At 75.0% G+C, this 57671-nt stretch carries 35 protein-coding genes (1 of these 35 running past the window's edge); 18 read left to right on the top strand and 17 right to left on the bottom strand.

The genetic code is table 11. From position 1 onward, the window contains the following. On the bottom strand, window positions 1–664 hold the 5' end (the start) of the coding sequence (locus ACFRAR_RS04820) for a D-alanyl-D-alanine carboxypeptidase family protein (protein WP_380694802.1). It extends 668 nt beyond the left edge of the window; the window shows 664 of its 1332 coding nt (coding positions 1–664); it begins with the start codon at window positions 662–664; its stop codon lies beyond the left edge, outside the window. Between the two features lie 143 nt (window positions 665–807). On the opposite strand from ACFRAR_RS04820, the gene ACFRAR_RS04815 reads away from it, so the two are divergent. Next, window positions 808–1005 (top strand): hypothetical protein, encoded by a 198-nt coding sequence (locus ACFRAR_RS04815; RefSeq protein WP_380694800.1) that lies wholly within the window; start codon window positions 808–810, stop codon window positions 1003–1005. Here the strand turns inward: ACFRAR_RS04815 and ACFRAR_RS04810 are convergent. Further along, window positions 1002–1811, bottom strand: a complete 810-nt coding sequence (locus ACFRAR_RS04810; protein ID WP_380694798.1) for a TetR/AcrR family transcriptional regulator — start codon at window positions 1809–1811, stop codon at window positions 1002–1004. The genes ACFRAR_RS04815 and ACFRAR_RS04810 overlap by 4 nt on opposite strands. Window positions 1812–1892: 81 nt before the next feature. Here ACFRAR_RS04810 and ACFRAR_RS04805 point away from each other — a divergent pair, with 81 nt between their 5' ends. The 3 genes from ACFRAR_RS04805 (at window position 1893) to ACFRAR_RS04795 (ending at window position 7629) form a co-directional block, all read left to right on the top strand. Beyond that, on the top strand, window positions 1893–2744 hold the full coding sequence (locus ACFRAR_RS04805) for a siderophore-interacting protein (RefSeq protein ID WP_380694796.1): 852 nt from the start codon (window positions 1893–1895) through the stop codon (window positions 2742–2744). A gap of 324 nt (window positions 2745–3068) precedes the next feature. After that, window positions 3069–6485 carry a S8 family serine peptidase gene (locus tag ACFRAR_RS04800; protein WP_380694794.1) on the top strand — a complete coding sequence of 1139 codons (3417 nt, stop codon included), beginning with the start codon at window positions 3069–3071 and terminating at the stop codon, window positions 6483–6485. Between the two features lie 160 nt (window positions 6486–6645). Beyond that, a complete protein-coding gene (locus ACFRAR_RS04795; protein WP_380694924.1) occupies window positions 6646–7629 on the top strand; it encodes an alpha/beta fold hydrolase in 984 nt (327 codons plus the stop codon). Between the two features lie 49 nt (window positions 7630–7678). Here the strand turns inward: ACFRAR_RS04795 and ACFRAR_RS04790 are convergent, their stop codons facing one another. The 3 genes from ACFRAR_RS04790 to ACFRAR_RS04780 all read right to left on the bottom strand — a co-directional run bounded on the left by ACFRAR_RS04790 (window position 7679) and on the right by ACFRAR_RS04780 (window position 10878). Further along, complete coding sequence (locus ACFRAR_RS04790) at window positions 7679–9136, bottom strand: VWA domain-containing protein (protein ID WP_380694792.1); 1458 nt, start codon at window positions 9134–9136, stop codon at window positions 7679–7681. Further along, a complete protein-coding gene (locus tag ACFRAR_RS04785) occupies window positions 9133–10011 on the bottom strand; it encodes an AAA family ATPase (RefSeq protein ID WP_380694790.1) in 879 nt (292 codons plus the stop codon). The genes ACFRAR_RS04790 and ACFRAR_RS04785 overlap by 4 nt, the downstream gene beginning before the upstream one ends. A 195-nt stretch (window positions 10012–10206) precedes the next feature. Beyond that, entirely contained in the window at window positions 10207–10878 is a 672-nt protein-coding gene (locus ACFRAR_RS04780) for a Tat pathway signal sequence domain protein (protein ID WP_380694788.1), read from the bottom strand. Window positions 10879–11364: 486 nt separating this feature from the next. On the opposite strand from ACFRAR_RS04780, the gene ACFRAR_RS04775 reads away from it, so the two are divergent. The 6 genes from ACFRAR_RS04775 (at window position 11365) to ACFRAR_RS04750 (ending at window position 16826) form a co-directional block, all read left to right on the top strand. Further along, entirely contained in the window at window positions 11365–12093 is a 729-nt protein-coding gene (locus ACFRAR_RS04775; RefSeq protein ID WP_380694786.1) for a TetR/AcrR family transcriptional regulator, read from the top strand. 188 nt (window positions 12094–12281) lie between these two features. Then, the gene (locus ACFRAR_RS04770) at window positions 12282–12938 is read left to right on the top strand and encodes a DUF6230 family protein (protein WP_380694784.1); all 657 of its coding nucleotides are present in this window, start codon (window positions 12282–12284) and stop codon (window positions 12936–12938) included. Window position 12939: 1 nt separating this feature from the next. Continuing rightward, on the top strand, window positions 12940–13473 hold the full coding sequence (locus tag ACFRAR_RS04765; RefSeq protein WP_380694782.1) for a DUF6114 domain-containing protein: 534 nt from the start codon (window positions 12940–12942) through the stop codon (window positions 13471–13473). 290 nt (window positions 13474–13763) lie between these two features. Further along, complete coding sequence (locus ACFRAR_RS04760) at window positions 13764–15017, top strand: globin domain-containing protein (protein WP_380694780.1); 1254 nt, start codon at window positions 13764–13766, stop codon at window positions 15015–15017. Between the two features lie 208 nt (window positions 15018–15225). Beyond that, window positions 15226–16197 (top strand): GlxA family transcriptional regulator, encoded by a 972-nt coding sequence (locus ACFRAR_RS04755; protein ID WP_380694778.1) that lies wholly within the window; start codon window positions 15226–15228, stop codon window positions 16195–16197. Further along, complete coding sequence (locus ACFRAR_RS04750; protein WP_380694776.1) at window positions 16197–16826, top strand: DJ-1/PfpI family protein; 630 nt, start codon at window positions 16197–16199, stop codon at window positions 16824–16826. Before ACFRAR_RS04755 ends, ACFRAR_RS04750 begins: the two co-directional genes overlap by 1 nt. Before the next feature lie 57 nt (window positions 16827–16883). Here ACFRAR_RS04750 and ACFRAR_RS04745 read toward each other — a convergent pair whose 3' ends face one another. Further along, window positions 16884–18287 (bottom strand): selenium-binding protein SBP56-related protein, encoded by a 1404-nt coding sequence (locus ACFRAR_RS04745; RefSeq protein WP_380694774.1) that lies wholly within the window; start codon window positions 18285–18287, stop codon window positions 16884–16886. Window positions 18288–18509: 222 nt separating this feature from the next. On the opposite strand from ACFRAR_RS04745, the gene ACFRAR_RS04740 reads away from it, so the two are divergent. The 6 genes from ACFRAR_RS04740 (at window position 18510) to ACFRAR_RS04715 (ending at window position 30064) form a co-directional block, all read left to right on the top strand. Next, on the top strand, window positions 18510–19541 hold the full coding sequence (locus ACFRAR_RS04740) for an alpha/beta hydrolase (protein ID WP_380694772.1): 1032 nt from the start codon (window positions 18510–18512) through the stop codon (window positions 19539–19541). A 53-nt stretch (window positions 19542–19594) separates the two neighbouring features. Continuing rightward, the gene (locus ACFRAR_RS04735) at window positions 19595–20389 is read left to right on the top strand and encodes a spermidine synthase (protein ID WP_380694922.1); all 795 of its coding nucleotides are present in this window, start codon (window positions 19595–19597) and stop codon (window positions 20387–20389) included. 111 nt (window positions 20390–20500) lie between these two features. Continuing rightward, window positions 20501–21328 (top strand): class I SAM-dependent methyltransferase, encoded by an 828-nt coding sequence (locus tag ACFRAR_RS04730; protein WP_380694770.1) that lies wholly within the window; start codon window positions 20501–20503, stop codon window positions 21326–21328. A 431-nt stretch (window positions 21329–21759) separates the two neighbouring features. Next, window positions 21760–24576, top strand: a complete 2817-nt coding sequence (locus ACFRAR_RS04725; RefSeq protein ID WP_380694768.1) for an AAA family ATPase — start codon at window positions 21760–21762, stop codon at window positions 24574–24576. Further along, the gene (locus ACFRAR_RS04720; RefSeq protein ID WP_380694767.1) at window positions 24573–27239 is read left to right on the top strand and encodes an AAA family ATPase; all 2667 of its coding nucleotides are present in this window, start codon (window positions 24573–24575) and stop codon (window positions 27237–27239) included. The genes ACFRAR_RS04725 and ACFRAR_RS04720 overlap by 4 nt, the downstream gene beginning before the upstream one ends. A gap of 5 nt (window positions 27240–27244) precedes the next feature. Further along, window positions 27245–30064: an ATP-binding protein gene (locus tag ACFRAR_RS04715; protein ID WP_380694765.1), complete on the top strand. Its 2820-nt coding sequence runs from the start codon at window positions 27245–27247 to the stop codon at window positions 30062–30064. Window positions 30065–30089: 25 nt separating this feature from the next. On the opposite strand, the gene ACFRAR_RS04710 is transcribed toward ACFRAR_RS04715, so the two are convergent. The 10 genes from ACFRAR_RS04710 to ACFRAR_RS04665 all read right to left on the bottom strand — a co-directional run bounded on the left by ACFRAR_RS04710 (window position 30090) and on the right by ACFRAR_RS04665 (window position 54552). Further along, the gene (locus tag ACFRAR_RS04710; RefSeq protein WP_380694763.1) at window positions 30090–30860 is read right to left on the bottom strand and encodes a BTAD domain-containing putative transcriptional regulator; all 771 of its coding nucleotides are present in this window, start codon (window positions 30858–30860) and stop codon (window positions 30090–30092) included. Between the two features lie 238 nt (window positions 30861–31098). After that, window positions 31099–31611 (bottom strand): hypothetical protein, encoded by a 513-nt coding sequence (locus ACFRAR_RS04705; RefSeq protein ID WP_380694761.1) that lies wholly within the window; start codon window positions 31609–31611, stop codon window positions 31099–31101. Window positions 31612–31735: 124 nt separating this feature from the next. Next, entirely contained in the window at window positions 31736–33280 is a 1545-nt protein-coding gene (locus ACFRAR_RS04700; RefSeq protein ID WP_380694759.1) for an FAD-dependent monooxygenase, read from the bottom strand. Then, complete coding sequence (locus ACFRAR_RS04695; RefSeq protein ID WP_380694757.1) at window positions 33277–36594, bottom strand: type I polyketide synthase; 3318 nt, start codon at window positions 36592–36594, stop codon at window positions 33277–33279. Before ACFRAR_RS04695 ends, ACFRAR_RS04700 begins: the two co-directional genes overlap by 4 nt. Window positions 36595–36635: 41 nt before the next feature. Continuing rightward, the gene (locus tag ACFRAR_RS04690; RefSeq protein ID WP_380694755.1) at window positions 36636–49406 is read right to left on the bottom strand and encodes an SDR family NAD(P)-dependent oxidoreductase; all 12771 of its coding nucleotides are present in this window, start codon (window positions 49404–49406) and stop codon (window positions 36636–36638) included. Between the two features lie 59 nt (window positions 49407–49465). Then, window positions 49466–50560 (bottom strand): alpha/beta hydrolase, encoded by a 1095-nt coding sequence (locus tag ACFRAR_RS04685; protein ID WP_380694753.1) that lies wholly within the window; start codon window positions 50558–50560, stop codon window positions 49466–49468. After that, the gene (locus ACFRAR_RS04680) at window positions 50557–51372 is read right to left on the bottom strand and encodes a 2-oxo acid dehydrogenase subunit E2 (protein WP_380694751.1); all 816 of its coding nucleotides are present in this window, start codon (window positions 51370–51372) and stop codon (window positions 50557–50559) included. The genes ACFRAR_RS04685 and ACFRAR_RS04680 overlap by 4 nt, the downstream gene beginning before the upstream one ends. Next, a complete protein-coding gene (locus ACFRAR_RS04675) occupies window positions 51369–51596 on the bottom strand; it encodes an acyl carrier protein (protein WP_380694749.1) in 228 nt (75 codons plus the stop codon). Before ACFRAR_RS04675 ends, ACFRAR_RS04680 begins: the two co-directional genes overlap by 4 nt. Continuing rightward, on the bottom strand, window positions 51593–53512 hold the full coding sequence (locus ACFRAR_RS04670; protein ID WP_380694747.1) for an HAD-IIIC family phosphatase: 1920 nt from the start codon (window positions 53510–53512) through the stop codon (window positions 51593–51595). The genes ACFRAR_RS04675 and ACFRAR_RS04670 overlap by 4 nt, the downstream gene beginning before the upstream one ends. Before the next feature lie 8 nt (window positions 53513–53520). Continuing rightward, window positions 53521–54552 (bottom strand): 3-oxoacyl-ACP synthase III family protein, encoded by a 1032-nt coding sequence (locus ACFRAR_RS04665; protein ID WP_380694745.1) that lies wholly within the window; start codon window positions 54550–54552, stop codon window positions 53521–53523. 195 nt (window positions 54553–54747) lie between these two features. Between ACFRAR_RS04665 and ACFRAR_RS04660 the strand changes: the two genes are divergently transcribed. Together ACFRAR_RS04660 and ACFRAR_RS04655 are read left to right on the top strand one after the other, a co-directional pair. Next, on the top strand, window positions 54748–55968 hold the full coding sequence (locus ACFRAR_RS04660; protein WP_380694743.1) for a cytochrome P450: 1221 nt from the start codon (window positions 54748–54750) through the stop codon (window positions 55966–55968). Then, window positions 55965–56195, top strand: coding sequence for a ferredoxin (locus tag ACFRAR_RS04655; RefSeq protein ID WP_380694741.1), 231 nt, complete (start codon window positions 55965–55967; stop codon window positions 56193–56195). Before ACFRAR_RS04660 ends, ACFRAR_RS04655 begins: the two co-directional genes overlap by 4 nt. 97 nt (window positions 56196–56292) lie before the next feature. Here ACFRAR_RS04655 and ACFRAR_RS04650 read toward each other — a convergent pair whose 3' ends face one another. Further along, a complete protein-coding gene (locus ACFRAR_RS04650) occupies window positions 56293–57510 on the bottom strand; it encodes a cytochrome P450 (RefSeq protein WP_380694739.1) in 1218 nt (405 codons plus the stop codon). Between the last annotated feature and the right edge of the window lie 161 nt (window positions 57511–57671).

The raw sequence follows: 57671 nt of genomic DNA, 5'->3' as shown, positions 1-57671 counted from the left end.
AGTCGGCGTTGCGCAGCCCGGCCCGGGCGAACAGGGTGAGGTCGTAGGCGGAGGAGACCTGGCCGTCCATGTCGTAGCCGTCGGGGGAGACGACCTTGGTGTCGCGGGCCTGGAGCGTCCGGGCGCGGTCCTGCATCTCGCTGACGGTCCGCTGGAGGCCGCCGTTCATGTGGGCGAGGACGTGGACGGCGTCGTTGCCGGAGCTGAGGAAGACGCCCCGCCAGAGGTCCTCGACCCGGTAGGGCAGGTCCTCCTTGACGCCGACCAGGCTGCTGCCGGCGCCGAGGCTGGCCAGCTCGGCCGGGGTGACCTTGTGCTCCAGCGAGCGGTCGAACTTGGGCAGCACGGTGTCCGCGAACAGCATCTTGAGGGTGCTGGCCGGGGGCAGCGGCAGGTGGGCGTCGCGGGCGGCCAGCACCTCGCCGGTGGCGGCGTCGGCGATCAGCCAGGAGCGGCCGGTCAGCTCGGCCGGCAGCGCGGGCGCCCCGGACAGCGGCGCGACCTGGACGGCCGGGCGGCCGAGCCGCTCCCCGCCGACGGGGGTGACGGAGTCCTGGGCGAGGGCCGCCGGGGCGGCCACGGCGAGTACCAGGGCGGAGGCGGCGGCGCCGGCCGCGGCTCTGGTGACGGAAGGTTTCTTCTGCGCCGCGTAGGTGGGGAGCACACGGCGAACGTACCCGGGCCGCCGCCGGGGCGCCGGGCCTGCTGCTCCGTCCGGAGCCGCCCGGGGAGCGGACGACTTTGGTGACGCCGGTCCGCACCGAAAGTCGGATGTCCGGCCCGGGGCGGCTTCCTACGCTCGGAAGCATGAAGACCCTGCTCGGCTACCTCGGTTTCGTGTTGATCGTCGGCGGCGCCTCCGGACTGGTGTCCGGCTGGATCGGCGGCTTCCGGCTGTTCGGGTTCGTCCGGTTCCTGGTGCCGGAGGGGCACGAGACCGCCGGGTACGCCGTCATGACGGCGCTCGGCGTCCTGCTGGCGATCCCGGCGGCCCGCCGGGGCTAGGGAGTGCCCGCCGCCGCCGAAGACTCCCTCTCCGAAGGCTCCCCCTCCGAAGGGTCCGCCGCCGCGATGCCGTCCAGCAGGACGGCGAGCCCGCTGCGGAAGGCCTCCCGGTGGCCGTCCTCCGGGCTGCCTCCGCCGGTGCTCTGGAGGGCGGTGAGCAGCGGGAAGCGCTCCGCGAAGTCCGGTGCCAGCTCGGCCAGTCGGGTGCCGCGGGCGGACCACCAGTCCTCGTCGGTGACGCCGGTCGCGGCCGCCGCGCCGCGCGCGTCGGCGGTGGCGGCGGCCAGCCCGCGGATGAACTGCCAGAGCGCCGAGACGGCCCCGCGCAGCCGCGGCGGCGGCAGGGCGGCCGGTCGCAGAGCCCCCAACAGCGCCTCCATCGCGGCGAGTTCGGCCGGGCCGAGGACCGGGCGGGCCTGCGAGACCTGGAGCACCCAGGGGTGGCGCAGGTAGCAGGCGTACAGCTCCTCGGCCCAGGCGGTGACGGCCTCCCGCCAGCCGCCCACCGCCGGCTGCCCGGTGGGGAGTTCGGCGAGCGCCCGGTCGTGCATCAGGTCGAGCAGTTCGGCCTTGCCGGGCACGTATGTGTAGAGCGCCATCGCGGTGCGGCCGAGCCGCTCGCCGACGGCGCGCATCGACAGCGCGGCCATGCCCTGGGCGTCGGCCACCGCGATCGCGGCCGACACGATGGCGTCCACCGTCAGGCCCGGCCTGGGGCCGCTGCGCCCGGCGCGGGGCTCCTCGGGCGCGCCCCAGAGCAGGGCCAGTGAGCGCTGGGCGTCGCCCTGCCCGGCATAGACGGTCATCCGACATCTCCTTATGGCGTAAAGTATCGCCGCCACGGCAACTCTTTATGCCGTAAGGTTACCAATCGAAGGGGTTTCGCGATGACACTGCCCGTCACCTTCGCCGAGGTCGTCGAGGTCCGCCGGATCACGCCGCGCACCGCCCGGATCACCTTCGCCGCCGAGGAACTGCCCGACACCGTCGGCGGAGCGCCCGACCAGCAGGTCAAGCTCTGCTTCCCGCGCCCCGGGCAGCGCGAGCCGGTGCTGCCCGCCCGGCAGGACGACCCGATGGGCTGGTACCAGGCCTACCTGGCGATCCCCGAGGCCGAGCGCCCGCTGCTGCGCGGCTTCACGCTGCGCCGCCGGCGGCCCGGCACCCGGCTGGTCGAGATCGACTTCGTGCTGCACGGCGACACCGGCCCGGCCGCCGCCTGGGCGCTGCGGGCCGAGCCCGGGGACCGGCTCGGCATGGTCGGCCCCTCCGCGCTGTACGGTCCGTCGGTGCCGTTCGCCGAGGCCGCGGCCGCCGCCGACTGGGTGCTGCTGGCCGGCGACGAGACCGCGCTGCCGGCGATCGCGACGCTGGTCGGGGCGCTGCCCGAGGGGGTGCGGGCGTACCTGTGGATCGAGGTCACCGACCGGGCGGAGCGTCAGGAGCTGGAGAGCCGCGCCGAGTTGGCGGTGGAGTGGCTACACCGCGACGGCGCCGCCCCGGGCGCGCTGCTGGCCGAGGTGTTTCGGGACGCCGCCTTGCCGGGCGGGGAGCCCTTCGTCTGGCTGGCCGGGGAGGCGGGGGCGGTCCGGGCGATCCGGCGGTACCTGGTCGAGGAGCAGGGGGTGTCGAAGGCGAGCATCGACTTCACCGGGTACTGGCGCCACCGGCTGACCCAGGACGACGCGCCGACCGCCGAGGACCTGGCGGACGCCCGGGAGCGGTCGGCCGGGTACTGACCCGGGCTCCTCGACGTTCCAGCCGTCCGTCCGACCGGCCGTCCAGCGGTCCAGCCGTCCGGCCGGTTGACCGGCCGGATCCGATCAGGGCCGATCGGCTGAAAGATGCCGATTCGGCCCGATATCCTCCGCGAATTTTACTGATTGATGGTCAACTTTACTTTCTGATGGGGATTTACCCTCTTGTCGTGATCCTCTCAGGTGCGTTGGAATGCGTCAGCTCTTTCATTTGACGAGAGGATTTACATGATCGGCTGGCGGAAAACCCAGCTAGCAGCCGCCGTCACGGTCACCGCCGCGTCCATGGTCCTGAGCCTGGGAACCATGGCCACCGCGGCTCCGGCCCCCGAACCGCGGAACGCCCAGGCGGCGCCCGCGGACGGGACCCCGGTACCGGTGATCGTGATCCTCAGGGACCAGATCGCGGACGCCCCGGCCGACCACGGCCACCTGGGCGCCCGGCAGCAGAAGGCCGCCGCCGCGCAGGCGCCGCTGCTGGACAAGGTCAAGGCGGCCGGCGGTACGGATGTCAAGACGTTCGTGGTCGGCAACGCCTTCTCGGCCAAGGTCAGCCCCGCGCTGCGCGCCCAGCTCCAGGCGGACCCGGCCGTCTCCGCCGTGGTGGCGGACACCCAGGTCCAGGTCGCCCCGCCGGCTGCCGGCAAGACGAAGGCGGCCAAGGACGCCGCCGCCGGGGCCAAGGCGCCCCGGAACGCCACCGCTCCGCAGGCCGTTTCGGGCAGCAACGGTCAGGGTGCCGAGGAGAACGCGACCAACACGGTCTGCCCCTCCGACCCGGGCAAGCCGCTGCTGGAGCCGGAGGGCCTCTACTCGACCCGGGCCGTCACCGGCAACGGCAAGCCCGGCGTGGAGGACCTGGCCACCGGCAAGGGCGTCAAGGTCGCCTACATCGCCGACGCGCTCGACCCGAACAACCCGGACTTCATCCGGGCCGACGGCTCCCACGCCGTGGTCGACTACCAGGACTTCGCGGGCGACGGCTGGGACGCGCCGAGCGGCGCGGCGGAGGCCTTCGGCGACGCCTCGGCGGTCATCTCCCAGGGCCGCCAGGTGTACGACGTCTCGAAGTTCGTCAACGCCTCGCACCCGCTCCCGGCCGGCTGCAACATCCGCATCCGCGGCCTCGCCCCGGACGCCGACCTGGTCGCGCTGAAGGCCGGCGGCGAGATGATGTCCAACTCCTCGATCCTCCAGTCGATCGACTACGCGGTGCGGGTCGCCCACGTGGACGTCCTGAACGAGTCCTTCGGCGGCAACGTCACCCCGGACAGCGGCGCGCACGACACCATCTCGCTCTTCAACGAGCAGGCCGTCAAGGCCGGTGTCACCGTGGCCGTCTCCAGCGGCGACGCCGGCATCAGCGGCACCGTCGGCACCCCGGCCACCGACCCGTACGTGATCGCGGTCGGCGCCTCCACCGACAACCAGAACTACCAGCAGACCGGTTACGCGGCCTCCCAGTTCTCCAACCGGACCTGGAGCGACAACCGGATCTCCGCGCTCTCCTCGGGCGGCTTCACCCAGGCCGGCCGGACCGTCGACCTGGTCGCCCCGGGCGAGTCGGACTGGTCGGTCTGCACGCCGGACCCGGTCAAGTACACCGAGTGCACCGGCTACAACGGCCAGCCCTCGCCGATCCAGCCGTTCGGCGGCACCAGCCAGTCGGCCCCGTTCGTCACCGGTGCCGCGGCCCTGGTCATCCAGGCCTACCGCGACACCCACGGCGGCGACTCGCCCGCCCCGGCGCTGGTGAAGAAGTTCCTCACCGGCACCGCCACCGACCTCGGCGTCCCGGCCGAGGAGCAGGGCGCGGGCCTGCTGAACGTCCGCGCCGCCGTCGAGGCCGCCCGCGGCTACGACGACGGGGACGGCACCCCCGGCGCGAAGACCGTCGTGGTCAACACCGGCCAGGTCGACATCGCCGGCGCGCCCGGTTCGACCCACACCGCCGACGTGTCCGTCACCAACACCAGTGACAGCACCCGGACGGTGAGCGCCTCGACCCGCAGCTTCGCCCCGCAGTCGGCGAACCAGCAGACCGTCCAGCTGGACTCGGCCTCGACGGACACCTTCAAGTACGCGACCAACGGCGCGGACTGGGTGCAGAAGCAGGTCAAGTTCACCGTCCCGGCCGGCGCCGACCGCCTCGCGGCCTCGATCGCCTGGCAGGGCGCGCCCAACCCGGTCTCCAACGGGCCGGTGGTCCGCCTGACGCTGCTCAACCCGTCGGGCCGCTTCGAGACCAACACCCGTCCGCAGGGCGGCGCCACCCCGGCGAACTTCGGCCTGGTGGACGTCCCGCGCCCGGTGGCCGGCGAGTGGACCGCGGTCCTCTACACCCCGGCGGGCAAGGCCGGTTACACCGGTGCCGTCCAGTTCGGCACCGCCACCCAGCGCGCGGTGCCGGCCGGCGCCGTGAGCCCGAGCACCACCGACCTGAAGCCGGGCCAGACCAAGACCCTCAAGGTCCAGCTCACCACCCCGGCCACCAGCGGCGACTCCAGCGAGGCCGTCGTGGTCTCCGGCTCCGACGGCAACACCACCAGCGTCCCGGTGACGCTGCGCAGCCTCGTCCCGGTGAGCAACGGCAAGGGCACCTTCACGGGCACCGTCACCGGTGGCAACGCCCGCAACGTCTCGCCGACGCAGAGCTTCTCGTACGCCTTCGACGTCCCGAAGGGCCAGAAGGACCTGCGGGTCGGCCTGACCGTCGCCAAGGACGCGAAGCTGCTCCTGCAGGGCGCGCTGATCAGCCCCAACGGCACTCCGGTCGACATCGAGGGCAACGGGCTGTTCGACGCCCAGGGCAACCTGACCGGCACCGGTGACGGCGTCTCCGCCACCGCCGTCGACCCGGCGGCGGGCCGCTGGCGGTTCGTCCTGAACGTGCTCGGCCCGGTCAGCGGCCAGGAGCTCTCCCAGGACTTCACCGGCACCGTGGCGTTCAACCAGAACCAGGCCACCGCGGCCGGGCTGCCGAACGACGCGCGCACCAGGCTGGCGGCCGGCAAGCCGGTCACCGTCCAGGTGAACTACACCAACAACACCGTCGCCACCCAGCGGATCGCGGCCGACGGCCGGCTGGACCGCCGGGTCGACCTGCCGCTGGTGCCGCAGGGTGCCTCGGCGACCGTCACCCTGCCGCTGAGCCTCAGCTCCACGGTGCCGTCCTTCCTGGTGCCGCCGGGCACCGACCGCCTCAAGGCCGTGGCGGCGTCCTCGACGCCGGCCCAGATCGAGATGAGCGGCACCGCCGGCTCGCCGGACCTGTTCGGCGACCTGACGAAGGCCCAGAGCGGTTCGACCGTCTCGGTCGCCACCGACAGCGGCACCGCCGAGCAGCCGATCGTGCCCGGCATCTGGAGCACCTTCGTCCAGCAGATCGGCCCGTTCACCAACGCGGGCGCGCCGGCCGGCACCTCCACCATCACGGCCACCGCGCACACCCAGGCCTTCGACCCGGCGCTGACCTCCAGCACCGGTGACCCGTACGCCGCCTCGGTGAACGCCTCGGCCGCGGCCGCCACCCCGGTGACCGTCGCCCCCGGCGCCACCGGCTCGTTCCGGGTGACGCTGACCCCGACCGGCCCGAAGGGCAGCACCGTCAAGGGCGTGCTGTACCTGGTGTCCGGCCCGACCGGCGTGGCCACCGCCAACAACGCCCTGAACACCACCGGTTCGGTGCTCGCGGCGATCCCGTACAGCTACACGGTGAACTGACGATCAGTCAATTCGCTTGTCACCGAGGCCGTCCCGGAACTCCGGGGCGGCCTCGGCCGTTCCGCCGGAGACGGCGAGCGATGGGGCTCCGGGCGTGGTGGGCGGTGGGGTTCCGGGGGCGGCCGGGTGGGCAGGGTCGGAAGTGGACGTATCCGAACGGATGGGGAGTGGCGAGTTGAACGACGCGATCAAGCACCACGAGGTCGAGGTCAACGGCGTACGGCTGCACTACGCGGAGCAGGGCGAGGGGCCGCTGGTCCTGCTGCTGCACGGCTTCCCGGAGAGCTGGTACTCCTGGCGCCACCAGTTCGCGCCGCTCGCCGAGGCCGGCTACCGGGTGGTCGCGCCGGACCAGCGCGGGTACGCCCGCAGCGAGCAGCCCGAGCGGACCGACGCGTACACCCTGCTGCACCTGATGGGCGACATCACCGCGCTGATCGGCGCGCTGGGCGGGGGCCCGGCGGTCGTGGTCGGGCACGACTGGGGCGCGCCGCCGGCCTGGGGCCTGGCGGCGCTGCGGCCGGACCTGGTGCGCGGGGTGGCCGGGCTGAGCGTGCCGCCGCTGCCGGCCGGCCCCAGCGCCCTGTCGGGAGCCCGGGAGACCTTCGGCGAGGGCTTCTACCAGATCTACTTCCAGGAGCCGGGCCGCGCCGACGCCGAGCTGGCGGCCGACGTCAAGTCCAGCCTGCGCCGGATCCTCTGCGGCCTCCGGCCCGAGGGGGAGCCGCGGCCGTGGGTCGTCCCCGAGGGGAGGACGCTGCTGGACACCGTCCCGGAGCCGGAGCGCCTGCCGGACTGGCTCACCGACGCGGACCTCGACGTCTTCGCCGCCGACTACGCCCGGCACGGGGAGCACGCCTTCACCGGGGGCCTCAACTGGTACCGCAACATCGACCGGAACGCCGAGCTGATGGCGCCGTTCACGGGCGTGCGGATCGACGTGCCCGCGCTGTACGTGGTCGGCGAGCGCGACCTGGTGAACGCGATGATCGCGCCGGAGACGGTGGAGTGGCTGCTGACGAACCTGACACCCAGGCTGCACCGGCAGGTCCGGCTCCCGGAGACGGGGCACTGGACGCAGCAGGAGCGCCCGGCCGAGGTGACCGAGGCGCTGCTGGACTTCCTGGCGCACCTGGACAAGTAGGCCCGTCGGCCCGCCCGTTCCGGCCGGCTCCCGCCCGGGGGCCGGCCGGCTACACGGGCAGCAGCCGGGCGATCAGTTCGCCCAGGCGGCGGGCGTTGCGGCAGGAGTGCATCTCCACGACGCCCGCGTAGGCGAGCGCGGCGGAGTCGCCGGTCGGCCAGAGCGAGGGCTGTTCGGGGTTGAGCCAGAACACCCGGCGGGCCCGGGCGTCGATCCGGCGCAGCGCGTCCAGGTTGGGGTCGCGGTGGTTGTTCCGGGCGTCGCCGAGGACCAGGACGCAGGTGCGCGGGCCGACGGCGTCCAGGTGGCGTTCGGCGAACTCGCCGAGCGCGGAGCCGTAGTCGCTGTTGCCGTGGTAGCCCGTCACCCTGGCCTCGGTGAGGATCCGGGCGGCCAGCGCGGCCGGATCGTCGCCGCCGCGGAGCAGGCCGGTCACCTCGGCGGTGCGGTTGACGAAGGCGAACACCCGGACCTTGCCGAACTGTTCGCTCATCGCCTGGACCAGCAGCATGGTGAAGTCGGCGAAGCCCGCCACCGAGCCGGAGACGTCGCACAGCAGCACCAGCTCCGGGCGGGCCGGGCGGCGCAGCCGGTACGCGGGGCGCAGCGGCACCCCGCCGGTGGCCAGCGAGCGGCGCAGGGTGCGGCGCAGGTCGATCTCGCCGCGGGCGGCGCGGCGGCGCCGGGCGGCCAGCCGGGTGGCGAGCTTGCGGGCCAACGGGTGGACGGTGCGGCGCAGTTCGGCGAGCTGGGTGCGGCCGGCGTAGAGGAAGTCGACCAGGTCGGCGGTGGGGGCGACGGCGCGTTCGACGATCCGTTCGGGGCCGCGCAGTTCGGCGACCCGGCGGCGGGCCTCGCCGGCGGTCATGGCGCGGAAGTCCCGGATGCGGCGGCGGATCTCGTCGGCGAGCACCCGGTCGGAGACGTCGACCGCGCCCGGGTCGACCGCGCCCGGGTCGGCCGCGCCTGGGTCGGCCGCGCGCAGGGCGGCGAGGACGCGGGCGAGCAGCGTCTCGGGGGAGAGCCGGCCGAGCGCCTGCTGGGCGGACCAGCCGTCGGAGCCGGGCGAGGAGCCGGCGCCGTAGCGGCCGAAGGCCTCCACCACCTCGCCGGCCAGCCGGGCCTGGGCGGCGCGGTCGTCGGCGGCCAGCGCGGCGGCGAGGCGCTCGCGCAGCCGGTCGCGCAGCGGATCGGGGCGGCCGAAGCGGGGCGGTTCGGGGCCGTCGGGGGCGGGCGGCGGGTCGGCCCGGAGGGCCTCGGGGGTGCCGACGCCGAGCGGGAAGAACAGGTCGAAGGCGGCGTCGAACACCGTCCGCCGGCTTTCGGAGCGCAGCAGGGCGGCGGCCAGGCCGGCCCGCACCTGCTCGCGGTCGGCGAAGCCGAGGACGTCCAGCACGGCGGCGGCGTCCACGGTCTCGGCCGGGCCGATCGGCAGGCCGTGCCCGCGCAGGGCGCGGACCAGGCCGGTGAGGCGGGCGGCGGTGTCCGCCGGGGCCGGGGTGGTCACGCGAGGGTGAGTTTCTGCGCGGCCTTGCGGACGTCGTCCTGGTGCTTGAGGATCACCCCGAGGGTGTCCCGGACGACGGTCTCGTCCAGGGTGTCGGCGCCGAGCGCCAGCAGGGTGCGGGCCCAGTCGATGGTCTCGGCGACGGACGGCGCCTTGCGCAGCTCCATCGCGCGCAGCGCGCCGACGATCCGGACCAGCGACTCGGCCAGCGTCGCGTCCAGGCCGGGCACCTTGAGCCGGACGATCCGGCGCTCCAACTCGGCCTCGGGGTAGTCGAGGTGGAGGAAGAGGCAGCGGCGGCGCAGTGCCTCGGAGAGCTCGCGGGTGGCGTTCGAGGTGAGCAGCACGAAGGGGCGCCGGCTCGCGGTGATGGTGCCCAGCTCGGGCACGGTGACCTGGAAGTCGCTGAGCACCTCCAGCAGCAGCGCCTCCACCTCGACGTCGGCCTTGTCCATCTCGTCGATCAGCAGCACCGTCGGCTCCTCGCCGCGGATCGCGGTGAGCAGCGGGCGGGTGAGCAGGAACTCCTCGCCGAAGATGTCGGTGCGGGCCTCCTGCCAGCCCTCCTCGCGGCCGGCGGTGATCCGCAGCAGCTGCTTGGCGTGGTTCCACTCGTAGAGCGCGCGGGCCTCGTCGATGCCCTCGTAGCACTGGAGCCGGACCAGCCGGGCGTGGCCGATCTCGGCGACGGCCTTGGCGAGTTCGGTCTTGCCGACCCCGGCGGGGCCCTCGACCAGCAGGGGCTTGCCGAGCCGGTCGGCGAGGAAGACGGTGGTGGCCACGGCGGGGGAGGCCAGGTAGCCGGTGGCGGCCAGTCGTTCGGCGGCGTCCGCCACCGAGGTGAAGAAGCCCGTGCCGTGTCCGTCGCCGCTCATCAACCCGCCCCGTTCCGGTTCGCCGTCTCCGTGCGGCGCCACCCTACCGGCCGGTCACTTCGCTGTCTCGGGAGTGCGGTCGCGCGGGGTGCGGCGGTGTCGGGCGCGGTGGCGTCGGGTGCGGTGCGGCGGCGTACGGTCCGGTGAGGGCGCCGTACGCCGCCGTCGTCATGACGGGCCGGTCGGGCCCTGGTGTCAGTTGACGAAGAGGACCGGCTGGCCGGGCGCGGTGACGTCGATGACCTGGCCGTAGGTGGCGCTGAAGTACCCGGTCGAGAAGCACAGGCCGGAGCCGGAGATCAGGCTGAACGGCTGGGCGGAGAAGCCGATGGTGTTGCCGGTGTTCGAGGTGGTGCCGTTGATCCCGGTGGTGTTCTGGTAGACGCAGTTGACGCTGCCCAGGATGGTGTTGAGCACCACCGTGGTGCCCAGCGCGCCGGAGGTGCCGGGGGTGAGCGCGACCGGGTTGCCGGGGGCGTCGCTGACCGTGTTGACCCACGGCAGGTTGTTGACGGTGATGCTCTTGACGCCCGTGACGCCCACGACGTTGGAGGTGCAGGAGCCGAAGGTCTGGGTGTTGAGCTGCTCGGTGGCGCTGCCCGGGGCGGCCGGGTTGGAGGTGACGGTGGCCGAGAAGGAGGAGGTGGCACACTTGACGCCACTCGTCCCGGTGGCGCTGTTGTAGAAGGTCGCGTAGGTGCCGGGGACCAGGTTGGCGGAGAGCACGTCGCCGACGGCGACGGCCGGGCCGGTCGGGCTGCCGGTGGTCAGGACCGCCGAGCCGGCGGCCTGGGCGGGGGCCACGGCGGCGCCGGTGAGGGCGAGCGAGGCGAGGGCGGCGGTGGCGAGGGTGCGGCTGATGCGCATGAGGGTGCCTCTCTCCGTCCAGCGGACGGGTGGGGGAGCCCCCGCGTGCGGGTGTGGTGGTGTGCACGTCGGGGGAGGTGCGGGTCGTACCGGGGGCTTCGTACCGGAGGAGGGCGTACCGGTCGCCCCGGCTCACGCCGAGGGGCGGGCGGGCCCGGCGCCACGGGCCCGTCCGTGCGGTACGGCGGTGCGGCCTTGCGGTGGTGCGGTGGTGCGGTGGTTCGGCCTCGCGGACGGACGGCGGCGTGGAACTCCGCGGCACCGCGCCGTTCGGTCGGGGACGTGCGGTGCCGTGGCGGCACGTCGACGGCTGCCTCCGTCGCGGTCCCGCCTCCGCTGCGGTCCGGTGGCCTGGGCGAACGCCCAGGACCGTCGGAGCCCCCGGAGGTCCGACCGGTGGACGTGTGCTGGCCCACCGGTTGGAAACCTGTCAGTGTTGTAAACCCGGTGTTCCGTCAATGTCAATACAGGACACAGGAGTTGGTGATGGATCGGAAACACCTCCGTGGAGCCGACGTGGCGCTGCTGCCGGGTGCCCGGACCGGCCGCGATCCGGCCCGCTCGATCAAACCCGGGCCGCGCCGGCTGCCCGCCGGGGTGGTCGCCGCGACCCAGCGCGAGCGGCTGCTGGACGGGCTGGTGCGGACCGTCGCCGAACGCGGCTACCAGCACGCCACGGTGAGCGACATCTGCCGTGCGGCGGGCGTGACCAGGCCGGTCTTCTACGAGCTGTTCAGCGGCAAGGAGGACGCCTTCCTGGCCGCGCACCGGTACGGCACCGGTGTGGTGATCCGGCGGATGGCGGAGGCCTTCACGGCCGAATCCGACTGGTGCCGGGGGATCCGCAAGGCGCTCGGCGTGATGCTTCAACTGCTGGCGGGAACGCCGGCGTTCGCCACCATGGCGGTGATCGAGATCGAGGCCGTGGGCCCGGCCGGTCGGCGGGAGCGGGCCCAACTGCTCACCAGGTTCCGCGCGTTCTTCGCCGAGGTTCCCCAACTTCCGGGCGGGGTCGAGTCGAAGGATCTGGTGGATGCCGTGGTGGGTGGCGTCTACAGCGCGGTCTACCGGTGGATCGACTCCGGAAGGACTGATCAACTTCTCGATCTGTTGCCGGTGTTGAGCATGTTCTGCCTGTCGCCGTTCCTCGGACCGGCGGAGGCGGCCGAGCGGCTGGGGGTGCGGGACTGGCCTCGACGTGTCGCGGATTGGTGAAGAAACCTTCGCGCACCTGTATTGACCCGGCCAATACCGGGCAGTAGCTTCCCAGTTACTTACCGCGCGCCGACCGGGCCCGCCCCGCTGCCGAGGGGCCGGCGGTCCGGTCGCGCCGGGGAACGCTGTCCGCGCCAGGACAACGTGCCAAGTGCCTGCACACCCATTTCCATCCCTAGGGAGCACACATGGCCATGTCCGAGGACGCCGCCACGGCGGCCGAGACCCCGCAGACGCCGAGCGGGCCGAGAAGGGGCCGGGTCCGGCTGAAGCGAACCGCCCTGATGGCCGTTCCGGCCGTCGCGGCCGGGGGCGTCCTGATGGCGCTCACCGCCCAGGGCGTGCTCGCCGCCCAGTTCTCCATCTCCGGAATGCCGTTCACCATCACCGCCGACAAGCTGGACGGCGAGGGCTTCGCGCAGTTCGGCGCGCTGGACTCGATGATCCCCGACAGCCCCAACGCCGGCTCCACCGGCGGGCAGGTGCTGGTCGCGGTGTCGGCGATCAAGAAGGCGGAGATCACCAACCTCTGCCAGAGCGTCGACCTCGGCGGCGTCAACCTGCTGATCCGCGCGGGCGACAAGGGCACCCCCGTCTCCGCCACCGACCTCACCACCGACTCCGACCTGCTGTCCGGCAACGCGGAGTTCAAGAACATCGAGATCGGCGGCGACGCCAGCACGTACACCAAGGCCGGACCGGTCGGCAAGGGCAACCCCGGCGTGTTCGGCCAGCAGGCCGACCACGTCACGCTGACCAACCTGAACCAGCACAACTACGCGAGCACCGCCGTCGGGTTCAAACTGCCGAACCTGCGGCTGAGCTTCAGCTCCACGGGCTGCTGACATGGCGGAGTCCGTACCGGAGCCGGCCGACGCCGGCGAGGGCACCGCGGCCCGGGCCGAGGGGGTGGCAGCCGAGGGGACGGCGGCCGCGCCCGCCGCTCAGGCCGTCGCCGCCCCCGACGCCGGTCCTGCCGCACGCCCGGTCAAACGCGACTGGCGGGGCAGACGACCGTTCTGGGGCGGACTGCTGGTGACGCTCGGCGGTGCCGAGGTCCTGTTCACCCTGAAGGCCCCGCTGCCCGTCATCCTGCACATCGGGATGGAAGGGCTGGCCGGGTACCTGGTGCCGGCGGTGATGGTGCTGTGCGGCCTGCTGATCCTGTTCAACCCGGCTCAGCGGCTGTTCTACTCCTTCGTCGCCGTGCTGGCGTCGCTCGGCACCTGGCTCACCTCCAACCTGGGTGGCTTCGTGGTCGGGATGATGCTCGGGGTGGTCGGGTCCTGTCTCACCTTCGGGTGGCTGCCCGACCAGCCGCTGCGCCAGGGCCGGCAGCGGCGGCTGGAGCGCCGGGAGGCACGCCAGGCGGGAGCCTGACGGCGGTGCCCCGGGTCCTGGTGGTAGGAGAGCGCCAGGGCGCGGGGCGCCACTGCGCCGTTCGCGTGCCCGGGGTCGCCCCCCCCCGGTCCGGTGCCGGCCCGCCGTCCGACGCGGCGTCCGGTCCCGTTCCCGCGCCCGTTCCTGGCCAAGTGTCCGGATTCGTACCACGGCGGCCGAGAACCGTTCCGTAACGTCCGTCACATCCGCAAGGGGTCGTTGGTCCCGGGTCCGTCCGGGGCGATCGGCCCTTCTCGTGTTCGACGGCTCGGCAGTTCACTGGGCGGGACATGGACAACAGCAGCAGCATCAGCACTGGCACCGCCACCGCCACCGCCGAGTACGACCGCCTGATCGCCCGCCATCACGCGATGCGCCTGCGACGCCAACTCCTCGCCCCGTCCTCGTCGGGCGGCGGCGACTTCGGGTACGGCGCGTACGGCGAGGAGGGCGGCTACGACGGCGCCGCCGACCAGCACCTGATCCGGCGCGACCTCGACGTGATCTCCCCGCTCGCGGACCTGATCGACCACCTCTACCTGGTGATGTTCAGCCACCGCCCGTACCTGCGATCGCTCTTCCCCGCCTCGATGGAGTTCCAGCAGCTCCACCTGGAACGGATCTTCCACCACCTGATCGACAACCTCGACCGCCCGGCCGAACTGGAGCAGACGCTGCGCCAGCTCGGCCGCGACCACCGCAAGCTGGGCGTGCGACCGGTGCACTACGAGGCCTTCGAGGAGGCCCTGTGCGCGGCCGTCCGGCACCGGGCCGGCGAGCGCTGGACCGACGAGCTGGAGGGCGCCTGGGTGCGGATGCTGCGGTTCGCCGTCGGCGCGATGGTCGCCGGCGCGGACTCGGCGCTCACCGAGCCCCCGTACTGGCACGCCGTGGTGACCGGCCACGAGCGCCGCCGCCCCGACCTCGCCGTGCTGCGGGTGCGCACCGGCGAGCCGTACCCGTACCTGGCCGGCCAGTACGGCACCGTCGAGCACCCGGCGCTGCCGCACACCTGGCGGCAGTACTCGATGGGCTGCGCCCCGCGCGCCGACAACGAGCTGGAGTTCCACGTCCGCCGCACCGGCCCCGGCGGGGTCAGCGCCGCGCTCGTCGAGCACACCTCGGTCGGCGACCGGCTGCGCCTCGGCCCGCCGCGCGGCAGTCTGATGTCCGACGGGGACCGGCGCGACCTGCTGCTGGTCGCGGGCGGCACCGGACTGGCGCCGATGAAGGCGATCATCGAGCAGCAGACCGCCCACCGGCCGACCGGCCGGATGGTCCACCTGTTCGTCGGCGCGCGGGACCGCTCGGACCTCTACGACTGGCAGGCGCTCTCCGAACTCGGCCTGCACAAGCCGTGGCTGACCGTCACCCCGGTCACCGTCGGGGAACTCGCCGACACCGTCGCGGCGGCCGGCGACTGGCGCGACCACCTGGCCTGCGTCACCGGCCCGATCGGCATGGTCGGCTCCGTCCGCACCCGGCTGACGGCGGCGGGGCTGCCCCCGGCCCGGATCCGGTTCGACCAGGCCCTGTTCCGCTGACCTGGCCTCCCCAGCGGCCTCACCCGACCCGGCGGTCCCACTCTCCCCGGCGGCCCCGCCCTCCCCGGCGGCCCCGCCCTCCCCGGCGGCCCCGCCCTCCCCGGCGGCCCCGCCCTCCCCGGCGGTCCCGCCGCTCCACGCGTCCGATGGCAGGAAAGGTGGGAAGCAGGTCATTGCTGCCGTCGCGGCCCGCTGCCAGGCTGGCCGCATGAGAGCGCGCCACGTGGTCATCGTCCTCTTCGAGGGCGCCCAGAGCCTCGACGTGACCGGGCCCCTGGAAGTGTTCGCGGGGGCCGCCAGAGCCGGCGGCCCGGCGGGGGCCTACCGGGTGACCACCGCTTCCCCCGGTGGTCACCCGGTGCGCACCCAGAGCGGCCTGCGGCTGCTGCCGGACGCGGACCTCGCCGAGGTCGGCCCGGTGCACACCCTGCTGGTTCCCGGCGGCGACGGCACCGCCCGCCCCGACCCCGCCCTGGTGGCGGGGATCCGGGAACTGGCCGACCGGTCCGAGCGGGTGGTGTCGGTGTGCACCGGCGCCTTCCTGCTCGCCGAGGCCGGGCTGCTGGCCGGACGCCGGGCGACCACGCACTGGGCGTACTGCGAGGAGCTGGCCCGGCGGTTCCCGGACGTGGAGGTGGTCCCGGACCCGATCCACGTCCGGGACGGGCACGTCGCCACCTCGGCCGGGGTCACCGCCGGGATCGACCTGGCGCTGGCCCTGGTCGAGGAGGACCTCGGGCGGGACACCGCGCTGCTGGTCGCCCGTCACCTGGTGGTGTTCCTGCGCCGGCCGGGCAACCAGGCCCAGTTCAGCACCCAGCTGGCCGCCCAGGTGGCGGTCCGCCGGCCGCTGCGCGAGGTGCAGCGGTGGATCGCCGAGCACCCGGAGGCCGACCTGTCGGTCGAGGCACTGGCCGACCGCTCGGCGCTGTCGCCGCGGCACTTCGCCCGCGCCTTCACCGCCGAGGTGGGGGTCACCCCGGGCCGGTACGTGGACGGGGTCCGGCTGGAGGCCGCCCGGCGGCTGCTGGAGGACACCGACGACGGCGTCGAGCAGATCGCGCGCTCCTGCGGCTACGGCACCCCGGAGGCGATGCGGCGCGCCTTCGTCCGGGCCCTGGCCGCCCCGCCCGCCGAGTACCGCCGCCGCTTCCGTCCCGAACCCATCGGAGGTCACTGATGCGTGTCGCCGTTCTGCTGTACGACGAGTACACCGCGCTGGACGCGGTCGGCCCCTACGAGGTGCTGTCCCGCATCCCCGGCGCCGAGGTGGTGTTCACGGCCGCCCGGCGCGGGCCGATGCGCACCGACATGAAGAGCCTGGCGCTCACCGCCGACGCCACGCTGGAGGAGGTGGACTCGGCCGACGTGCTGCTGGTGCCCGGAGGACCGGGCACGCCCGCCCAACTGACCGACCAGGCCGTGCTGGAGTGGGTGCGCGCGATCGACGCGACCACCACCTGGACCACCTCGGTCTGCTCCGGCTCGCTGCTGCTGGGCGCGGCCGGGCTGCTGGAGGGGCGCCGGGCGACCTCGCACTGGATCTGCCTGGACCAGCTGGCCACCTTCGGGGCGCGGCCGACCGGCACCGAGCGGGTCGTGGTCGACGGCAAGTACGCGACCGCGGCCGGGGTCTCGGCCGGGATCGACCTCGCGCTGACGATGACCGGCCTGATCGCCGGGGACACCGTCGCGCAGGCGATCCAGCTGACGATCGAGTACGACCCGCAGCCGCCGTACGCGTCGGGCGCCCTCTCGAAGGCGTCCCCCGAGGTGGCCGCGAAGGCCAGGCAGCTGCTGCTGGGCTGACGGCGGGCCGGGGGCGCGGCGACCGTCTCTCCAGGTCACCGCGCCCCCGGCGGCGGCTCAGCGGAAGCAGTACGAGTCGGAGGAGGCGTCGCCGCCCGCCAGGTGGGTCTGGTGGACGCGCAGGCCGCGGAAGTCGGCGCCGTGCGGGAAGAAGCGCTCGTCGACGCTCAGCCCGCCGGCCACCGGGTCGGCGTCCAGCTTGACCATCCAGGGCTCGATGCCCTCCGGGTAGAACTGGTCGTCCCAGGCGCCGTAGAGCGAGTTGGTGAGGTAGAGCCGCCGGCCGTCGCGGCTGATCTCCACCATCTGTGGCGCCCCGTTCAGCGGCCGGCCCGGCTCGGCGGGGTGCGGGGTGCGGGCGACGACGCCGCCGAGCCGTACGGAGCCGGTCAGCCGGGGGTGGAACGGGTCCGAGACGTCGTACTGGAACAGCTCGCCGGTGCCCCAGGCGGAGACGTACAGCCAGCGGTCGTCCACCGTCAGGTTGATGTCGGTGACCAGCGGCGGCACCGCCCCGAAGGGCTGGAGGGCGGGCGGCAGGTCCTCGGCCTTGGCCGGCTCGGCGGGGATCTCGATCACCTTGCGCGCGGTGAAGGCCGGCCCGTCCCGGTACCAGAGCCAGACCGAGGAGGAGAGGTCCTCGACGTTGGTGACCACCCCGGCGAAGCCCCACTCGGCCTGCGGGTCGTGCGCCGGGCGCAGCTCCAGGACCATCTGGTGCTGGTCGCCGAGGTCCACCCGCTGGAGGTGGCGGCCGGAGTCCAGCTCCCAGAAGTGCAGCGCGTGGCCGTACTTGCGCCCGAGCAGGAGGTCGGGCACCACCCCGTTCTCGATCATCCACGGGGTGCCCCACTCGCTGGTGATGCCCACATTGGTGCCCAGGTGCCACCAGACGTCGTAGGCGAGGTGCTGGGGACCGCGCTCGGTCTCCCAGGGGCGCAGCACCTCGAAGGTGGTGTGGTCGAGCAGGGCGACCCCGCCCGGGCCGTCGTCCCCGTCGGCGCCGCCGAGGCAGGACAGGAACACGCCGTCCGGGCCGCAGTGCAGGGTGTGGGGGCGCGAGTAGCCGGCCTTGGCGGCGAGTTCCTCCGCCTCGATCGTCCTGACCAGCCGCGGGCGGACCGGGTCCGGCCGGGTGTCCAGCACGTGCAGCCGGGAGGAGCGCAGCCCGGGCAGCAGCAGGTAGCGCCGTTCCGGGTTCTCGTGGCAGGCGTGGGCGAGGGCACTGGAGCAGGCGTTCCATCCGAAGTGGTGCAACTCGTCGCCGAGTGTCGGGAGTTCGGCGAAGTTCAGGACCTTCCCGTAGGTCGCCGAGTCCGGATCGGTGTCGACGCTCAGCAACGCGTCCGGCTGCTGCCCGGACCGGTCGAAGCCGGCCACGTACGCCAGCTTCTCCGGCGGCGCGGCGATCGCCTCGGCGGCCGAGCGGTAGAGCGATGGATCGGTATGCCCGTGCTGCATGCAAACTCCCCAACTCGCCTGGTCTGTCCGGGAAGCGTTCCACATGGACACCGGCGCACAGCAGGCGCGCGCGGGGGCTGCCGGACGGCGCGGGCGGCTCCCCCCGGCGCGGCGCGCACCCGAGCGCCCGCCCCGGTCGGGACCAAAAGCATTGCGATCATCACATCGCGGCAGGTCGGCGTCACCGGGGACGGGACCGGCCGAGCCAGTACAGTCAGCCCCATGGAGTTCCGTGAAGACATCCTGGGTGCCCCCTACGAGGCGGCCGAGCTGACGCTGCGGCCGGACGACGAGGGGGCGGTGTGCGCGACGCTCGTCCGGCGCCTGGTGCCCGGGTCGGAGCGGGCCGTGCTGTACGTCCACGGCTACAACGACTACTTCTTCCAGACCAACCTGGCCGACCACTACACCGCGCTCGGGTTCTCCTTCTACGCCCTCGACCTGCGCAAGTACGGCCGCTCGCTGCGCCCGCACCAGTCGCCGAACTTCGTGCGCCACCTCGCCGAGTACGACGAGGAGATCGACGAGGCGGTCCGGATCATCCGCGAGCTGGACGGCCACCGGCAGCTGCTGCTCAACGGGCACTCCACCGGCGGGCTGATCGCCGCGCTGTGGGCGGGCCGGCGGGCCGGGCGCGCAGTGGTGGACGGGCTCTTCCTGAACAGCCCGTTCCTGTCGATGCCGGCCGGGCCCGCGGTCCGTACCGTCGGCGGCCCGGCCGTCACGGCGATCGGGCGGATGGCGCCGACCCGCGTCCTGCCGTCCTCCCTCAACCCGCACTACACCCACAGCCTGCACAAGGACCACCAGGGCGAGTGGGACTTCGACCTCACCCTCAAGCCCGCCGAGGGCTTCCCCCTGTACGCGGGCTGGCTGGCGGCGATCCACCAGGGGCACCGGAGGCTGCGGTCCGGGCTGGGCATCGACGTGCCGGTGCTGCTGATGGCCTCGACCCGTTCCATCTCCACCACCGTGTGGAACGAGGGGCTGCGCCGGGCCGACGCGGTGCTGCGCGCCGACGACATCGCCGCGCAGGGGCCGCGGCTGGGCCGACACGTCACCATCGTGCGGATCGAGGACGGCATCCACGACCTGGTGCTGTCCGGCGAGGCGGCCCGCACCCGGGTGTTCGCCGAGCTGGACCACTGGCTGGCCGCCTACCTGGACGTCCCGGCCATCGAGGCTCCGCTCATCGACGCTCCGCTCATCGATGCCCGGCCCGCCGACGCCCGGCCCGCCGGGGAGAGCGCGTGACCGACGAGCCGGTGCCGGTCGGCCGGCAGACCGACCTCGGCTTCGCCAAGCTGATGCCCGACCTCGACCGGGACGGCGGCTGGCTGCTCACCCTGGACGGCACCCCTCAGTCGTACGTCGACCTCGCCGAGCCGACCCACCTGGAGTTCGAGTACACCCGGCGCCTCGGCCACCTCGCCGACGCCCTCGCCCCCGCCGGGCGGCCGCTGGACGCGCTGCACCTGGGCGGCGGCGCGCTCACCCTGCCCCGCTACCTGGCCGCCACCCGCCCCGGCTCGCGCCAGCGGGTGGTGGAGGTGGACGGGCCGCTGCTGGAGCTGGTCGCCGAGCAGCTGCCCTGGCAGGGCCCGGGCGCGGACATCACCGCGACCGTCGGCGACGCCCGGGCCGCCCTCGCCGAGGTCCCGTCCGGCTCGCAGGACCTGGTGATCGCCGACGTCTTCCGCGGCTCGCGCACCCCCGCCCACCTCACCTCGGTGGAGTTCCTGCGGCTGGCGGCGGCCGCGCTGCGCCCCGGCGGCTGCTACGCGGCGAACCTGGCGGACGGCCCGCCGCTGGCCTTTGCCAAGGCGCAGGCGGCCACGGTGCGGGCGGTGTTCCCGTACGTCTGCCTGGTGGCGGAGGCCCCGGTGCTGCGCGGGCGCCGGTACGGCAACATCCTGCTGGCCGGTTCGACGGAGCCGCTGCCGGTGGCCGAGCTGACCCGGCTGCTCGCGGGGGACGTCTTCCCGGCCCGGCTCACCGACGGGGATGACCTGGCGGCGCTGGTCGGCCGGACCGCCCCGGTCACCGACGCCGAGGCCACCGACTCCCCGCCCCCGCCGGACGGCGCGTTCAGCATCGGCTGAGTCGCGCGTCGGCCGGTGCGCGCCCCCTCCGGAGTGCCAGAATCGGCGGATCCACGCCCACGACGGCAGCGCGCCGACGGGGCGACGGGACCACGTCCGAAGGAGCGAGCGATGGTTGGCGGCGGGGAGCGGCTGGAGCTGGGACCGGTGCCGGAGACGGCGCTGTGGACGCTGTGGCACCGGGCGGTGGAGGCGCGGCGGCCGGACACCGTGCTGCACGACCCCAAGGCCGTCGAGCTGGTCGACCGGATCGACTACCCCTTCGCGGAGCGGTTCGGGGAGAACGCGCTGACGGCCCAGCTCCAGGCCCTGCGGGCGGCCTGCTTCGACCGCGAGGTGGCGGACTTCCTCGCCCGGGAGCCGCGCGGCACGGTGGTCTGTCTGGGGGAGGGCCTGGAGACCCAGTACTGGCGGGTCGACAACGGGCGGGCCCGCTGGCTGAGCGTGGACCTTCCCGACTCGGTGGCGCTGCGCGGGGAACTGCTGCCGCCCGGCCCGCGCCAGCGCTATCTGGCCGCCGACGCCGCCGAACTGGGGTGGGCCGAGGAGGTGGACCGCGACCGCGGGGTGCTGGTCAGCACGCAAGGACTGCTGATGTACCTTCCGCCGGACCGGGTGAGATCCCTGCTCGCCGGCTGCGCGGAGCGGTTCCCGGGCGGCTCGCTCGTGCTGGACGCCGTGCCGCGCTGGTTCGGCCGGCTCGCCCGGAACGGGAAGGCGCGGGCCCAGGGCTACCAGGCGCCGCCGATGCCGTGGGCGATGGACGCGGACGAGCGGGACAAGCTCCGCACGGCCGACCCGGCGGTGGCGGCGGTGCGGGACGTCCGGCCGGCCGGCGGACGCGGGCTCGTCGGCGCCCTGCTGCCGTTCGCGCTGACCGTTCCGCCCCTGGCCACCCGCCGTCCCTCCGTCACCGTGCTGGACTTCGCGGCTCGCTGACCCGCCGGCGAGAGCCGGGTCCGGATCCGGGGCCGAATCCGGGTCCGGGTCCGGGTCCGGGGCCGGACCGCCCCGCCGTGCCGACACGACGGTTCGTCACCGACCGGGCCGAGGGCGGACTCCGGCGCCCCGGTGATCCGGGCCGAGCGCGCGTGCACGGGCGGATCCGAGCCCGTGCCGTCTGGGGCAACTCCGTTCCGGGCCCGCCGCCTAGCGTGGTTCCGTGTCCGATCACGACTCGATATGAGCCCGAGTTCCCGGTGAAGTCGGACGATCTCCGGTGACAGTTCAACCACGGAGGGCTCCGGCCGCGTTCTCGTCGACAGGATCACCGAACGCGGCGATCCGGAGGGCACCGGTGGCGGCGGCGTGGGAGACCGGCCGTGCCGACCGGCGCGGCACCATCGGTCGGATCGAAAGGAGCGGATGTTATGTCCGGAAAGGTGAGGTTCTTCGCCCCGGCTGCCGAGTGGGACATGGTCGGCCGTTCCTCGGAACTGGCGGTGTTGCGCGCCTGTGCCGAGCAGGCCCGCGCCGGGAAGCCGCGCTGCGTGGTGGTGCGCGGGAACGCCGGGAGCGGGAAGACGGCGCTGCTCGACCGGTTCCGGCGCGACGGCGGCCAGGACGGGGCCACCGTGCTGTCCACGGCCGGCCGTCGCACCACGCGGGAGACGCCGTACGCCACCGTCGGCCGGCTCTTCGGGGACCGGCCGGACTCCGTGCCGCCCAGCCAGGAGCGGCTGGTCCCGGCGGCCCCGTCCCCCGGACCCCTGGTGCTCGTCGTCGACGACGCCCAGTGGTGCGACGAGCGCTCCCTGCGCTGGCTGGAATGCCTGCTCCACCGGCCGGAAGGCCTGCCACTGCTGGCCGTCCTGGCCTGGGGCGGGCCCGGCACCGGCCCCGGCGGTCCGGCCGGCCCGGCACTGGGCAGGATCGTCCGCCGCCCGGGAACCCGCCTGCTGTCCCTCGGCCCGCTGACCGAGGCCGACGTGGCCGCGGTCGCGACCCGCTTCCTGGGGCGGACGCCCGGCGCCGCCGCCGTGCGGCGCTGCACGGAACTCTCCGGCGGGAACCCCCTGCTGCTCCGGCGCATCCTGACCCGGCTGCGCGGGGGCGGCATCCGGCCCGGCGCCGGCGCCGGTGCCGGTGCCGGTGCCGTCGGCGACGTCGACGCGGCCTGGCACCGGAGCCACGCCTCCCTGGTGCGGGCCCACCTGAGAGGCCTGTCGGCGACGCAACTCCTGGTGGTGCGTGCCGCCGCCGTGCTCGGCTGGACCGATGCCCCGGCGGCCGGGGAGGGCACCGGCCACCCCGCGTCGCCCGAGCGCGTCGGCGCGCTCGCCGGGGCGCCGGCCCGGCTGGTCTCGGCGGTGCTCGGCGGCTACCGCGACAACGAACTCCTCGCCGCCGGGGGCCCGGAGGCCCTGCGCGCGGCGGTGCTGGAGGCCGTACCGCCCGGGGAACTGGCCCGGCTGCGCACCGACGCGGCCCGGCTGCTCAACGACGAGGGCTTCGCGGCCCCGGAGGTGGCGGGCCACCTGTTACCCCTGCCCCGGCTGGACGAGGGGTGGATGCGCGGCGTGCTGCTCGACGCGGCCGAGCGGGCACGGCGGCACGACGACCGGTCCCTGGCCGCACCGTACCTGCGACGGCTGCTGGCGGACGAGAGCGACGAGCCAGGCCGGGTGCGCACCGGACTGGAACTGGCCGGAGCACTGGCCGCCACCGACCCCGAGGCCGCGCTGGACACCTTGCGGAGCCTGCTGGACCGGACCACCGACGCCCGGCTCCGGGCCCGCGTCGCGCTGCAGCTCGGGATGACCGCGCAGGCCGCGGGCCGTCCGGCGCTCACCGTGCTCTCCCGGGCGCTCGACGCGCTGCGCGCCGCACCGGGCCCCGACGGCGACGAGGCCGGCCGCGACCTGCGCTGGAGGGCCGAGTCGGCCGTCCTCTGCGCCGGGCTGCACGACGCGCCCGCGTTCGCCGCCGTGCGGGAGCGGGCGCGCGCCGCCGTGGCGGGGGAGCCCGCCGGGGCCGCCGCGGGCGGCAGCCTGCTCCTGCGAGCCCAACTGGGCGCCCTGGACGGCGCGTCCGCCCGCGAGGTCGTCGACCTCGCCGCCCGGGCCGTCGGCGCCGAGGGCACCGCGGCCCCGGACTGGATGCGGGTCCACGCGGCCGTGCTGTTCCACCTGGCCGACGAGCCCGGCCGGGCACTGGAGACGCTGGAACCGGCGACGGCCGACGGCAACGGCTGCCTGCCCCGGTGGTGGCTGCTGGCGGAGCGGTCGAAGCTGCGGCACCGGCTCGGCGACCTCCCCGCCGCCGTCGCCGACGCGCGGGCCGCGCTGGACTGCCCGGGCCGGCCCCGGCAGAGCCCCGGCTTCGCGCTGCCGCTCATCGCCTGGGCCGCCGTGCAGAGCGAGCTGGGAGCCACCGGGGCCGCCGAGGCGGCTCTCGCCGGGGCGGCGGAATCCGGCCCGGGCCGGTCCGTCCTCGGCGGGGCCTGGTACCTGACGAGCCGGGCCGGTCTGCGTCTTCGCGCGGGTGACCCGGAAGGCGCGCTGGCCGGCGCCCGCCGCTGCGAACGCTGGTTCGCCGAGACGGGCCTGGGCGACCCGGCGTGGGCGCTCTGGCGCACCGTGGCCGTCCGGGCCCTGGCCGGGCTCGGCCGCACCGCCGAAGCCGCCGGCCTCGCCGAGGAGGGCCTGGCGGCGGCCCGCCGCTGGGGCACCCCCCATGCGCTCGGCCACGCGCTCCTCGCGGCGGGCACGGCGGCCCGCGGCGACCGCCGCGTGGACCTGCTGACCGCCGCGGTCGAGAACCTCTCCCGCTCACAGGCCCGGCTGGACCGCGCCCGCTGCGAACTCCTGCTGGGCAGGGAGCTGTCGGGGCGCGGCGACGTCCGGGGCGCCCGCGCGCACCTGTCCCGCGCGCACGAGACGGCGCGGCGCTGCGGCTCGCTCCCGCTGGCGGCCCGGGCCCGCGAAGCGCTGGCCGCCGCGGGTGTCGGCCGCCCACACCCGTCCCGCGCCGGAGCAGGGCCGCTGAGCGGCACCGAGCGGCAGGTGGCCGAGTCCGCGGCGGCGGGCGCCACCAACCAGGAGATCGCCGGGACCCTGTTCCTCTCCCGGCGCACCGTGGAGACGCGTCTGACCTCCGTCTACCGCAAACTCGGGCTGGCCGGACGGAGCGACCTGCCCGCCGCGCTCCGCGCCCTCGCCCGGTCCGCCGACCCGGCCGCCTCGTGACCGGCGGCACGGCGGGGGCGACGGCCCCCGCACCCGGACGGCGGCCGGTGGCCGGCGAGGACGTCCTCGTCGAACGGGACGCGGCGACGGCCTTCCTGCGCACGGCCGTCGACGGGCTGGGCTCCGGCCGCTCGGCGGTGATCGCGGTCGAGGGGCTCCCCGGCACCGGGCGCAGCGCGCTCCTGCGGTACGCCGCCGCGGCGGCCCTCGACGCGGGACTCGCCGCCGCGTGCGCGTCCGGCACCCCGGCCGAGACGGACCGGCCCTTCGGCATCGTCTCCCAACTCCTCGCGCGGCTGGGCGCGGACGACGCCGACGACCCGGCCGACGGGCCCCTGCCCCGGTCGTGCCGGGCCTTCCTCACGGCCGCGCGCGAGCGGCCGCTGCTCGTCGCCGTCGACGACGCGCAGTGGGCCGACACGGACTCGCGACGGTGGCTGGAGACCATGGCCCGGCGCACCCGGGGCGCGCCCCTCGTCCTCCTCGTCGCCGCGACGCCCGGATCGGTACCGGCCGCCCTCCCCGGCACGGCCGCGCGTCTCGCCCTGCGGCCGCTGAGCCGGGCGGGCACGGCCGGGATGCTGGCCGCCCACGGCGACGGACCCGTCGAGGAGGCGTTCGCCGAGGCCGCCCATGCCGCGTGCGAGGGCAACCCGGCGGTGCTGCGCTCGGTGCTGGCCTCGCTGGCGGCCGACGGCCTCGACCCCACCGCCGAGGCGGCGGCCGGCCTGCCGGCGCGCGCGGCCGAAGCGGTCGGCGAGCGCACCGCCAGGCTCGTGGACGGACTCGGCCCCGAACTCACCTCCCTGCTGCGCGCGATCGCCGTGGGCGGCCCCCACCTCGGCCTCCCCCAGCTCTGCGAACTGGCCGGACTGCGCACGCTGCCCGCTCCCCGCGCACTGCGCCTGCTGGCCGCGGCCGGCCTGGTCCCGGACCCGGACCACCCGGACGTGCCGCCGGGCGTGGCCGACCGGGTCCTCACCGGACTCACCGTGCGGCAGCGCGAGGACCTGTGCACCCGCGCCGCCGCACTCGGCCACCGCACGGCCCTCCCCGACACGGCGCTGGCCGAACTGCTCCTGGGCGCCCGGCCCGGCGGGACCGGATGGGCGGCTGACGCCCTGACCGGCGCCGCCGCCCGGTACCGGAGCAGCGAACCCGCCCGCGCGGCCCGCTTCCTGGAACGCGCGCTGGCCGAACCACTGGCACCCCACCAGCGGGCGCAGCTGCTCGTCGACCTGGGCGCGGCGGTCTCGACCGACGCCCCCGACAGCGGCGAACGCGCCCTGTGGAGCGTGCTGCACGACCCGAAGCCCGACGTGCCCCCCGCGGCCCGGCTGCGCGCCGCCGACCTGCTCGCCGTGTGGGGCCACGCGGCCACGGTGCGCCGGGGCACGGCGCTGGCCTGGTCCCTGCCGGGGGCCGACGGGGCGGAACGCGGTGCCTTCCAGGCCCTGTACTGGCTGATCGGAGGCGGCGCGCCGATGGAGGAGGGCGTGGACGTCCCGCCCGTGCCTCCCCTGGACGCGCCACCGGAAGGCCCCGCCCAGGCGGGCGTCCTGGCCCTGGGCTCGGCCCTCGCCCAGAGCCTGCCGCTCGCCCGCGTGCGCACCCTGGCCGAAGCCGCGCTGCGTCCCGACAGCGGCCATCCGGCGCTGTTCACCGCCCGGTTGGCGGCCTGCTACACCCTGGCCCTGACGGACGCGTACGAGGAGGCGGCCGCAGGTCTCGACGGGATCGTCGCCGAGGCCCGGAGCCGGGGCGTCGGGACGACCGTCACGGCGGCGCTGAGCCTGCGCGCGGCGGTGGCGCTGCGCCGGGGCTGGCTGGAGGAGGCGGACCGGGACCTCGCGGAGGTCGAGCGGGCGGCACTGCCCAGCTCCGCGCCCGTCAAGGCCAGGCCGCTGGTCGTGGCCCTGCGTCTGCTGCTGCACCTGGAGCGGGACGAGGTGGCCGAGGCGGGCCGGTGCGCGGCGGCCGAGCTGCCGGTCCTCGCGGTGAACGGCCTGTGGTGGCCGATGTTCCTGCACGCCAGGGGCCTGCTGGGGCTGCGCACCGGCGACCACCGGGCGGCCCTGTCCGACCTGCTGGAGTGCGGGCGCGGACTGCTGGCCAGAGGATGGACCAACCCGGCCCTCGTGCCGTGGCGTTCGGCCGCGGCCGCCGCCCGGCTGGGCTGCGGGGACCGGGCCGGAGCCGAACGCCTGGCGGTGGAGGAGTACGAGGCGGCCGAGGCGTGGGGGAGCGCGAGTGCGGTCGGCACGGCCCTGCTCGCCCTGGGCCGGGTGACCGAGGGCGAGCGGTCCGCCGGGGCCAGGGCCGCGGCGGCCCGGCTGCTGCGGGACGCCACCCCGCCCGAGTGGGACACCCCCCGCCGCGCCCGCCTGGTCCGGGAGCTGACCGGCGGGCCCCGCGCCCTCCCGGCGCCGTGGGACGCCACGCCGGCGCCCACCGGACCCGGCGGTCCGCAGGCCGGGCGGACGCTCACCGCGACCGAGCGGCACGTCGCCGAACTGGTCCGCGGCGGCATGACCAACACGGCCGTCGCCCGGCGGCTCTCGGTGTCCCGGCGGATGGTGGAGACGCACCTGACCCGGGCCTACCGGAAGCTCGGCGTCTCCGGCCGGCAGGACCTCTCCCGCGTCATCCCCCAGGAGGACTGATTCCCTTGCTGCTCGAACGGGACATCGAACTCGGCGCGGTGGCCGCCGCCCTGGACACCGCCGCGGCCCGCGGCAGTTCACTGACCGTCGTCACCGGAGCCTGGGGCGCGGGCAGGACGGAGCTGCTCGACCACCTCCCGCGGCTCGCGGAGGAGAGGGGCGCACGGGTGCTGCGGGCCGACGCGGCGCGCCCGGAGCGGGAGTTCCCCTACGGCGTGGTGCGCCAGCTCCTCGAACCGGTGCTCGCCGGCGCCGCGTCCCCGGAGCGGTGGCTGGGTGCGGGCGCCGAGGCCGTCCGGAGCGTCCTCGCCGAGGAGACGCCCGTCCCGCAGGACGGCACGCACCCGCGGCTGCTGCGGGAACTGCGCGCGCTGACCGCCCGGATGGCCGTCGACGAGCCGCTGCTCATCGCGGTGGACGACGCGCACTGGGCGGACGAGGCCTCGCTGCGCTGGCTGGCGTACTTCGCCAGACGGCCCACCGCGCGGCCCGTCACGGTCGTCGTGACCCTCGCCGACGGCGATCCCGAAGCCGGGACGCCCCTGGTGCGGGACCTCCTCGCCGCGGCCGGCCGCACCCTGCGGCTGCGGCCGCTGTCCCCCCGGGGCACCCGGGCGCTGGTGGAACGGAGCTTCGGCGAGCCCGCCGACGAGGCGTTCGCGCGGGCCTGCCACGAGGCCGCCGGGGGCAGCCCGATGGTCACGGCCGCCATCGGCCACACCCTGCGCCGGGCGGGGCTGCGGCCGGTCGCGGAGCACGGCGAGCGGGCCGCGCGGGTGAGCCCGCCCGACCTCCGGGAACGGCTCGCCCTGCGGCTGGAACAACTTCCCTCGCCCCTGCCGGAATTCGCGCGGGCCATGGCCGTCCTGGGGGAGCAGGCCGAGCCGGAGCTCCTGGCGCGGCTCGCGGGGCTGGACGCGGTCGGGTGCCGCGCGGCCGAACGGGCCCTGCGGGCACTGGGCCTGCTCCGTCGGCGTCCCGGCTCGCCGGTGCCGGTCTTCGCCCATCCCGTCTACCGGGACGCCGCGGAGGAGACCGCCACCGTCGAGGAACAGCAGGGGCTCCTCTCCCGCGCGGCCGTGCTGCTCCTCCGGGCCGGCCACCCGGCCGAGCAGATCGCCGCCCGGCTGGCGGCGACGACACCGTCCGCCCCGTCCGACGCGCCGTGGACGGTCACCGTGCTGCGCGCGGCCGCCGACGCCGCACTCGACCGCGGAGCGCCCGAGGACGCGGTGCGCTTCCTGCGCCGGGCCCTCCACGAAGCCCCGCCGGACGGTGAGGACCGCGCCGTCGTCCTGGTGGACCTGGCCGGTGCCGAACGGATCACCGACCCCTGGACGGCCGCGCGGCACATCTCCCAGGCGGTGCCGCTGCTGCCCTCGGCCGAGCAGCGGGCGGCGGCGCTGCTGCGCATCCCGCCGCCCGTCTTCGACACCGCGGCACCGCAGACGGTCGACCTGTTCCGCGAGGTCTTCGCCGCGCTCGGCCCCGGCCGTGCGGCGAGCGGTGCCGGACACGAGGTGGCGCTGCGGCTGGAGGCCCGGGTCCGGTGCGCGGAACCCGCCGCTCCCGGGCGGCTCGCGGCCTCGGTGCGGCGACTGCGGGAACTGGGCCCGGAACCCGGGCTGGGGACCGGCGCGCAGCGCGAGCTCGTGACCGTGCTGCTGCACGACGCGGTGGCCGCGGGAGGGATCGCGCGGGAGGACGCCGTCCGGCTCGCCCGGCAGGTCCTGGAACGCGAACCGGCGGTGCCGGAGCTGTCGTACACCACCCTGCCGCTGCTGGCGATCACGCTCGTGGTGGCGGACGACCTGACCGACCTCGCGGCCTGGCTGGAGACGCTCCTGGCGCGCGCCGTACGGCAGCGGGCCCTGGTGTCCCAGGTGATCACGGGGACCGAGCTGGCCCTGGTGCGGCTGCGGTCCGGGGACGCGGCCGGGGCCCTGACCCTGGCCCTGGAGGCCCACCGGCTCGCGGGGGAGCGGTGGGAGGCCAACGCGGCGGCCGACGTCGCCCTGGCCGCCGTCGCGGTCGAGACCATGGACCCGCGGCTGTGCGACCGTCTCCTGGCCCAGGACTCCGGCTCCGCCTACGGAGACCTCGCCGACGTCCACCGCAGCGTCGCCCACCGGATGCTCCGCGGCGTACGGGCCTTCCAGCGGCGCGACGACGCCACCGCCCTGGACCACTTCCTCGCCTGCGGCAGGCGGTTGGAGCGGGACGGCTGGCACAACCCCGTGCTCGGCCCCTGGCGTACCTGGGCGGCCCTCGCCCACCGCCGCCTCGGCGACGGGCGGGCGGCCGAGGAGCTGATGCGGGAGGAGTGCGAGCGGGCCCGGGCCTGGGGAGCCCCCGCCGAGCTCGGCCGTGCCCTGCGCGTGCACGGCACGCTCGCCGGAGGGGAGCGGGGAAGGGGGCTGCTGCGCGAGGCGGTGGACGTGCTGCGGCTCTCGCACCACCGCCTGGAGCTGGCGAGAGCACTGGTGCGGCTCGGTGTCCGGGAGGCCCGCGAGGGAGGCCGGCCGGCGGCGGAACTGCTGAGGGAGGGCGCCGCGCTCGCCGCCGCCTGCGGGCTGCCCGGCCTCTCGGACCGCGCCCGCGCGCTGCTGGGCGGACCGGCTCCGGACCCGGTCCGCGGCCTGTCCCCGGTGCAGCTCACGGTGGCCCGGATGGTGGCCCGCGGGCTGCCGAACGGTGCCATCGCCGACGAACTGGGGGTGACACGGCGCGCGGTGGAGAAGAACCTCACCGCCGTCTACCGCAAGCTGTCCGTCCGCGGGCGTGCCGAACTCGCCGGGGCGCTGCGGATGTCCGGATCCTGCTGAGCCGCCGCGCCCGCCCGCGGCGCCGTCAGGCGGAGGCCCGCGCGTACAGGTGGTCGTCCGCGGTGAGGATCGCGTGGTGCACCCGGCGGGTGGCGAGACAGGGTTCGAGGCCGAGTTCGCTCCGGAGGACCCCGCGGGCCACCTGGTAGACGTGCAGGGCGTCGGCCCGCCGGTCGCAGCGGTAGAGCGCCAGGATGAGCTGCCGGTGGAACGCCTCGTGCAGGGGGTGCTGGCCGAACAGCGCGTAGAGCCGGCCCACCGCTTCCCGGTGCCGGCCCAGTGTCAGCTCCGATTCCATCCACTGCTCGGTGCAGTCCAGGCGGGCCTGGTCGAGCCAGTTCACGAAGCCGTTGATGATGGGGCCGCTGCGCAGCCCTCCGAGGGTCGTCTCCTGGGACAGCTCCAGTGCGGAGCGCAGCTTCTCGACGGCCTCGTGGTGCGCCCCGGCCCGTGCCGCGGCCCGGCCCTCCTCGGCCAGCCGGCTGAACACGTGCACGTCGAGCTCGCCGGGTTCGACGTGGATGAAGTAGCCGGGAGAGCGGGTGACGATCGGGCTCTCGGCCATGCCGCAGGAACGCAGGAGCTTGCGCAGCTCGCAGATGCGGACGTGCACCGCCGTGGTGGCGCGCAGCGGTGAATTCCCGCCCCATATCTCGGAAATGAGCTCCTCCAGCGACACCACGTGATTGGCCCGGGCCAGCAGTGACGCGAGGACGATCTCCTTCTTTCGTGCCGAGACGAAAACCGGTTCGTCGCCGTGGAGGACGTGGGGTTTTCCGAGAATGCTGTATCGCACGTGGTACTCCAGTGCTCGTGGGGTAGCCGCTTCGATGTGGAGGAACGGGCGGACGGGAATGTGACGCCATGTCATCCGGCCGTAATGGAAACCTAATTGGCGGTGATCGGCGGGTCAACGAAGCGGAGGAATGCTGCGGTGTGGTTCGGACCGAACCGCCACCCGGTACGGAGGTGCCCCACGGCCACGTTCGGAGGGGGGGTACGGGGGCGGCGGCGAGCCGCCGCCCCCGCCGCGCTCAGTGGCCCGTCGCACCGCACAGCACGAGGTTCGCCTGGAACCGGTGGCGCAGCACCTCGCTGCGCAGTTCCCGTACGCCCACCCTGCCGATGTGGCGGCCGCCGGTGCCCACCGCGTGGAGCACCTGCCACTCGCCGGCGAGGATGGCGTTGACGTCGATCCAGCCCGCCGTCTGGATCTCCCCGTCCGGCAGGGTGATCTCCTCCCGGTAGAAGGCCATCAGGTGGCCGTCGGACGCGCGGTTGACGACCTTCCAGCTGTGGCCGACGAGGCGGCCCACGGAGTTGCCCCCGGCGTCGAAGAACTCGTCGGTGTGGGTGCTGCGGTCACCGGCGTTGAAGCCGCTCTCCGCGACCGCCGTGTAGTCGAGGTTCACCGTCTCGGACAGCCCGGTGAGCGCGAAGCAGTCGCCCGCGGGCTTCTCGGACACCGCCATCGGCTCGGTGGCCATCGAGGCCGCGCACTCGGCGCACATCTCCACCGCCGCGCGGAAGGGGTCGATCAGACGCATGTCAATGCCTTTCGTTCGCAGGGGACACAAGGGACACAAGGGACACAAGGGACACGAGGGACGCAAGGGGGCGTGGGGGGCTTCGGGGGGACCGCGGGGGGGGGGGCAGGCCGGCGGGAGGGGCTCAGCGGCCGTCCGGTCCCGCGGACGCGTCCCCGAACCAGCGGCGCAGGGCCGCCTCCAGCTCCCGGGGGTCGGGCGCGCGGTCCTGTGGCGCGACCCAGGCGACGTGTCCGTCCGGCCTGATCAGCACGGCGGACAGGTCGTCGGCCGCGGCCCGGGGACAGGCGGCGGTGACGACGTCCACCCGGTCCGCCCAGCCGTCGGCGACGGCCTTCAGCGCGGGCACGTCCGCCAGGTCGAGCAGCACCCCGCGCGCCCGCTCCAGCAGGCGCGGGCTGCCGTACGTGGAGCCGTCCGGAGCGGTCAGCTCGCGGTGCGGCATCCGCCTGCCCACGAGCGGGTGTTCACCGCCGAGGTCGTAGCGCACGTCGACGGCGCTGAGCTCCCCGGCCAGCCGGTCGTTCACCTCGACCGACTCCAGGCTCTCCGCGACGACCGTGCGCAGTGCGTCGATGTCCGGTCCCGCGGTCATCAGGACGTTCTGCGCCCGGGTGTTGAGCAGCACGCGGGCCGCGGCCGGATGGCGCTCCCGCTGGTAGCTGTCCAGCAGGCCCGCGGGCGCCCGGCCGCCGACCACGGCCGCGATCTTCCAGCCGAGGTTCACCGCGTCGTGCACCCCCAGGTTGAGCCCCTGACCGCCGAACGGCGGGTGCACGTGCGCCGCGTCACCGGCCAGCAGCACCCGGCCGACGCGGTAGCGCGCCGCCTGCCGGGTGGTGTTGCCGAACCGGCTCAGCCACTGCGGCGTCGCGCCCGACAGGTCGATGCCGGCGACGGCGGCGACGCTCTCGCAGACCTCCTCGAAGGTCGGCGCCGCGGCCCGCCGCACCGGCGGCCGGCTGCGATCGCCGACGATGAACCGCAGGACGTCCTCGCCCGCGGTCGAGACCGCGACGGCGGAGACCGCGAGCCAGCCGCGCTCGCTCCGCACGAAGGGGAAGGGCCGCTGCCGCAGCCCGGGGAGGTCCCGGCTCATCCCGGAGACGTCGGCCAGCAGGACATCCGCCGTGGCGTCGGTCCCGGGGAACTCGACGTCGAGCAGCGACCTGACCGTGCTGCGGCCGCCGTCGCAGCCGACGGCGTAGGCGCCCCGGAGCCGGTACCGGCCGTCCGGGCCCGTCACCTCCAGATCCACGCCGTCGGCGTCCTGGCGCAGCCCCGTCACCTCGTGGCCGCGCCGCACCTCGGCGCCCAGCTCCCGCGCCCACTCGGCGAGCACCCGCTCGATGCGCGCCTGGGGCAGCAGCAGCACCGCGTGCGGGCTGTCGAGCCGGCCGAGGTCGATGGCGACCGGAAGCAGCGCGAAGTGGCTGTAGCGGCCCGTGCGGCTGCCGGTGAACCGGTCGAGGATCCCGCGCTGCTCCCAGATCTCGATCGTCCGCGCGTACACCCCCGGCGCGCGCGACTCGCGGTCGTCGGTGAACCCCGGACGCCTCTCCAGGACCACCACCTCCACGCCCGCGAGCCGCAGTTCGGCGGCCAGCATCAGGCCGGTCGGGCCGGCGCCGCAGACCACCACCGGTCGCCGGGTCTCGTTCGTCGTCATGCGGGTGACTCCTTGGGGTGCGGAGGGTCGAGTACGGTGCGCAGGTACCGGGCGAGGGCCACGGGATCCGGGTGGTCGTAGACCACGACCGGTTCCAGCAGCAGCCCGGTGGCCTCGCACAGCCGGTTGCGCAGGTCGAGGGCGGTGAAGGAGGAGAAGCCGGCGTCCTGGAAGGGGACTTCGGCCCGGACGGCGTCCGGCGCGTCGTGTCCGAGCACGGCGGCGGCGTGGGTGCGGATGATGTCCAGCAGGACGCGCTCCTGCTCCTCGGGGGAGGAGCCGGCGAGGGACTCGGCCAGCCGCCGCCGCTTGTCGGCGTCCTCCAGGACCCGGGGCGGCTCGGCCGCCCCGTCCGGGGCGTGTGGGGCCCGGCGGTTCCACCAGGCGGACAGGGCGGGCAGCACCTCGCCCAGCGCGGCCCGGCGGCCGTCGTCCAGGTCCAGGCGTTCCGCCAGCGCCTCCAGGTCACCGCCCGTCACCGCGTTCCAGAACTCGGCTTCGCCCCCGCTCGTACGGCGCGCGCCCCGGACGGCGGCCGACTCCAGCCAGTAGCGCCGCCGGGGGAAGGCGTAGGGCGGCAGGGCGACGCGCCGCGCGCCGGGGAGGACGGCCTCCCAGTCCACCTCCGCACCGTTGGCCCAGGCCCGGGCGAGGGCGTCCAGCGCGCGCGGGGCCTCGGGCCGGCCCTTGAGGAGCACCGGTGCGCACACCGTCCCGCCGGCGGGCAGGCTCAGCTGCGCCAGGGAGGTCAGCACGGCGTCCGGGCCGAGTTCGAGGCAGGTGGACACGCCCGCGTCCTTCAGGTGGCGGACGCCGTCGTGGAAGCGTACGGTCGCGCGGATCTGCCCGGCCCAGTAGTCGGGTGAGCCCAGCTCCTCGGCGGTGGCCGGGCGGCCGGTGACCAGCGAGACGACCGGGACCGTCGGCGGGTGGTAGGCCAGGGTCGCCGCGACCGCCCGGAAATCCGCCAACGCGGGCTCCATGAGCGGCGAGTGGAAGGCGTGGCTGACCCGGAGCGCGGTGGTCCGGCGCCCCTTCTCGGCGAAGGAGCGGGCGACCCGCTCGGCCGCCTCCCGCTCCCCGGACAGCACCAGCGCCCGGGGGCCGTTGACGGCGGCGATGCCGAGGACGTCCGCGCAGTCGGCCAGCAGCGGCAGGACCTCCGCTTCCTCGGCCTCCACGGCGATCATGGCTCCCCCTTCGGGCAGCGCGTCCATCAGCCGCGCCCGGGCGGCCACCAGGGCGGCCGCGTCCGGCAGGTCGAGGACCCCGGCCACGTGCGCGGCGGTCAGCTCGCCGACGGAGTGCCCGGCGAGCCGGCCGGGTGTGATCCCCCAGTTCCGCAGCAGCCGGTACAGCGCCGTCTCCAGGGCGAACAGCGCGGGCTGGGCGTAGCCGGTACGGTGCAGCAGCGCCGCCTCCGGGCTGTCCGGCGCGGCGAACACGACCTCGCGCAGCGGACGTTCCAGGTGCACGTCCAGGTGGTCGCAGACCTCGCCGAACGCCTTCGCGAAGACCGGGAAGGCCTGGCCCAGTTCGGCCCCCATGCCCAGCCGCTGGCTGCCCTGACCGGTGAAGAGGAACGCGGTCCCGCCCGCCCCGGCCGCCGTGCCGCGCACCAGCCCGGACGCGCCGCGGTCCCGAGCGAGGTCCGCCAGGGCGGCCATCAGCTCCTCGCGGTTCCGCCCCACGACCGCGGCGCGGTGCGGGAAGTGAGTCCGGGTGGTCGCCAGCGACAGGCCGACGTCCGCCGCCCCGGCCTCCGGGTGCTGGAGCAGGTGACGGTGCAGCCGCCGGGCCTGGGCCCGTACGGAGGCGCGGGTGCGGGCCGACAGCACCCACGGCAGCGGCCCCTCCGGCGCGGTCCTCCCGGCCGCCGGCTCCTCCGTGGCGGGTGGCTGCTCCGCGGCGGGTGGCTGCTCCGCGGCGGGCGGCTCCTCCAGCACGAGGTGGGCGTTGGTGCCGCTGATCCCGAAGGAGGAGACGGCCGCCCGGCGGGGGCGGCCCGGGGCCGCCCCCCACGGCGCGGCCTCGGTGAGCAACGAGACGGCCCCCGACGACCAGTCGACGTGCGGGGTGGGCTCGCTCAGGTGCAGGGTCTTCGGCAGCACGCCGTGGTGCATGGCCAGCACCATCTTGATGACGCCGCCGACGCCCGCCGCGGCCTGGGTGTGGCCGACGTTGGACTTGAGCGAGCCGAGCCGCAGCGGCCGTCCGGCGGGCCGGCCGCGCCCGTAGGCGGCCAGGACGGCCCGGGCCTCGATCGGGTCGCCCAGGGCCGTGCCGGTGCCGTGCGCCTCGACGGCGTCCACGTCGGCGGGGGTGAGGCGGGCGTTGGCCAGGGCCTGACGGATCACCCGCTCCTGCGCGGGCCCGCTCGGGGCCGTGAGACCGTTGCTCATGCCGTCCTGGTTGACCGCGCTGCCGCGGACGACCGCGAGGATCCGGCGGCCATTGCGCCGGGCGTCCGACAGGCGCTCCAGCAGGACCAGGCCCGCGCCCTCGGCCAGCCCGGTCCCGTCGGCATCGGCCGAGAACGCCCGGCAGCGGCCGTCGGGGGACAGCCCCCGCTGGCGGCTGAACTCGACGAGGGTGTTGGGCGTGGCCATCACCGTGGCACCGCCCGCGAGCGCGAGCGCGCACTCGCCGCCGCGCAGCGCCTGGACGGCCAGGTGGACGGCGACCAGCGAGGACGAGCACGCGGTGTCCAGCGTCACCGCCGGACCCTCCAGCCCGAAGGTGAAGGAGATCCGGCCGGAGGCGACGCTGCTCGACGTGCCGGTCATCAGCTGGCCCTCGAACTCCTCGGGCGCCTCGTGCGGGTGCGGCGCGTAGCGCATGTCCGCCACCCCCACGAAGACGCCGGTCCGGCTGCCGCGCAGGGTCCCGGGGACGATGCCCGCCCCTTCGAACGCCTCCCAGGCGGTCTCCAGCAGCAGCCGCTGCTGCGGGTCCATGGCGGTGGCCTCGCGCGGGCTGATGCCGAAGAACTCGGCGCCGAAGTCGCCCGCGTCGTGCAGGAACCCCCCGCCGGAGGCGTAGGTCGTCCCCGGGCGGTCGGGGTCGGGGTGGCACAGGGAGGCGAGGTCCCAGCCCCGGTTGACGGGGAAGCCCGAGACGGCGTCGGTCCCCGCCTCCAGGAGCCGCCACAGGTCCTCGGGGGTGCGGACGTCACCCGGGTAGCGGCAGCTCATCGCGACGATCGCGATCGGCTCGCCGGCCGCCTCCTCGGCCGCCCGCAGCTTCTCCCGGGTCTCCTGGAGGTCGGCCGTCACCCACTTGAGGTAGTCGAGCAGCTTCTCTTCGTCGGACATCGTGGGCCTCTCCTCGTCGGCGTCGGTCGGTCGGTGCGACATCAGCGGCCCGCCGCCCGGCCGAGGCCGTCGTCGATCAGGGCGAAGATCTCCTCGGGCGAGGCCTCGGCGATCCGCCGGGAGTCGGCCGGCCGGGCGGCGGCCCGCTCCCCCCGCGGCCGGCCCCAGGCGGCCACCAGGTCCTCCAGCCGTCGGACGATCTCCCGCCGGACGGACTCGTCCGTCTCGGCGGCACCGCTCAGCACGGCTTCCACACCGGCCAGTTCGGCGAGCGCCGTGTCCGCGGCGGCGGGCTCGCCGGGGAGCAGCACCTCCCGCAGGTGACGGGCCAGTGCCTCGGGCGTGGGGTGGTCGAAGACCAGGGTCGCGGGCAGCCGCAGCCCGGTCGCGGCGACCAGCCGGTTGCGGAACTCGACGGCGGTCAGGGAGTCGAAACCGCTCTCCTTGAAGAGGCGCGCGGCGTCCACAGTGTCCGGCGTGGCGTGCCCGAGCACCGCCGCCGCCTGCCCGCGCACCAGGCCGAGCAGCGCCCCCTCCCGTTCGCCCGCCGGGAGGGCGAGCAGCCGGCGCTCCCAGGAGTCGGGCCGCGCCGCCCCCTCCGCCGCGGCCGCCCGGCGGACCGGGGCCCGCAGGACGCTCCCCAGCACCGCCGGCAGGGTGCCCGACTCGGCCCGCTCCCGGAGGGCGGCCAGGTCGAGCCGGGCGGGTACGACGACCGGCTCGGCGCCGCCGAGGGCCCGGTCGAACAGGGCGAGGCCGTCCTGAGCGGTGAGCGGGACCATGCCGCCGCGCGCCATCCGGCCCAGGTCGGCGCCGTCCAGGTGGGCGGTCATCCCGGAACGCCGCTCCCACAGGCCCCAGGCCATCGACACGGCGGGCAGGCCCGCGCGGCGCCGCCGCTGGGCGAGGGCGTCGAGGAAGGCGTTGGCCGCGGCGTAGTTGCCCTGGCCCGGAGCGCCGACCGTGGCGGCGGCCGAGGAGAAGAGCACGAAGGCGGACAGGTCCGCCGTGCGGGTCAGCTCGTCCAGGACCACGGCCCCGTCCACCTTGGGGCCGAGGACCCGGTCCACCTGGGCCTCGGTCAGGTCGGTGACGACGGCGTCGTCGAGGGTGCCGGCGGTGTGGATGACGGCGGTGAGGGGGTGTTGGTGGGGGATGGTGGTGAGGAGGTCGGTGAGGGCGTGGGGGTCGGTGGTGTCGCAGGCGGTGATGGTGATGTGGGCGCCGAGGGCGGTGAGTTGGGTGTGGAGTTGGTGGGCGTTGTCGGTGTGGGGGCCGGTTCGGCTGACGAGGTGGAGGTGGCGGGCGCCGTGGTGGGTGATGAGGTGGTGGGCGGTGAGGGTGGCGAGGGTGCCGGTGCCGCCGGTGATGAGGATGGTGCCGTCGGGGTTGAGGGGGGTGGGGAGGGTGAGGGCGATCTTGCCGGTGTGGCGGGCTTGTTGGAGGTGGCGGAGGGCTTGGGGGGCTTGGCGGATGTCCCAGGTGGTGAGGGGGAGGGGGTGGAGGTGGCCTTGGGTGAAGAGGGTGAGGAGTTCGGTGAGGATTTCCTGGATGCGGTCGGGGGTGGTGTCGGTTTGGAGGTCGAAGGGGGTGTAGGTGGTGCCGGGGTGGGTGGTGGTGATGGTGTGGGGGTCGCGGGGGTCGGTTTTGCCCATGTCGAGGAAGTGGCCGCCGTGGGGGAGGAGGCGGAGGGAGGCGTCGGTGAAGTCTCCGGCGAGGGAGTTGAGGATGACGTCCATGCCGTGGCCGTCGGTGGTGGTGAGGAAGTGTTGTTCGAAGTCGAGGGTGCGGGAGGAGGCGATGTGGTCGTGGTCGAGTCCCATGGCGTGGAGGGTGGGCCATTTGGTGGGGTTGGCGGTGGTGTAGACGTCGATGCCCCAGTGGTGGGCGAGTTGGACGGCGGCCATGCCGACGCCGCCGGTGGCGGTGTGGACGAGCAGGCGTTGTCCGGGTTGGATGTCGGCGAGGTCCCGTAGTCCGTAGTACGCCGTCAGGAACACCACGGGCACCACGGCCGCCTCGGCGAACGTCCACCCCTCGGGCACCCGGGCCACCATGCGGTGGTCGGTGTCGGCGAAGGTCGCGGCGGCCCCGGGGAACAGTCCGAACACCCGGTCGCCGGGCGCGAGGCGGGTGACGTCGGGGGCGACCTCGGTCACCACGCCGGCCGCCTCGCCGCCGATCGGCGTGTCGTCGTCGGGGTACATGCCCAGGGCGATCAGCACGTCGCGGAAGTTCACGCCGGCGGCCCGCACCGCGATCCGCACCTGCCCCGGCCCGAGCGGCTCCTGAGGGCAGGCCGTCGCGGCGAGGCCGTCCAGCGTGCCCTTCCCCGCGCTCCGCAGCCGCCAGGGTTCCGCCGGCAGCGTCAGACCGCCGGCCGGCTTCGGCCGTACCAGCCGGGCGGCACGCAACGCGCCGTCGCGGACGGCCAGTTGCAGCTCGCCGGTGGCCGCCGCAGCCCGGACCTGCCGGGCCGAGCCGTCCCGGCCGTCGAGGTCGACGAGCACGAAGCGCCCCGGGTTCTCGGACTGCGCCGTCCGCAGCAGACCCCAGACGGCGGCGTGCGCGGGGTCGCCGACCCGGTCGCCCTCCCCGGCGGCCACCGCGCCCCGGGTGAGGACGACCAGCCGTGACGAGGCGAACCGCTCGTCGGCCAGCCACGTCCGGACCAGGTCCAGGGCGCGCAGCGTCGCCTCCCGGGTCGCCCCGGCGAGGTCGTCCCAGGACTCCGTGCGGCACTCGACGGCCACCACCGGGGGCACCTCGCCCGCCAGGGAGCGCAGGTCCGGGTGCGGTGCGGCGTCCAGGGCCGTGGCCAGGGCGGGCGACCCGAGCACGGCCCACGGCGCGTCGTCCCGGTCCGGCTCCGGTACGGCGGTCCACTCGACGACGAACATCGCGTCGGACCGCGCGTCCGCCGACAACTGCCCGGGCGAGAGCGGCCGCAGGACCAGCGACTCCACCGATGCCACCGGCTGCCCGGCGGCGTCGGCCACGGTCAGCGCCACCGCGTCGGTGCCCGCGGGCGACAGCCGGACCCGCAGCGCCCCGGCGCCACGGGCGTGCAACCGCACACCGCTCCAGGCGAACGGGAGCCGCACGGCGCCCTCCTCGGCGCGGGAGCCGTCCAGTGCGAGGGCGTGCAGCGCGGCGTCCAGCAGCGCCGGATGCAGGCCGAAGGAGCCCGCCTCCGCCGACTGCTCCCGCGCCAGGCCGACTTCGGCGTACAGGTCCTCGCCGTGCCGCCAGGCCGCGCGCAGGCAGCGGAACGCCGGGCCGTACTCGTACCCCAGGGCGGCCAGGCCCTCGTAGTGCCCGTCGAGGTCCACCGGGGTCGCCCCGGCGGGCGGCCAGACGGTCAGGGCCTGCTCCCGGGCGGGCCGTGCCGCCGTGCCCAGGGTGCCGGTGGCGTTCCTGGTCCAGGGGAGGTCCGCGTCGGCGTCGCCGGGCCGGGAGTGGATGTGGAAGGGCCGCAGTCCCGCCCCGTCCGGTGGGTCGACGGTCACCTGGAGGTGCACCGTCTCCTCCGACAGCAACAGCGGTGCCGACACGGTCAGTTCCTCGACGTGGGTGTGGCCCGCCTCGCCGGCGGCGTGCAGGGCCAGCTCCACGAAGGCGGTACCCGGCAGCAGGGTGGTGCCGGTCACCGCGTGGTCGGCCAGCCAGGGCCGGGTCCGCCGGGACAGGCTGCCGGTGACGACGAGACCCTCGCTGCCGGCCAGCGGCAGAGCGGCCCCCAGCAGCGGGTGACCGGTCGGCCGCAGCCCCAGCTGCGCGGCGTCCGCCGGCGGCGGTGCCACCGCCAGCCAGTGGCGGTGCCGCTGGAAGGCGTAGGTCGGCAGGTCCACGCCGTCGCGCGGGGCGTCCGGCAGGGCCGGGGACCAGTCCACGGCCAGGCCCCGGGTGTGTGCCGCGGCCAGCGCGGTGAGCATCCGGGCCGGGCCGCCCTCGCCGCGGCGCAGGGTGCCGACGACCACGGCGTCCTGCGGGAGGTCCAGCTCCTCCAGCGTTTCCTGGAGGCTCGTGGTCAGCACCGGGTGGGGGCTGACCTCGACGAAGGCGCGGTGCCCGGCCGCGACGAGGACACCGACGGTCTCCTCGAACCGGACGGTCCGGCGGAGGTTGCGGTACCAGTACCCGGCGTCCAGCGTCGCGGTGTCGACGAGGCCACCGGTGACGGTGGAGTAGAAGGGGACCTCGGCGGAGCGCGGCGAGACGGGGGCCAGCACCTCGGCCAGCCGTTCCCGGACGGCCTCGACGTGGGCGCAGTGCGAGGCGTAGTCGACGGGGATCACCTTGCTGCGCACGCCCTCGGCGGTGCAGTGCGCGTGCAGCTCCGCCAGGGCCCCGGTGTCACCGGAGACCACCGTCGAGCGCGGGCCGTTGACGGCCGCGACGGACAGCCGGTCCGCCCAGCGCCCGAGCAGGTCCGCCACCTCGCGGTGCGGCAGCGGTACCGACAGCATGCCGCCGCGGCCGCGCAGGGCGTCGAGCGCCCGGCTGCGCAGGGCGACCACCAGGGCCGCGTCCTGGAGGGAGAGCGCGCCCGCGACGCACGCCGCGGCGATCTCGCCCTGGGAGTGGCCGATGACCGCGGCCGGTTCGACGCCGTACGAGCGCCACAGGGCCGCCAGCGAGACCATCACCGCGAACAGGGCGGGCTGGATGGTGTCGGCGGTGTCCATGGCGGGCGCGCCCGGCCTGCCGTGCAGGAGGTCGAAGAGGTCCCAGCCGGTGTGCGGGGCGAGGGCCTCGGCGCACTCGCGCATCCGCTCCCGGAAGACCTCCGACGTCTCCAGCAACTCCAGGGCCATTCCCTCCCACTGGGAGCCCTGGCCGGGGAAGACGAAGACCGTCCGGTGGCCGGTCCCGGCCGTGCCCTGGGTCAACCGCGGCGCGGGCGAGCCCTGGGCGAGGGCGTCGAGGGCGGTGCGCAGCTCCTCCCGGTCCGCCCCGACGAGCACCGCGCGGTGCTCGAAGGCGGCACGGGTCGTGGCCAGGGCGTGGGCGACGTCCCGGGCCCCGGCGTCCGGGGCCGCGTCGGTCCAGGCCAGCAACCGCCGTGCCTGCTCCCGCAGTGCCCCGGGGGAACGCCCGCTCAGCAGCCAGGGCACCACCGGGTCACCGGAGTTCCGCGCGTCCGGGTCCACCGCGGCCGCCGGCTCCGGGGCCGCCTCCAGCACCAGGTGGGCGTTGGTGCCGCTCATGCCGAAGGAGGAGACCGCGGCGCGGCGGGGCCGACCGGTCGTGGGCCAGGGCGTGGTCTCGGTGACCAGGCGGACGGTGCCGGTGCTCCAGTCGGCGTGCGGGGTGGGCTCGTCGGCGTGCAGGGTCGGCGGGAGGACGCCGTGGCGCATGGCCATGACCATCTTGATGACGCCCGCGACACCGGCGGCGGCCTGGGTGTGGCCGATGTTGGACTTCACCGACCCCAGGTGCACCGGCAGTTCCCGGTCGCGCTCCCGCCCGTAGGTGGCGAGGACGGCCCGGGCCTCGATGGGGTCGCCCAGGGTGGTGCCGGTGCCGTGCGCCTCGACGGCGTCCACGTCGGCGGGGGTGAGGCGGGCGTCGGCGAGCGCCTGGCGGATCACCCGCTCCTGGGACGGCCCGTTGGGCGCGGTCAGCCCGTTGCTGGCGCCGTCCTGGTTGACCGCGCTGCCGCGGATCACCCCCAGGATCCGGCGGCCGTTGCGGAGCGCGTCGGAGAGCCGCTCCAGGAGGACCAGACCCACGCCCTCACCCCAGCTGGTGCCGTCCGCGTCGGCGGAGAAGGCCTTGCAGCGGCCGTCGGGGGACAGTCCGCGCTGGCGGCTGAACTCGACGAAGAGGGTCGGTGTGGCCAGGACGGACGCGCCGCCGGCCAGCGCGAGTGAGCACTCGCCCCGGCGCAGCGCCTGCGTCGCGAGGTGGATGGCCACCAGCGACGACGAGCAGGCGGTGTCGATGCTGACCGCCGGACCCTCCAGCCCGAAGGTGTAGGCGACGCGGCCGGAGATGATGCTCGCCGAGCTGCCGGTCAGCCGGTAGCCGCCGGCCTCCTCGGGTGCGGCGTCCAGCAGCGCCGTGTAGTCCTGCGAGCTGGTCCCCGCGAACACCCCGGTGTCGCTGCCGCGCAGCGCCGCCGGATCGATGCCCGCGCGCTCGAACGCCTCCCAGGCGGTCTCCAGCAGCAGCCGCTGCTGCGGGTCCATGGCGGTGGCCTCGCGCGGGCTGATGCCGAAGAACTCGGCGTCGAACAGGGGCGCCTCGTGGAGGAACCCGCCGTGCCGGGTGTAGGTCCTGCCCGGTGTGCCGATCTCGGGGTGGTAGAGGCCCTCGACGTCCCAGCCGCGGTCGCCGGGGAACTCCCCGATGGCGTCGGTGCCGTCGGCCACCAGCCGCCACAGGTCCTCGGGGGAGGTGACGCCGCCCGGGTAGCGGCAGCTCATCGCCACCACCGCGATCGGCTCGTCCGCCGCCCCGGCCGCCGCCGGTGCGACGGGTCCGGCGGTGGCCGGGGCGGTACGGTCGCCGAGCAGTTCCAGCACGTGCCCGGCCAGGGCGACGGGGGTGGGGTGGTCGAAGGCCAGGGTCGCCGACAGGCGCAGGCCCGTCGCCGCGCCCATCCGGTTCCGCAGCTCGACCGAGGTCAGCGAGTCGAAGCCGATCTCGTTGAACGGGCGGTCGACGTCGATGGACTCGGGCGCGGAGTGTCCGAGCACGACGGCGGCCTGGGCACGCACCAGGTCCAGCACGGCCCGCTCCCGCTCGTCGGCGGTGAGCCCGGCGAGCCCCGCGAGCGGCGAGCGCTCGTCGGCACCGGTACGGCGGGCGGCGGCGCGCGGCAGCCCGGGCCGCACCAGGGAGCCCAGCAGCGCCGGCAGGGTGCCCTCGTCGGCCTGGCGGCGCAGCGCCGCCGGGTCCAGGAGCGCCGGGACCGTCACGGCCCGCCCCGAGCCGAGCGCCAGGTCCAGTAGCTCCAGGGCCTCCTCCGCTGCCATCGGGGCGACGCCGGTCCGGCCGATCCGGGTGCGCTCGGCCTCGTCCAGGGTGCCCGTCATGCCGCTGGCCCGGTCCCACAGGCCCCAGGCGAGGGAGGCGCCCGGCAGCCCCTGGGCGTGGCGGTGCTGGGCGAGGGCGTCGAGGAAGGCGTTGCCCGTCGCGTAGTTGGCCTGTCCGGCGTTGCCGAGGGTGCCGGCGATCGAGGAGAAGAGGACGAAGGCGGACAGGTCCGCCGTGCGGGTCAGCTCGTGCAGGTTCCAGGCCGCGTCCACCTTGGGCAGCAGGACCTGCCGCAGGCGTTCGGGCGTGAGGTTCTCGATGATCGCGTCGTCGAGGGTGCCGGCGGTGTGGATGACGGCGGTGAGGGGGTGTTGGTGGGGGATGGTGGTGAGGAGGTCGGTGAGGGCGTGGGGGTCGGTGGTGTCGCAGGCGGTGATGGTGATGTGGGCGCCGAGGGCGGTGAGTTGGGTGTGGAGTTGGTGGGCGTTGTCGGTGTGGGGGCCGGTTCGGCTGACGAGGTGGAGGTGGCGGGCGCCGTGGTGGGTGATGAGGTGGTGGGCGGTGAGGGTGGCGAGGGTGCCGGTGCCGCCGGTGATGAGGATGGTGCCGTCGGGGTTGTGGGGGGTGGGGAGGGTGAGGGCGATCTTGCCGGTGTGGCGGGCTTGTTGGAGGTGGCGGAGGGCTTGGGGGGCTTGGCGGATGTCCCAGGTGGTGAGGGGGTGGGGGTGGAGGTGGCGTTGGGTGAAGTGGGTGAGGAGTTCGGTGAGGATTTCCTGGATGCGGTCGGGGGTGGTGTCGGTTTGGAGGTCGAAGGGGGTGTAGGTGGTGCCGGGGTGGGTGGTGGTGATGGTGTGGGGGTCGCGGGGGTCGGTTTTGCCCATGTCGAGGAAGTGGCCGCCGTGGGGGAGGAGGCGGAGGGAGGCGTCGGTGAAGTCTCCGGCGAGGGAGTTGAGGATGACGTCCATGCCGTGGCCGTCGGTGGTGGTGAGGAAGTGTTGTTCGAAGTCGAGGGTGCGGGAGGAGGCGATGTGGTCGTGGTCGAGTCCCATGGCGTGGAGGGTGGGCCATTTGGTGGGGTTGGCGGTGGTGTAGACGTCGATGCCCCAGTGGTGGGCGAGTTGGACGGCGGCCATGCCGACGCCGCCGGTGGCGGTGTGGACGAGCAGGCGTTGTCCGGGTTGGATGTCGGCGAGGTCCCGTAGTCCGTAGTACGCCGTCAGGAAGACGACCGGAAGCACGGCGGCCTGGGCGAAGGTCAGGTTCTCGGGCATCGGCGCGGCCATCCGCTCGTCGGTGACCGCGAACGTCCCGGCGCTGCCGGGGAACAGTCCGAAGGCGCGGTCGCCGGGCGCGAAGCGGGTGACGTCGGGGGCGACCTCGGTCACCACACCGGCCGCCTCGCCGCCGATCAGCGCCTCCTCGCCCGGGTACATGCCCAGGGCGATCAGCACGTCGCGGAAGTTCACCCCGGCGGCCCGCACCGCGATCCGCACCTGCCCCGGCCCGAGCGGCTCCCGGGAGGTCGGCAGCAGGGCCAGGTTCTCCAGCGTGCCCTTGGCGGTGACGTCCAGACGCCAGTCGTCGGCACCGGCGGGCAGGGCCAGCCCGGCCGTCCGGCCGTCGATCCGCACGAGGCGGGGGACGGAGGCGGCGCCGTCGCGCAGGGCGAACTGCGGCTCCCCGCTGGCCAGTGCCGCCGCCAGCGCCGTACGGGACGCCTCGGTGCGGTCGACGTCGACGATCTGCAGCCGTCCCGGGTGCTCGGTCTGGGCCGAGCGCAGCAGACCCCACAGGGCGGCGCCGGCCGGATCGCGCACCTGGTCGTCCGGGCCGGCCGCCACCGCGCCGCACGTCACGACGGCCAGGCGGGCGGTGACGGAGCGCTCGTCGGCCAGCCACTCCTGGACGGTCTCCAGCATCTCGGCGGCGGCCCGGTGCACCGTCCCGGGGACGTCCTCTCCGGGTGTCCCGGGTGTCCCGGGTGTCTCGGATGTCCAGGGCGTCCCGGTGAACTGCGCCACGACGACCGGGGCGTTCGCGGGGAGGTCGGCCAGGCGCGCGTAGCGGCCGGGCCCGGCCGGGCCCGACGGGTCGTCGCCGAGGATCGCCGGCGCGACGGCGGACGCCACGGCGGGAACCCGAAGGGGTGTCCAGTCGATGCCGAAGAGGCCGTCGCGGGCGGCCGGGGCGGCGGCGAGCAGGCCCGCCTCCACGGGCCGCACCGACAGGGACCCGACGGACAGCAGCGGGGCCCCGGCCCCGTCGGAGACCGCGAGCGCCACGGTGTCGGGCGCGACCTGCGACAGCCGGACGCGCAGCTCCTCGGCCCCCGTGGCGAACAGTCGCACGTCGCCCCACGCGAACGGCAGCCGGAAGCCGGCGCTCGCGCCCCGCTCCGGCAGCGACTCCAGGGCCAGCACGTGCAACGCCGCGTCGAGCAGCGCGGGGTGGACGGTGAACAGCGGGCCGTCGGCCCCCGGGTCGGCGCCCGTCGCGCCCTGCGGGAGCCGGACCTCGGCGTAGAGGTCCTCGCCGTGCCGCCAGGCCGCGCGCAGGCACCGGAACGCCGGGCCGTACTCGTAGCCGTGCCCGGCGAGGCGCTCGTAGAGGCCGTCCGTGTCGATCGGCGTCGACCCGGCGGGTGGCCAGGAAGCGGCGGAGCCCGAGGCGTCCGTGACGGTGTCGAGCGGGGCGGCGGCCAGGGTTCCGACGGCGTGCCGGAGCCACTCGGCGCCCTCCTCCGTACGGGAGTACAGCCGCACGGGCCGCTTCCCGGCCGTGTCCCGCGCGCCGACGACCAGCTGGACGTCCCGGTCGGCGCCGTCGAGCCGCAGCGGGGCCTCCAGCGTCAGGTCCTCGACCGCGGGCAGGCCGAGCCGCACTCCCGCCAGGAGCGCCAGCTCCACCATCGCCGTGCCGGGCAGCAGGGTCGTGCCCAGCACCGCGTGGTCGGCCAGCCAGGGGAAGGCCGCCAGGGACAGCCGGCCCGTGAACAGGTGCCCCTGGTCGTCGGCCAGTTCCACTGCCGCACCCAGCAGCGGGTGCTCGGCCTCCGCCAGCCCCACCGCGCCCAGGTCGCCCCGTCCGGCCGGTGTCTCCAGCCAGTGCCGCTCACGCTGGAAGGCGTACGTCGGAAGGTCCACGGAGGCGCCGCCGGGGCCGAACACCGCCCGCCAGTCCACCGCCACGGCGCCCCGGACGTGCAGCTGCGCGAGCGCGGTCAGCGCGGCCTGCGGCTCGCCGAGGCCCTCGCGCAGCGACGCGGCGCACACCAGCGCGCTCCCGGCGTCCGACCGGGCCAGCGCGGTGAGGGTCGAGTCCGGGCCGAGCTCGACGCAGGCGGTGACCCCCTCGGCCCGGAGCGTGCGCACCGCGGCGTGGAAGCGCACCGCCTCCCGCGCGTGGGCGGCCCAGTGGTCGGCGGAGGCCAGCTCCTCGGCGGTGGCCGCGCGCCCCGTCAGGGTGGAGACGAGCTCGATCCTCGGAGCGTGGAATTCGAGGCTCCGCGCGACGGCCCGGAAGTCGTCCAGCATCGCTTCCATGTGCGGCGAATGGAAGGCATGACTGACCGTCAGGCGACGAGTCCTGACGCCCAGTTCGTCGAGTTGGGCGGCGATCGAGGCGACCGCTTCGGCGTCACCGGAGACCACCGTCGACTCCGGGCCGTTCACCGCCGCCAGCGCGACCGAATCCTCCAGCCCGGCCAGCAGCGGCAGCACCCGCTCCTCCGGCGCCCGGACCGCGAGCATCGCACCGCCGGACGGCAGTGCCTGCATCAGCCGGCCCCGCTCCGCCACCAGGCGCGCGGCGTCGCCGAGGGAGAGCACACCGGCCACGTGGGCCGCCGTCAGCTCGCCGACCGAGTGCCCGGCCACGACGTCCGGCCGCACCCCCCAGGACTCCCACAGCCGGAACAGCGCCAGCTCGATCGCGAACAGGGCCGGCTGCGCGAACTCCGTGCGGTGGACCGTCTCGTCCGCCATCGCCTCGCGCAGCGGCACCCCCAGAGCGTCGAACGCGGCACACGCCTCGTCGAAGGCGGCGGCGAACGCGGGGAACTCGGCGTACAGCTCCCGGCCCATCCCCGGCCGCTGGCTGCCCTGGCCCGCGAAGAGGAAGGCCAGCTTTCCCGGTGCGGACGCGACGCCCCGCACCGCGCCGGAGCCCGACGCCAGGGCCGCCAGCCCGTCCAGCAGTGTCGTGCGGTCGGCGCCCACCACCGCGGCGCGGTACGGGAATTGGGTGCGCGTCTCCACCAGGGCGCGGCCGGCCTCCGCGGCGGAGACCTCCGGAAGCTCCGTCAGCCGCTCGTGCAGCCGTTTCGCCTGGGCGCGCAGTGCTGTTTCGGTGCGGCCGGAGAGCACCCAGGGGATGACGTTCGCGGGGGCCGGTTCGTCGTGGGCCGGTTCGTCGTGGGGTGGTTCGGTGTCGGCGGTCCGGTCCTGGGGTTGTTCGAGGATGAGGTGGGCGTTGGTGCCGCTGATGCCGAAGGAGGAGACGGCGGCGCGTCGGGGTCGGTGGTCGGGGGTGGTCCAGGGGAGGGGGTCGGTGAGGAGGGTGACGTGGCCGGTGGTCCAGTCGATGTGGGGGCTGGGTTCGTCGGCGTGGAGGGTTCGCGGGAGGGTGCCGTGTTCCATGGCCATGACCATTTTGATGACGCCGGCGACGCCTGCTGCGGCTTGGGTGTGGCCGATGTTGGATTTGAGGGAGCCGAGGTGCAGGGGGTGGTCGGCGGGTCGGTTGCGGCCGTAGGTGGCGAGGAGGGCTTGGGCTTCGATGGGGTCGCCGAGGGTGGTGCCGGTGCCGTGGGCTTCGACGGCGTCGACGTCGGCGGGTTCCAGGCGGGCGCTCGCGAGCGCCTGCCGGACCAGGCGCTGCTGCGCGGGCCCGTTGGGCGCCGTCATCTGACTGCTGGCGCCGTCCTGGTTGATCGCGCTGCCGCGGATGACGGCCAGCACCGGGTGTCCGTTGCGCCGGGCGTCGGAGAGTTTCTCCAGGAGGACGAGGCCGGCGCCTTCGCTCCAGCCGGTGCCGTCGGCGTGGGCGGAGAAGGCCTTGCAGCGGCCGTCGGGGGACAGGCCGCGCTGGCGGCTGAACTCGACGAAGGTGTTGGGGGTGGCCATGACGGTCACGCCGCCCGCGAGTGCGAGCGTGCACTCGCCGCTCCGCAGTGCTTGGGCGGCCAGGTGGATGGCGACGAGTGAGGAGGAGCAGGCCGTGTCGACGGTGACGGCCGGGCCCTCCAGGCCGAGGGTGTAGGCCACCCGGCCCGAGGCCACACTGCCCGCGCTGCCGGAGCCGAGGTAGCCCTCGAAGGACTTGGGCGCGGGCGCCAGACGTGATGCGTAGTCGTTGTACATGACGCCGGCGAACACGCCCGTACGGCTGCCGTGCAGGGTCTCGGGGACGATGCCCGCCCGTTCGAAGGCCTCCCAGGCCACTTCCAGGAGGAGGCGCTGTTGGGGGTCGGTGGCCAGGGCCTCGCGGGGGCTCAGGCCGAAGAACTCGGGGTCGAAGTCGGCGGCGTCGTGGAGGAAGCCGCCGTGCCGGGTGTAACTCGTCCCGGTCCGGTCCGGGTCGGGGTCGTAGAGGTCGTCGAGGTGCCAGCCGCGGTCGGTGGGGAAGTCGCCGATGGCGTCGGTGCCGTCGGCGACCAGGCGCCAGAGGTCCTCGGGCGAGGTGACTCCGCCGGGGTAGCGGCAGGCCATGCCGACGATGACGACCGGCTCGTGCCGGTCGGCCTCGGCCTCGCGCAGGCGTTGCTTGGCCCGGGCCAGATTGCCGGTGGCACGCTTGAGATACTCGCGGAGCTCTTCCTCGGTCGCCATTGCGGTGTTCAGCCTCTCGGAAAACGGGTCGGACGGGGTTCGGGGCGGAGCGGAACCGTTCAGGCCCGGTGTGCGGCCAGCCCGCGGCGGGCACGGTGGGCGAGGTGCGCGGAGCGCAGGACAGTCCGCGGCAGGTAGTGGCCGCCCTTCATGCGGAGGATCGACAGGAAGCCCCACAGCTGCATCTCGGGCAGGTGGTGCGGGGCTCCGTGCACGTCGTCGTACTCGACGATCCGCAGATCCGGCACGTGGCGGCGCAGCCGCCGCGGGTCCTCGGCCGGGATGATCTCGTCCCGCGCGCTCGCCGCGTAGGCCAGCGGGACCGGGAGACCGGCCAGTTGACGGTCGCTCAGCGCCCAGTCGCGGATGTGCCCGCCGACGTCCGCGGCCGGGACGCCGGTCAGGTGGGCGAGGGTGTCGACGGTGATCCGGGGCACCCGGGCCTGCCAGGAACGGTCCGTGAAGAAGTCGTGCACCGGTGCGCCGACCGTCATGATGCCCCGGATGCGCGGGTCCTCCAGGGCGGCCCGGATGGCCAGGTGGCCGCTGAAGCTCAGCGTGACGCAGTACGTCCGCGTCACGTCGGCCACGTCCGCGACGGAGTCCAGGAGCCGGGGCAGCAGGTGCCGGCTGTCGGCGTCGTAGGTCAGCGTGTTCTCGCCGACGCCGGGGAGCTCGGTGACGAGCCCGGCGAAGCCCAGCCGGTCCAGGCGGGTGAGGAGCGGGGCCCACTGCTCCTTGATGCTGACGATGCCGCCCATGAACACCAGCAGGGGCCGTCGTCGGCGCCGGTCCAGTCCGCTCGTCCAGCAGCCCACCCGGCCTCCGGGGAGGTCCAGGTCGAGGCGTTCGATGCCGCCGGTCTCCCGGCGCCAGAGGTCGAAGGCGTTCACGCAGCGCTCCAGCGCCGCGCCGCGCGCGGGGCCGTCGACGTAGGGGAAACGGGCCATGTTGAAGTGGCGGCAGGCCTCCAGGTACCGGCCCGCCTTCTCGAACCGCTCGCCGACCTCGCTCCACTCCCGTGCCCAGGAGCCCGCCGCGCCCTCGTCGTCGGTGCGGATGCGGCCGAGCAGTTCCTCGTAGTGGCCCGGCGGCAGGGACTGCGCGCGGGCGTGGGCGCCCACGTACTGCTTGAGTTCCGCGACGTCGTTCATCGGCCCGTGGAGCCGGCCGCCGTGGCACCGGCGGTCCGGCCCTCTCCTCCGTCCGGCGCGTCGGGGAAGCCTTCGAGGCGTTCCTTGATCTCGGTGAGCATGTCGGCCGCCTCGGCGCCGTCGACGACCCGGTGGTCGAAGGCCAGGTTCAGGCGCATCACCGGCGCCACCGTCACGGCGCCGTCGCGGACGACCGGCCGGTCGACGACCCGTCCGACGCCGAGGGTGATCGTGGTGCCGCCCACGGAGTGGAAGCCGTCCACGGCGCGGTGGCCGAGCGAGCTGACCGCGAACGTTCCGGTGCGGGCGGCCCGCGCCGTCAGCGACCGGGTCGCCCTGCGGAACAGCGCGCGACCGATCGGCACCGGCAGCTTGTGCAGCGCGCGCAGGCTCGCGAACTCGGCCATCTGGTCGGGGTCGCCGTCCCGGTAGTGGTCCACCTGGCGCTGGACCTCGTCCAGGGCGGCCCGTTCGAGGCCGGGCAGGACGGCGGCGAGGACGACGCGCCGGCCGCCGAGCCGCCGGTCCAGGGCGAGCTTGGCGCTGGTGGAGCCGTAGGTGACGGTCCTCGGCAGCAGCCGGCCGCCGATCGCGCTGTTGGCCTGGGGGTGGTCGGCGACGACCCGCGCTCCGGCGTGGAGCACGTAGCTGACCACCGAGTAGCGGCGGTCCCGCGCGGCGGCGGCCGCGCGGTGGCGCCACACCCGTCCCATGTCGACCTCGGTGTCGAGGAAGACCGGCGCGAACGCCTTCGCCGCCTCCAGGAAGTAGAGGGTGTGCCGCCGCTGCCGGGCGACGGGGGCCGGCCTCATCCGGACACCGCCACGTCGTGCAGGCCGCGCAGCGTCGTCGCCTCCAGGGCGGCGGGCAGGGACAGCGAGCGGCCGGTGCCGCGCTCCAGCAGGGTGAGCAGGGTGATGAGGTGGACCGAGTCCCAGCCGACGACCTGGTCAAGGGGCCGGTCCACGTCGGTGTCGTCGATGGGCAGGCCCAGGTCGTCCCGGACCAGCGTGATGAAGTCGTCGATGGAGCTCACGGGGTGTTCCCTTCGCAGGAGTCGGTCAGCCGTACGTGGTCGGGGACGGGGAGGACGGAGGCCAGGTCGTGCCGGAAGACGAGCGCGCCGTCGGCGTCCGCCACCGGCACGAAGCCGTTCCGCGGGTAGAAGTCCCTGACCTTGGCGTTCTTGGCGCTCGCGCGGTAGGTGGCGAGCACCTCGCGCGCCCCGTCGGCCCGTGCCTGCCGCAGTACGGCCGCCAGGGCGGTCTGCTCGATGCCGCGGGCGAACACCCGGCAGCTGAGCAGGAAGCCGTCGATGTGCACGGTGGTGCCCTCGCGGCGGGTGAGGACCGCGCCGACCAGGCCGTTTTCGCCGAACCGGTCGCCCGCGTGCACGGCCAGCACCCGGGTGTCACGGCCCGCGGCCAGCTCCCGCACCTCGGCGGGCTGCAGGCGCCGGGTGGTGAGGTTGAACTGGTTGGTGCGCAGCGTCAGTTGGGACACCCGCGGCACCTCCCGGTCCTCGACCGGGCCGATCCGCACCCGCACCCCGAGCTCGCGCAGGTAGTCCTGGAGGGAGTCGAAGCCGTGCAGGAAGTCCTTGCGCTCGGCCTCGACGCGGTAGAGCGCGGGGCGTTCGCGGTCCTCGACGGTCAGCTCGCGGACGTCGAACCAGCCGTCCCGCAGCAGCTTCTCGATGTGCCGAGCCGGCTCCTCGTCCAGCGGGACGACGCTGACCCCCGGTAGTTCGCGGCGCACGAGACCGCACTCGTAGGGGCTGTCGTCGACGAACACGACGCTCTCGACGGCCAGGTTGAGGTCCTCGGCCAGCTCCCTGAGGTTCTCGGGCTTGGGCCGCCAGTTCACGGCGAAGCGGACGAAGTCCGCCTCCCGCAGCGTCATCCCCGGGTGGTCGGTGACGACCTCGCGGACCGGGGCCAGGTCGTTCTTGCTCACCGCGGCCAGCAGGACCCCCTGGGAGGCGAGCTGCTTGAGCACCTTCTGGAACGCCTGGAACGCCTCGCCGCGCGGGCTGTCGGCGACCTCGATGCCGTCCGCGCCGTCGTCCCCGAGCACACCGCCCCACACCGTCTGGTCCAGGTCCACGGCCAGGCACTTCTTCGTCCGCCCGGCCAGGGCGCGGGCCAGGTGGCCGACCTCCCGGGCGTAGCGGGCGAGGATCCCCGGCGAGAGGTGGGCCTTGGCGTAGACACTCAGCCGCGGATCGGTGACCGCGACGCCCTCGGCCGCGTGCGGGTCCAGGTCGAGGACGACCAGCGCCGGGTGCGTCTCGGCCAGACGCAGCAGCCGGGCGTTGGCCTCGCGCCAGACGGCGCCGAGCCGGGCGCGGGAGCGGTGGTCGATCAGCTGGGACGCGAGGACGCGGGGCAGCGGCATGGTGTTGAGCACGAGGGTGCCGCGGCCCGACCCGGCGAAGCGGGCGGTGAGGGTGTCCAGCAGTGCCGTCTTCTCGGCGAGCACCGCCTCGACGTCCTCCGGCCGCCAGGGCGTCGGCAACTCGTCCGTGACGACCATGGGGTCGAGCAGGCACAGGACCAGGTCGGGTGCGGCGGCGTGCAGCGCGCTGCCCGGGTCTGTCAGGTCGAAGACGTAGGAGTCGAAGTCCGAGACGACGGTGCGCAGCAGGACGCCGTGGCGGGCGCCCTCCAGGGCGAGGGCCGGGACGAGCGAGGAGAGCGTCCCGTGGCCGGTGACGGCGACCGTGAGGGACGGCAGCCCGGGGTGCTCGCGCAGCACCTGCTCCGGATCGACGTGGGACAGCAACTGCGCGGCCCGGACGGACTCCGTCTCGGGCAGGCGTGCCAGCAGGGACGTCAAGCCCGGGTAGGCGGCGGCGAGACGCCCGGCCCGGTGCAGGGCGAGCAACTCCTCGGCCGGCTCGGCGGCCGACCCGGTGAGGGGGACGGGGGCGGGGGCGGGGAGGGAGGTCATGGTGAGGCTCAGACCCCTTCCAGCGCGAAGCCGGCCTTGATCCACTTGCTGGACTCGACGGCGATGCCGATCGCCCGCTCACCGGGCGCGATCCGCCCCAGCGCCCGCTCCAGCTGGAAGAAGACCAGGGCGTTGGCGTTGTTGCCCGTCGTGTTGACGCAGGAGACCTCCTCGGCGCCCGCGACCCCCAGCCGCTCCACGATCCGCCGCGTCATCCGGCCGGAGAGCTGCGGCGGCAGCAGGTAGGTGACGTCCTCCTCGCGCCAGTCCAGGTCGTCCAGCAGCTCGCGCAGGGTCTCGTCGGACATCTCCGGCACACGCCGCTCGATCGCCTTGTAGTCCTCGGTGGCCGCGGGCCGCTGCGAGTGGCGGTCGACCGGGCCGAACCACTCCAGCGTCGCCCCGGCCTCCTGGTTCAGCCCGGTCAGCCGGGTACGGACCGAGACCAGCTCGCAGCGGCCCGCCGTGGGGTCCGTGCTGAGGACGGCCGCGCCGGCGCCGTCCCCGAACAGGACGTAGTTCACGAGCTGCTCGGGCGGAAGCCGGTCCAGTTCCGCGTCGCAGTCGTAGAACCGCGCGAGGACGTCGGCGCCGATCACCAGAGCGGTACGGTGCCGACCGGCCCGCAGCAGCTGATGGGCCACGTCCAGGGCCTGGACCGCGCCCGAACAGCCCGACTGCAGCTGGAAGGTGGGCACGTCGTCGATGCCCAGCCGGTCGCAGATGACATTGACCGTGGCGGGCATGAGCTGCTCCGGGGTGGCCGTGGCCATCACGACGAGGTCCACCTCGTCCGGCCGGACCCCCGCGCCCTCCAGGGCCCGCCGGGCCGCCACCTCGCCCAGACCGGACAGCGAAGCGCGGATCTCACCGGTCTCGATGTCGACCGCCAGATGCCGGTTGCGCGTTCCGATGAACGCGTCCACCCACTGCTCCCACAGGGCGTCCATGCCGAACCGGCGGGCGAGCGCGGCATTGTCGACGGGCGGTCCGGGCAAAGCGGTTCCCACCGACAGGATCCGGATGTGTGGTGTGTCCACGACCTGCTCCTCTCTCTGCCCGGCCATGGTCCGGAAAGCCGCTACCGTGCTGCTTACGTCACGCTTTCGTGGACCGCGCATTACGCGGCGCTAAAGCCCGGGAGGCGCGGGCTTGCAGGGCGTTCGCGGCGCCTCCTAGTTTTTTTCCGGCCGCGGGGAAATCCCCGCCCGCAGGAAGACGACGAGGGGAACGCGATGGAAAACACCGCCCCGCCGGGCCCGCCCGCCGCACCGCCCTTTCCCCAGCAGAGGGCCTGCCCCTATCAGCCGCCGCCCGCCTACGAACAGCTGGGCGCACAAGGGCCGTTGTCCCGGGTCACCCTCTTCGACGGCCGCGTCGTGTGGTTCGTCACCGGCTATCCCGAGGCACGCGGACTGCTCGCGGACCCGCGGATCTCCGCCGACCGGCAGCGCCCCGACTACCCGGCCGTCGCACCCCGCTTCCAGGCCGAGGTCGCCAAGCGCCTGGTGCTCATCGGCATGGACCCGCCCGCCCACGACGAACACCGGCGCCTGCTCAACCCGGACTTCAGCCGCAAGCGGATCGCGGACCTGCGGCCCGTCGTCCAGGACATCGTCGACGACCACGTGGAACGGATGCTCCGGACCGGCCCGCCCGCCGACCTCGTGCGCGACTTCGCACTGCCCGTGCCGTCCCGGGTGATCTCCGAGGTGCTGGGCCTGCCCCCCGAGGACCTGGAGTTCTTCCAGGACGCCTCACGCCGGCTCCTCCAGGCCGTCACCGGCGCGGATTCCCAGGCGGCGGGACGCGAACTCATCGGCTACCTCGACGCGTTGGCCACCCGACGCCGCGCCGATCCCGGCCCCGGACTGATCGGCCGCCTCGCCCGCGAGGAGGTCGCCACCGGCCGCCTCAGCCACGCCGACCTCGTCCAGATCGCCCTCGTCATCCTGGTCGCCGGACACGAGACCACGGCCTCCACCATCGCGCTGGGCGCCATCACCCTGCTCGACCACCCCGAACGGCTCGCCCGCATGCGGGCCGAACCGGACACCGTGCCGGCCGTGGTCGAGGAGATCCTGCGCTGCGTCGCGGTCACCGACCTCGCCGGCGTCCGGGTCGCCACCGCCGACATCCCCGTCGCCGGCCAGGTGATCCGCGCGGGCGAGGGCGTCCTGCTGTCCGCCACCATGGCCAACCGGGACGAGCGTGTCCACCAGGACCCGCTGGCCTTCGACACCGGCCGCACCGGCCGCAGCCACCTGTCCTTCGGCTACGGCATCCACCAGTGCCTCGGCCAGAGCCTCGCCCGGCTGGAACTGGAGATCGCCTTCTCCGCCCTCTTCACCCGCATCCCCACGCTGCGCCTGGCCGTCCCCGCCGACCGGCTGCCCACCCGGCCGCCCGGCAGCGGCACGGTGCAGGGCGTCAACGAACTGCCGGTGACGTGGTGAGCGCCGGCCGGCCCGCCGAGGCGCTGGTCACCGCCGACCGGGAGGCCTGCATCGGCGCCGCCCAGTGCGCGTACAGCGCCCCCGCCGTCTTCGACCAGGACGACGACGGCTACGTCCTGGTCCGCGATCCGCGTCCCGGCCCCGACGCGTGGGAAGCGGTGCTGGAGGCCGCGGACCTGTGCCCCGCCCGGGCGATCGTGCTCCGCGGCACGTCCGACGGGACCTGACCGCCGCCACCACCACGGGACCTGACCACCGGTACCACCAGGGGACCTGACGACGGGCCCCGGAGGCCGAAGCCTCCGGGGCCCGTCGCGTCCCGCCTCACGGACGGCTGCCGCCCGGACCCCAGGCGACCGGCAGCGAGCCCAGCGTCCTGATCTGCATGCCCTTCAGCCACCGCACGTCCTCGGGCGCCACGTCGAGCCGCAGGTCCGGGAAGCGCGTGAGCAGCGCGGTGATCGCCACCTGCATCTCCACCCGGGCCAGCGCGGCGCCGGTGCAGTGGTGCAGGCCGTGCCCGAAGGACAGGTGGGCGTTCCCCGCCCGCCGCAGCTCCAGCACCTCGGGGTCATCGAACGCCCGGGGATCCATGTTCCCGGCCGGGGTCGCGCACAGCACGGGCTCACCGGCCCGGATCAGCTGCCCGCCGATCTCCACGTCCTCGGTCGGGTACCGGGCGAACGTCGCGTGCGAGACGAGCGGGACGAAGCGCAGCAGCTCCTCCACCGCCTGCGGGACGGCCTCCGGGTGGTCCCGCAGCAACCGCGCCTGGGCGGGCTGGGACAACAGGACGTAGAAGGTCGAGGCCAGCTGGGAGGCGGGAGTGTCGTAGCCGCCGACCAGCAGCGTGTACACCAGTTCCAGCAACTCCTCGTCGGTGTACGCGTCGTCCTCGGCCACCGTCTCCAGCATGGCGCTCACGAGGTCCTCACCCGGCTCCCGGCGGCGCCGGTCGATCAGCCCGCGGACGTAGTCGCGCAGCAGCTCCAGCTCGACCGCGACCTCCTCGGGCGACAGCTCCGTCCTGCCGAAGAAGCACTGCACCATGCCCTGGAACCGGTCCCGCTCGCCCTCGGGCACGCCCAGGAGCTCACAGATGTTCAGCGCGGAGAACGGGCTCGTGAAGGCCGTGACGAGATCGACCGGGGAACCCCGCTCGGCCATCGCGTCCAGCAGCTCCTCCGCCACCCGGGCGATCCCCGGCCGCAGCCGCTCGACACCCCGGTTGGAGAACGGCTTGGAGATCAGACGCCGCAGCCGGCCGTGGTCCGGCGCGTCCGCGCCCATGATGCTGCCGCCCACCGGCACCGGCGCCACCCGTGCCTCGTCGCGGCCCGCGGCGGCGGCGCGGCTGAACCGCTGGTCCCCGAGCACGGCCCTGATGTCCGCGTACCGGCTCACCAGCCACGCGTTCTCCCCGTACGGCGGGGTCACCCACACGGGACGACCGTGCTCCAGGAGCTCACGGTAACTGTGGTCGATGTCGAGCCCTTTGATCGCTGTGAATTCGAACGGGACGGGAACCCGCGTGGAGGTCATCGAGTCTTCCTTCGCTGTGGGCGCACGCGCCCGCACTGCGCGGCGCGTTGGTGCGCCCCAGCGTCACAAGGGACGCTAACGGCGGACTTACCCGTCCCCCCGACGGAGCCGGACAGGAATCGGATCGTGGAACGACGGACACCGCGGCGGCGGGCCGGCGG

Origin of the sequence: Kitasatospora sp. NPDC056651 (genome assembly GCF_042792155.1) — a bacterium.
Taxonomy (GTDB): Bacteria; Actinomycetota; Actinomycetes; order Streptomycetales; family Streptomycetaceae; genus Kitasatospora.
This window is presented reverse-complemented; position numbering and strand designations above follow the sequence as displayed.

Bases quoted from the DNA above. Each gene is read 5' to 3' on its own strand.
- ACFRAR_RS04815 (WP_380694800.1), top strand. From the start codon at position 808: ATGAAGACCCTGCTCGGCTACCTCGGTTTCGTGTTGATCGTCGGCGGC.
- ACFRAR_RS04810 (WP_380694798.1), bottom strand. From the start codon at position 1,811: ATGACCGTCTATGCCGGGCAGGGCGACGCCCAGCGCTCACTGGCCCTG.
- ACFRAR_RS04805 (WP_380694796.1), top strand. From the start codon at position 1,893: ATGACACTGCCCGTCACCTTCGCCGAGGTCGTCGAGGTCCGCCGGATC.
- ACFRAR_RS04800 (WP_380694794.1), top strand. From the start codon at position 3,069: ATGGCCACCGCGGCTCCGGCCCCCGAACCGCGGAACGCCCAGGCGGCG.
- ACFRAR_RS04795 (WP_380694924.1), top strand. From the start codon at position 6,646: ATGGGGAGTGGCGAGTTGAACGACGCGATCAAGCACCACGAGGTCGAG.
- ACFRAR_RS04785 (WP_380694790.1), bottom strand. From the start codon at position 10,011: ATGAGCGGCGACGGACACGGCACGGGCTTCTTCACCTCGGTGGCGGAC.
- ACFRAR_RS04780 (WP_380694788.1), bottom strand. From the start codon at position 10,878: ATGCGCATCAGCCGCACCCTCGCCACCGCCGCCCTCGCCTCGCTCGCC.
- ACFRAR_RS04775 (WP_380694786.1), top strand. From the start codon at position 11,365: ATGGATCGGAAACACCTCCGTGGAGCCGACGTGGCGCTGCTGCCGGGT.
- ACFRAR_RS04770 (WP_380694784.1), top strand. From the start codon at position 12,282: ATGGCCATGTCCGAGGACGCCGCCACGGCGGCCGAGACCCCGCAGACG.
- ACFRAR_RS04765 (WP_380694782.1), top strand. From the start codon at position 12,940: ATGGCGGAGTCCGTACCGGAGCCGGCCGACGCCGGCGAGGGCACCGCG.
- ACFRAR_RS04760 (WP_380694780.1), top strand. From the start codon at position 13,764: ATGGACAACAGCAGCAGCATCAGCACTGGCACCGCCACCGCCACCGCC.
- ACFRAR_RS04755 (WP_380694778.1), top strand. From the start codon at position 15,226: ATGAGAGCGCGCCACGTGGTCATCGTCCTCTTCGAGGGCGCCCAGAGC.
- ACFRAR_RS04750 (WP_380694776.1), top strand. From the start codon at position 16,197: ATGCGTGTCGCCGTTCTGCTGTACGACGAGTACACCGCGCTGGACGCG.
- ACFRAR_RS04745 (WP_380694774.1), bottom strand. From the start codon at position 18,287: ATGCAGCACGGGCATACCGATCCATCGCTCTACCGCTCGGCCGCCGAG.
- ACFRAR_RS04740 (WP_380694772.1), top strand. From the start codon at position 18,510: ATGGAGTTCCGTGAAGACATCCTGGGTGCCCCCTACGAGGCGGCCGAG.
- ACFRAR_RS04735 (WP_380694922.1), top strand. From the start codon at position 19,595: ATGCCCGACCTCGACCGGGACGGCGGCTGGCTGCTCACCCTGGACGGC.
- ACFRAR_RS04730 (WP_380694770.1), top strand. From the start codon at position 20,501: ATGGTTGGCGGCGGGGAGCGGCTGGAGCTGGGACCGGTGCCGGAGACG.
- ACFRAR_RS04725 (WP_380694768.1), top strand. From the start codon at position 21,760: ATGTCCGGAAAGGTGAGGTTCTTCGCCCCGGCTGCCGAGTGGGACATG.
- ACFRAR_RS04705 (WP_380694761.1), bottom strand. From the start codon at position 31,611: ATGCGTCTGATCGACCCCTTCCGCGCGGCGGTGGAGATGTGCGCCGAG.
- ACFRAR_RS04700 (WP_380694759.1), bottom strand. From the start codon at position 33,280: ATGACGACGAACGAGACCCGGCGACCGGTGGTGGTCTGCGGCGCCGGC.
- ACFRAR_RS04695 (WP_380694757.1), bottom strand. From the start codon at position 36,594: ATGTCCGACGAAGAGAAGCTGCTCGACTACCTCAAGTGGGTGACGGCC.
- ACFRAR_RS04690 (WP_380694755.1), bottom strand. From the start codon at position 49,406: ATGGCGACCGAGGAAGAGCTCCGCGAGTATCTCAAGCGTGCCACCGGC.
- ACFRAR_RS04685 (WP_380694753.1), bottom strand. From the start codon at position 50,560: ATGAACGACGTCGCGGAACTCAAGCAGTACGTGGGCGCCCACGCCCGC.
- ACFRAR_RS04680 (WP_380694751.1), bottom strand. From the start codon at position 51,372: ATGAGGCCGGCCCCCGTCGCCCGGCAGCGGCGGCACACCCTCTACTTC.
- ACFRAR_RS04670 (WP_380694747.1), bottom strand. From the start codon at position 53,512: ATGACCTCCCTCCCCGCCCCCGCCCCCGTCCCCCTCACCGGGTCGGCC.
- ACFRAR_RS04660 (WP_380694743.1), top strand. From the start codon at position 54,748: ATGGAAAACACCGCCCCGCCGGGCCCGCCCGCCGCACCGCCCTTTCCC.
- ACFRAR_RS04650 (WP_380694739.1), bottom strand. From the start codon at position 57,510: ATGACCTCCACGCGGGTTCCCGTCCCGTTCGAATTCACAGCGATCAAA.